The 45,124-nt window shown below is 62.1% G+C and carries 40 protein-coding genes, 2 tRNA genes and 2 pseudogenes; 25 read left to right on the top strand and 19 right to left on the bottom strand.

All coding sequences use genetic code 11. The features are described from left to right. A partial coding sequence (locus PLN84_RS06260) for a PLDc N-terminal domain-containing protein (RefSeq protein WP_348531972.1) occupies positions 1-253 on the bottom strand: 253 nt, incomplete at its 3' end. An 18-nt stretch (positions 254-271) separates the two neighbouring features. Beyond that, positions 272-811 carry a small multi-drug export protein gene (locus PLN84_RS06255; protein WP_292382703.1) on the bottom strand — a complete coding sequence of 180 codons (540 nt, stop codon included), beginning with the start codon at positions 809-811 and terminating at the stop codon, positions 272-274. A 222-nt stretch (positions 812-1,033) separates the two neighbouring features. Here PLN84_RS06255 and PLN84_RS06250 point away from each other — a divergent pair, with 222 nt between their 5' ends. The 5 genes and pseudogenes from PLN84_RS06250 to PLN84_RS06230 all read left to right on the top strand — a co-directional run bounded on the left by PLN84_RS06250 (position 1,034) and on the right by PLN84_RS06230 (position 4,652). Next, positions 1,034-1,315 (top strand): phosphate-starvation-inducible PsiE family protein, encoded by a 282-nt coding sequence (locus tag PLN84_RS06250; protein WP_292382705.1) that lies wholly within the window; start codon positions 1,034-1,036, stop codon positions 1,313-1,315. 129 nt (positions 1,316-1,444) lie between these two features. Then, a pseudogene (locus PLN84_RS06245) lies at positions 1,445-1,960 on the top strand (MFS transporter); the annotation flags it as partial. Continuing rightward, a complete protein-coding gene (locus PLN84_RS06240) occupies positions 1,855-2,796 on the top strand; it encodes an MFS transporter (RefSeq protein WP_348531973.1) in 942 nt (313 codons plus the stop codon). The pseudogene PLN84_RS06245 and the gene PLN84_RS06240, both read left to right, overlap by 106 nt. 106 nt (positions 2,797-2,902) lie before the next feature. Then, entirely contained in the window at positions 2,903-3,952 is a 1,050-nt protein-coding gene (locus PLN84_RS06235; RefSeq protein ID WP_292382706.1) for a glucose 1-dehydrogenase, read from the top strand. Positions 3,953-3,989: 37 nt separating this feature from the next. After that, on the top strand, positions 3,990-4,652 hold the full coding sequence (locus PLN84_RS06230) for a cyclase family protein (RefSeq protein ID WP_299953219.1): 663 nt from the start codon (positions 3,990-3,992) through the stop codon (positions 4,650-4,652). A gap of 54 nt (positions 4,653-4,706) precedes the next feature. Here PLN84_RS06230 and PLN84_RS06225 read toward each other — a convergent pair whose 3' ends face one another. Next, positions 4,707-6,194 (bottom strand): MFS transporter, encoded by a 1,488-nt coding sequence (locus PLN84_RS06225; RefSeq protein ID WP_292382709.1) that lies wholly within the window; start codon positions 6,192-6,194, stop codon positions 4,707-4,709. Positions 6,195-6,513: 319 nt separating this feature from the next. On the opposite strand from PLN84_RS06225, the gene PLN84_RS06220 reads away from it, so the two are divergent. The 7 genes from PLN84_RS06220 to PLN84_RS06190 all read left to right on the top strand — a co-directional run bounded on the left by PLN84_RS06220 (position 6,514) and on the right by PLN84_RS06190 (position 15,518). Continuing rightward, on the top strand, positions 6,514-9,261 hold the full coding sequence (locus tag PLN84_RS06220; RefSeq protein ID WP_292382710.1) for a glucosidase: 2,748 nt from the start codon (positions 6,514-6,516) through the stop codon (positions 9,259-9,261). Between the two features lie 103 nt (positions 9,262-9,364). Next, positions 9,365-9,916, top strand: coding sequence for a DUF308 domain-containing protein (locus tag PLN84_RS06215; RefSeq protein WP_292382712.1), 552 nt, complete (start codon positions 9,365-9,367; stop codon positions 9,914-9,916). Positions 9,917-10,130: 214 nt separating this feature from the next. Then, positions 10,131-10,547: a hypothetical protein gene (locus tag PLN84_RS06210; RefSeq protein ID WP_292382714.1), complete on the top strand. Its 417-nt coding sequence runs from the start codon at positions 10,131-10,133 to the stop codon at positions 10,545-10,547. A 136-nt stretch (positions 10,548-10,683) separates the two neighbouring features. Next, positions 10,684-11,364 (top strand): TMEM175 family protein, encoded by a 681-nt coding sequence (locus PLN84_RS06205; protein WP_292558699.1) that lies wholly within the window; start codon positions 10,684-10,686, stop codon positions 11,362-11,364. Between the two features lie 127 nt (positions 11,365-11,491). Then, the gene (locus PLN84_RS06200) at positions 11,492-12,772 is read left to right on the top strand and encodes an anaerobic sulfatase maturase (RefSeq protein ID WP_348531971.1); all 1,281 of its coding nucleotides are present in this window, start codon (positions 11,492-11,494) and stop codon (positions 12,770-12,772) included. A gap of 99 nt (positions 12,773-12,871) precedes the next feature. After that, a complete protein-coding gene (locus tag PLN84_RS06195; RefSeq protein WP_292382717.1) occupies positions 12,872-15,220 on the top strand; it encodes an arylsulfatase in 2,349 nt (782 codons plus the stop codon). 115 nt (positions 15,221-15,335) lie between these two features. Next, positions 15,336-15,518, top strand: a complete 183-nt coding sequence (locus tag PLN84_RS06190; protein WP_292382720.1) for a hypothetical protein — start codon at positions 15,336-15,338, stop codon at positions 15,516-15,518. A gap of 72 nt (positions 15,519-15,590) precedes the next feature. Here PLN84_RS06190 and PLN84_RS06185 read toward each other — a convergent pair whose 3' ends face one another. The 6 genes from PLN84_RS06185 to PLN84_RS06160 form a co-directional block, all read right to left on the bottom strand. Continuing rightward, the gene (locus PLN84_RS06185; RefSeq protein WP_292382721.1) at positions 15,591-16,070 is read right to left on the bottom strand and encodes a hypothetical protein; all 480 of its coding nucleotides are present in this window, start codon (positions 16,068-16,070) and stop codon (positions 15,591-15,593) included. Between the two features lie 251 nt (positions 16,071-16,321). Then, on the bottom strand, positions 16,322-17,353 hold the full coding sequence (locus PLN84_RS06180; RefSeq protein WP_292558698.1) for a hypothetical protein: 1,032 nt from the start codon (positions 17,351-17,353) through the stop codon (positions 16,322-16,324). A 906-nt stretch (positions 17,354-18,259) separates the two neighbouring features. Then, positions 18,260-20,590, bottom strand: coding sequence for a tetratricopeptide repeat protein (locus tag PLN84_RS06175; RefSeq protein ID WP_292382725.1), 2,331 nt, complete (start codon positions 20,588-20,590; stop codon positions 18,260-18,262). 749 nt (positions 20,591-21,339) lie between these two features. Beyond that, positions 21,340-21,480 carry a hypothetical protein gene (locus PLN84_RS06170; protein WP_292382726.1) on the bottom strand — a complete coding sequence of 47 codons (141 nt, stop codon included), beginning with the start codon at positions 21,478-21,480 and terminating at the stop codon, positions 21,340-21,342. A 292-nt stretch (positions 21,481-21,772) separates the two neighbouring features. Next, positions 21,773-21,844, bottom strand: a tRNA-Thr gene (locus PLN84_RS06165). 73 nt (positions 21,845-21,917) lie between these two features. Beyond that, positions 21,918-22,214 (bottom strand): DUF3467 domain-containing protein, encoded by a 297-nt coding sequence (locus PLN84_RS06160; protein ID WP_292382728.1) that lies wholly within the window; start codon positions 22,212-22,214, stop codon positions 21,918-21,920. Positions 22,215-22,336: 122 nt separating this feature from the next. On the opposite strand from PLN84_RS06160, the gene PLN84_RS06155 reads away from it, so the two are divergent. After that, positions 22,337-22,999 carry a Dna2/Cas4 domain-containing protein gene (locus tag PLN84_RS06155; RefSeq protein WP_292382730.1) on the top strand — a complete coding sequence of 221 codons (663 nt, stop codon included), beginning with the start codon at positions 22,337-22,339 and terminating at the stop codon, positions 22,997-22,999. Here the strand turns inward: PLN84_RS06155 and PLN84_RS06150 are convergent. The 5 genes from PLN84_RS06150 to PLN84_RS06130 all read right to left on the bottom strand — a co-directional run bounded on the left by PLN84_RS06150 (position 22,996) and on the right by PLN84_RS06130 (position 27,838). Continuing rightward, positions 22,996-23,922: a DNA polymerase subunit beta gene (locus PLN84_RS06150; protein ID WP_292382731.1), complete on the bottom strand. Its 927-nt coding sequence runs from the start codon at positions 23,920-23,922 to the stop codon at positions 22,996-22,998. The genes PLN84_RS06155 and PLN84_RS06150 overlap by 4 nt on opposite strands. Continuing rightward, positions 23,919-24,497 (bottom strand): L-threonylcarbamoyladenylate synthase, encoded by a 579-nt coding sequence (locus PLN84_RS06145; protein ID WP_292382733.1) that lies wholly within the window; start codon positions 24,495-24,497, stop codon positions 23,919-23,921. The genes PLN84_RS06150 and PLN84_RS06145 overlap by 4 nt, the downstream gene beginning before the upstream one ends. After that, positions 24,497-25,174, bottom strand: a complete 678-nt coding sequence (locus tag PLN84_RS06140) for a DUF5612 domain-containing protein (RefSeq protein ID WP_292382734.1) — start codon at positions 25,172-25,174, stop codon at positions 24,497-24,499. The genes PLN84_RS06145 and PLN84_RS06140 overlap by 1 nt, the downstream gene beginning before the upstream one ends. Positions 25,175-25,274: 100 nt before the next feature. Beyond that, positions 25,275-26,348, bottom strand: a complete 1,074-nt coding sequence (locus PLN84_RS06135) for a flippase-like domain-containing protein (RefSeq protein WP_292382736.1) — start codon at positions 26,346-26,348, stop codon at positions 25,275-25,277. A 275-nt stretch (positions 26,349-26,623) separates the two neighbouring features. Then, a complete protein-coding gene (locus tag PLN84_RS06130) occupies positions 26,624-27,838 on the bottom strand; it encodes an FprA family A-type flavoprotein (protein WP_292382738.1) in 1,215 nt (404 codons plus the stop codon). Positions 27,839-27,921: 83 nt separating this feature from the next. Here PLN84_RS06130 and PLN84_RS06125 point away from each other — a divergent pair, with 83 nt between their 5' ends. Further along, entirely contained in the window at positions 27,922-28,728 is an 807-nt protein-coding gene (locus tag PLN84_RS06125; RefSeq protein WP_299953181.1) for a V4R domain-containing protein, read from the top strand. Between the two features lie 299 nt (positions 28,729-29,027). Here PLN84_RS06125 and PLN84_RS06120 read toward each other — a convergent pair. Next, positions 29,028-29,098, bottom strand: a tRNA-Gly gene (locus PLN84_RS06120). Between the two features lie 681 nt (positions 29,099-29,779). On the opposite strand from PLN84_RS06120, the gene PLN84_RS06115 reads away from it, so the two are divergent. The 10 genes from PLN84_RS06115 (at position 29,780) to PLN84_RS06070 (ending at position 38,529) form a co-directional block, all read left to right on the top strand. Continuing rightward, entirely contained in the window at positions 29,780-30,238 is a 459-nt protein-coding gene (locus PLN84_RS06115; RefSeq protein ID WP_292382741.1) for a 30S ribosomal protein S15, read from the top strand. Positions 30,239-30,245: 7 nt separating this feature from the next. Then, complete coding sequence (locus PLN84_RS06110; RefSeq protein ID WP_292382743.1) at positions 30,246-31,463, top strand: DHHA1 domain-containing protein; 1,218 nt, start codon at positions 30,246-30,248, stop codon at positions 31,461-31,463. Further along, positions 31,460-31,705 (top strand): KEOPS complex subunit Pcc1, encoded by a 246-nt coding sequence (locus PLN84_RS06105; RefSeq protein ID WP_292382744.1) that lies wholly within the window; start codon positions 31,460-31,462, stop codon positions 31,703-31,705. The genes PLN84_RS06110 and PLN84_RS06105 overlap by 4 nt, the downstream gene beginning before the upstream one ends. A 36-nt stretch (positions 31,706-31,741) precedes the next feature. After that, positions 31,742-32,335 carry a 30S ribosomal protein S3ae gene (locus tag PLN84_RS06100; protein WP_292382745.1) on the top strand — a complete coding sequence of 198 codons (594 nt, stop codon included), beginning with the start codon at positions 31,742-31,744 and terminating at the stop codon, positions 32,333-32,335. Between the two features lie 164 nt (positions 32,336-32,499). Further along, positions 32,500-32,904 (top strand): hypothetical protein, encoded by a 405-nt coding sequence (locus tag PLN84_RS06095; protein ID WP_292382746.1) that lies wholly within the window; start codon positions 32,500-32,502, stop codon positions 32,902-32,904. 52 nt (positions 32,905-32,956) lie between these two features. Further along, entirely contained in the window at positions 32,957-34,192 is a 1,236-nt protein-coding gene (locus PLN84_RS06090) for a 2,3-bisphosphoglycerate-independent phosphoglycerate mutase (protein ID WP_292382747.1), read from the top strand. A 14-nt stretch (positions 34,193-34,206) separates the two neighbouring features. Continuing rightward, complete coding sequence (locus PLN84_RS06085; protein ID WP_292382748.1) at positions 34,207-35,055, top strand: polymer-forming cytoskeletal protein; 849 nt, start codon at positions 34,207-34,209, stop codon at positions 35,053-35,055. Continuing rightward, positions 35,052-35,891: a hypothetical protein gene (locus PLN84_RS06080; protein WP_292382750.1), complete on the top strand. Its 840-nt coding sequence runs from the start codon at positions 35,052-35,054 to the stop codon at positions 35,889-35,891. The genes PLN84_RS06085 and PLN84_RS06080 overlap by 4 nt, the downstream gene beginning before the upstream one ends. Positions 35,892-35,997: 106 nt before the next feature. Beyond that, on the top strand, positions 35,998-37,191 hold the full coding sequence (locus PLN84_RS06075; protein WP_292558696.1) for an MFS transporter: 1,194 nt from the start codon (positions 35,998-36,000) through the stop codon (positions 37,189-37,191). 261 nt (positions 37,192-37,452) lie between these two features. After that, positions 37,453-38,529, top strand: a complete 1,077-nt coding sequence (locus tag PLN84_RS06070; protein WP_292558695.1) for a PAS domain S-box protein — start codon at positions 37,453-37,455, stop codon at positions 38,527-38,529. Positions 38,530-38,549: 20 nt separating this feature from the next. Here PLN84_RS06070 and PLN84_RS06065 read toward each other — a convergent pair whose 3' ends face one another. From PLN84_RS06065 to PLN84_RS06055, 3 genes are read right to left on the bottom strand one after another with little or no spacing between them, the layout of a single operon-like run. Further along, positions 38,550-40,559: a DEAD/DEAH box helicase gene (locus PLN84_RS06065; protein WP_292382926.1), complete on the bottom strand. Its 2,010-nt coding sequence runs from the start codon at positions 40,557-40,559 to the stop codon at positions 38,550-38,552. After that, positions 40,556-41,365 carry a winged helix-turn-helix transcriptional regulator gene (locus PLN84_RS06060; protein WP_292382928.1) on the bottom strand — a complete coding sequence of 270 codons (810 nt, stop codon included), beginning with the start codon at positions 41,363-41,365 and terminating at the stop codon, positions 40,556-40,558. Before PLN84_RS06060 ends, PLN84_RS06065 begins: the two co-directional genes overlap by 4 nt. Beyond that, on the bottom strand, positions 41,349-41,861 hold the full coding sequence (locus tag PLN84_RS06055) for an ArsR family transcriptional regulator (protein WP_292382930.1): 513 nt from the start codon (positions 41,859-41,861) through the stop codon (positions 41,349-41,351). The genes PLN84_RS06060 and PLN84_RS06055 overlap by 17 nt, the downstream gene beginning before the upstream one ends. Before the next feature lie 57 nt (positions 41,862-41,918). Between PLN84_RS06055 and hypF the strand changes: the two genes are divergently transcribed. Continuing rightward, a complete protein-coding gene (gene hypF, locus PLN84_RS06050) occupies positions 41,919-44,129 on the top strand; it encodes a carbamoyltransferase HypF (RefSeq protein ID WP_292558694.1) in 2,211 nt (736 codons plus the stop codon). A 537-nt stretch (positions 44,130-44,666) separates the two neighbouring features. Here hypF and PLN84_RS06045 read toward each other — a convergent pair. Continuing rightward, positions 44,667-45,124: pseudogene (locus PLN84_RS06045) on the bottom strand (transcriptional regulator); the annotation flags it as partial.

Raw genomic sequence — 45,124 nt, 5'->3', positions numbered from 1 at the left:
CCTCGAAGATCGCCCTGAGGGCGGCGTCGTCTTTTGCCTTGAGGGTGAACAGCCGCTGCCTGGTGTAGTTCTGGCCGAGGAAGAGGTACAGCACGAACCCGATCAGCGGCAGGAAGAAGAGCACCATCAGCCAGGCCAGGGTTGCCGTAGGGTTTCTCCGTTCAAAGAAGATGACGACGATCGCAAAGAGGGTGTTGAGGAGGTAGATGACGCCCGCGACAAACGACCAGTCCATACCGATGAGTCCGGGCATGCTATCCCGCCGCCTGCATCAGAAGACCACCCGGACGAACCCGAGCGCCACGAGCAGGAGGAAGCCGGTGACGAGGATCCATCCCAGCGTGACGAAGAAGATCGACTGGAGTTTGTTCCAGCGTAAAAGCCACCCGATGACGACGCTCGAGTAGAGCCCGATCACCGGGAGCATGGGGAGGATAATGAGCGTGACGGCGCCGTACCTGTGCAGGACCGGATACCTCGCCATCTTCTCCTCCGTGCTCTTCGTGAAACTCCGGACCCTCTCCGAAGTTTCGGCAAACACGTCCAGGATCTCGTAGATGGCAAGGACGATCCCGACCTCCACGAACGTCATGACCACGAGGATGAAGAGGGGATTTAAGCCGAGCGAGAGACCGATGAAGGCGGCGTTTGCCTGGAGAATGAGGGTGGAGACGATCAGGGAAAAGACCCTCCCGACCGGGACCGAGAGGAGAAGGGCGAGGACAACGGGTATCAGGGTGGCGAGAACGAAGGCGATGGCGATTGCCCGAAATCCCTTCCGGACCCCGTCAATCACCCTGGAGCTCTCCATCGTTCCACCCGGACGCCGGTATGAACCCCGGAGGCCTTACCATTCCGGCGTGCCATAGGATGCCCACATCGGTATATGAACCTTGCCCGGAAGCATCTCCCGCGCCCCGTGCACCTGCAGGGCAGCATGCTCCATGGTGCCGTGCAGACCCGGGGAATCCCGCAGGCGCAAAACAGCGACGTTTCCGGCACTTATTTGTGCGGACCTGCACGATGATTATGCATGCGCCGTCTCGTGGAGCGGTTTGAGCATTTTGTCTATGTTGCGCTGATTGCATTCCTGGTAGTGCTGCTCTTCTTCACGCTCCTCGAACTGGGGTGGATGGTGGCCGTGGGGGTGTTTGAGATCTCCATCTACCGGTTCGACAGTGAGGAACTCTTCGGCCTCCTCGGCTACTTCCTGCTGGTCCTCATCGGCCTCGAACTCCTGGAGACAGTGAACTACCCCGCCTCTCGGGCGGGGATGCCGCATTCGCTCATGCCGGAGCGGCGCGAAGAACCGTGATAGCCGTCTTTGGCCTACAGGTTTAAGTGCCTGAGTTGCAACTGGACGCGATGAGATCTCCGGCAGTCTCCGGTGACAGAGTATTCCTGTTATTCTGCGAGATCCCCCCTCCCCCTACGGCGGGGTTCCATGACCCGCCCGGCCGCGTTCGGCAGAGGCCCCATAGCGGGGAGGAGGGCCCCTATGGCATCTGAACCCGGCCGTGTCACGGGGTTCGTCCTCGTCGTCGCCGCCGTTGCCGCCGTTGCCGGGATCCTCTTCGGGTTCGATACCGGCGTCATCTCCGGGGCGATCCTCTTCATCAGCGAGGAGTTCAGCCTGACAGGTATCATAACCGAGGTGGCGGTGAGCGCCGTGCTGATGGGCGCGATCATCGGGGCGCTCTTCGGGGGGCCTCTCTCCGACCGGGTGGGGCGCCGCAGCTCTATCCTGGCCGCATCGCTGATCTTCCTCGCGGGCACGGTCGTGGTCGTTCTCTCCCCCATCTTCTCCATCTTCCTCGTCGGCAGGATCCTGATCGGGATCGCGATCGGCGTCGCATCGTTCGTCGCGCCCCTCTATATCTCGGAGATTGCGCCGGAACACATCCGGGGCGCCCTCGTCTCGCTCAACCAGCTCCTGATAACGGTCGGCATCCTGATCGCCTACGGCGTGAACTACTACTTTGCGGCGGCCGGCGACTGGCGGGCGATGTTCCTCGCGGGCGTGATGCAACCGTCCTCAGAAAGATCCGCGGCACCGCGGATGTCTCGGACGAGCTCGGGGAGATCGAGAGGAGCGTGCTCACTGAAGGGGCGGGGACGTTGTCGGACCTGGTCGCGCCCGCTGTCCGGCTCCCGCTGCTTCTGGGTGTGGGCCTCGCGATCCTCCAGCAGGCGACCGGGATCAACACCGTCATCTACTACGCTCCGACCATCTTCCAGTTTGCCGGCCTTACGGAGGCGACCGCCTCGATCGCCGCGACGGTCGGGATCGGCGTCGTGAACGTCCTGGTGACTTTCATCGCCATCCGGCTCGTCGACCGGGCGGGGCGCCGGCCGCTGCTCCTCTGGAGCCTTGCCGGGATGGGCATCGCCATGCTGCTCCTCGGGGTCGGGTTCGCCCTCGAGAACAGCGGCGCCGGAGGGGCAGCCGTCTCGCTCGGGCAGGTCACCGCGGCAAGCCTCATCATCTATGTCGCCGCCTTTGCGCTGGGCCTCGGCCCGATCTTCTGGCTGCTCATCGCTGAGATCTACCCGCTCAGCGTGCGGGGACTGGCCATGAGCCTCGCGACGGTCACGAACTGGGCCGCAAACTTCATCATCGCAGCGACGTTCCTCTCGCTGGTGGACCTCATCGGGGAGTCGGGGGTCTTCCTCCTCTACGCCCTGGTTGCCCTGCTCGCGTGGCTCTTCGTCTTCAAACTCGTGCCGGAGACGAAAGGGCTGTCTCTGGAGCAGATCGAGGCCTACTTCCGGTCCCGTGGGCGCCCGGGCGGGTGATGGGACAGGCCGGGTAGCCGGGAGGAAGCACGGCAGTATCAGGAGAGGCTTCGATTCCGGGGGCCTTCCCCTCCTGGACGCGGGATAGAGGCCCTGAGGTGAAAAGATGAAAGCGATTACTGTTGAACCGAAAAAACCAGGGACCGCACGGCTGGAGGACGTCCCCGAACCGGATATGCGGGACGGCTCGGTGCTCGTGGAAGCGATCGCCGTCGGCGTCTGCGGGACCGATGCCGAGATCGTAGCGGGAAAATACGGTTGGGCGCCTCCGGGCAAATCGCGGCTCGTTCTGGGGCACGAGTCGCTCGGCCGCGTCATCGATCCCGGACCGAGGTCGGGGCTGAAAGCCGGGGATCTGGTGGTGGGAATCGTCCGGCGCCCCGACCCGGTCCCCTGCCCGAACTGTGCGGTCGGGGAGTGGGATATGTGCGCCAACGGCCTCTACACTGAACGCGGCATCAAGGAGATCGACGGGTTCATGTCCGAGCGGTGGAGGATCGAACCCGAGTACGCGATGAAAGTAGACCCCGATCTCGGGATCCTCGGCGTCCTCCTTGAGCCGACGACGGTCGTCGCGAAAGCCTGGGAGATGGTGCGGGAGGTCGGCCAGCGTTCGTTCTGGGAACCGGAGAATGCACTCATAACCGGCGCGGGGCCCGTCGGCCTTCTCGCGGCCCTCATCGGCGTGCTGGCAGGACTGGATGTCCATGTCTATGATCGCAATACGTCGGGTCCCAAGCCCGAGGCCGTCAGGGCTCTCGGAGCGACGTATCACTCGAAATCCGTCGCGGACGTCGGCTTCGAACCGGACATCATCATCGAGTGCACCGGTGTCGGGCAGGTCATCGCCCGGACCATTCACCAGGTGGCACCCGGCGGCGTCATCTGCCTCACGGGTGTCGGCGGGGGTGGCGAGCCACCTACGACGCCCACGGCTGACTCCGCCGCGGCGGCGGTGCTCCGGAACATCGCCATCGTGGGTACTGTGAATGCCAACAAGCGGCACTGGTACAAGGCCGGCAGAGCCCTGGCCCATGCCGACCGGGCGTGGCTGGCACGCCTCATTACACGACGGGAAAGGCCGGAGAATTTTCAGGATGCCCTCGTGCGAAGACCCGGCGACATCAAGGTCATCGTCCAGTTTGCCGCGATCTGACCGGGGAGTCCTGCATCACGCCATGAGAAGGGAGGATATGATGGTTTCAGATTGGATCGACGTTTCGGTCACGCTGAAGACCGGGATGGTCACCTGGCCCGGGGACCCGCCGGTCAGGATCAGTCATGCACTGAGCATGGAGCGGGGCGACCCGAGCACGGTGTCGCTCCTCGAGATGGGTGCCCATACCGGCACCCACATGGATGCCCCCGCACACTTCGTCCGCGGCGGCACCGGGATCGGCGACATCCCGCTGGACGCGAGCATCGGTCCGGCGCGGGTCATCCCCATCCGTGACCGCACGTCCATCGAACCCGGCGAGCTGGAGGGGCATGCCATCCGGCCCGGCGAGCGGGTCCTCTTCAGGACCCACAACTCGGAGCACTGCTGGGATACCGGCGCATTCGTCGAAGACTTCGTGTACGTCTCGGAAGCAGCGGCCGAATACCTCGCCGGGCGGCAGGTGCGGCTGGTCGGCGTGGACTACCTCTCTGTCGGTGGTTTCCATGCGGACGGGGTGAAGATTCACCGGACCCTGCTCAATGCCGGGATCTGGATCATCGAGGGGCTGAACCTGAAGGAGGTGTCGCCGGGCCCGGTAGACCTGGTCTGCCTGCCGCTGAAGATCCTCGGCGGCGACGGTGCCCCGGCACGGGCACTCGTTCGCCCTCATAATCCGTCGGCCGGAAAGGGACGGTGAAGAGAGCCGCTGTATACCAGGACGGGCAGGAGTACCGGGCGCAGTACCTGCCGGTCAGGCCGGGCCGGGCCCGGGCTCCGGGGCCGGGGGCACCGGCGTCGCGGGCAGCAGGAACGCGGCTGCAAGACCTCCAACCGCAAACACCACCAGAACTACCAGCGCGAGGGCATAGCCCAGGTTCCCCTCAACAAGGCTGGAGACGATGACGGTTCCCGCAATGGCCACGCCGAGCGAGGAGCCCAGGTTCGAGACGCTGCGCGAGAGGCCCGATATCTCCCCCTGGTCCTCTTCGGGAAAGGCGGACTGGACGACGGTGACCGAGGAGGTCAGCATCACCCCGACGCCGAAACCGACCAGAAAGAGACCCGGCACGAAGGTAAGGACGTTCGAGGTCTCCCGCACCAGCAGCAGCAGGAGGAGGATGCCGGCCACCGTCACGACAAAGCCCCGCCGGATCAGCAGCGCCTGGGGACGCCTCCGTGCCAGCCTCCCTGCGGCCATCGAGGAGAGCAGAACACCGATCGTGGCCGGCGTGAGGATCAGGCCGGTCTCGATCGCGCTGTAGCCCCGCACCGTCTGCAGGTAGACGGAGACCACGAAGGAGAGGCCCACCAGGACCAGCCACTGGATGTTCTGCGTGATGAGGCCGAGGTTTGACGTGCGGTTCTTAAACAGCCTGGTGGAGAGCAGAGGCTCCTTGCCCGCCCGTTCCCTGGCCCGGATATGCCGGAAGAAGAGGGCGAGTAAGACCACACCGATGAGCACGAAGATCCATACCGGGGAGATGCCGCCCTCGCGGATCACGACCGTATTGCCGATGACGAAATCCTGGCCGGCCCTGACCCAGCCGTAGGTCGAGGCCTGCAGGATGCCGACCACGATGAAGAAGAGTCCCGCCGCCGAGAGGATGGTTCCGACGATGTCAAAGGCGGTTTTCTCGCCCTGCACGCCCGGGTCGACGATCTTCCTGCTCTGGATGATGACTATCCCGACGACGAGGGCCTGCACGACAAAGGCGGCGCGCCAGCTGATCGTGGTGGTGATGATCCCGCCGATCAGCGGGCCTGCCGCCGCCCCGATGCCGCCCGCCGCGCTGATCGCGCCGAAGGCCCGGGCGCGTGAGGTGAGGTCGGGATAAAAGATCGTTGCGAGGATGTATACCGGCGGGATCAGCAGCGCGGTCCCGATGCCTTCGAGGAGCGAGTAGCCGAGGATCAGGACCCCGAGCCCCGGCGCCGCTGCCGCTACCAGTGCTCCCACCCCGTAGACCATGAGGCCCCGCCTGAAGAGGTAGGTGCGGCCCAGGATGTCCGTCAGCTTGCTGCCGGGGATCATCAGGGCCGCCATCGTGAGCGTAAAGACGGCGATGGTCGTCTGGACGCCGCCGACGGTCGTCCCCAGGTCGGTGGCAATGTCGTTTATGGCCACGTTCATGTTCGAGGTGGCGTAGCTGCAGATGAACTGGGCGAGCGCAAGCGGCAGGAGCACCCCCTGCGGGGTTGCTGCCGGCGTCCGGAGAGCCGGATCTGCGGAAGTATTCATGATCTCAGCCCTTGAATCGATTCCGTCAGGTGACGGTGGCATATATTAACCTAACTGCCCGGCGCCGGTACGGGCAGCGTGGCCTCCGTACGGGAAAACAGGAGGGTCGGGATGGCGCCAGCGGCAAGGGCCTCTTGTGGTCCGCCTGCCGTAGCGGTCAGGGTGCATTCCCGCCGCTGCATCGGCAGGCCACGCCCCGTGAGCCGGGACCGCCGGTTCTCCCGGATACACGGGACGAGGCGCTGCAAGGTGCCATTGGGGCAACCCGGATTTTGATTCCTCGAAAAATATATTATCTGACGGATAGTCTGACTCGCGCATGACACCTGTGACGTTTGTGCCCGGCACGGCCGAGGGGCAACGGCTGCTCGAGATCCGCAGCAGCCGTATCCCCTGGCGGCGGTGGGGGCCCTACCTGAGCGAACGGCAGTGGGGAACGGTGAGGGAGGACTACGGGTGGGATGGCAATTCCTGGGCCTACTTCACGCACGACCAGGCCCGGTCCCGCGCCTACCGGTGGGGGGAGGACGGGATTGCGGGCATCTCCGACGACTCCCAGCTCCTCTGTTTTGCGCTCGCCCTCTGGAACGGTGCCGACCCCATCCTCAAAGAACGGCTCTTCGGCCTTACGAACGCCGAGGGAAACCACGGCGAGGACGTGAAGGAGTACTACTACTACCTCGACAACACCCCGTCGCACGCCTACATGAAGTACCTCTACCGGTACCCGCAGGCCGCGTTCCCATACAACGACCTCGTCGAGACCAACCGCCAGCGCAACCGGTATGACCTGGAGTACGAGCTCATCGATACCGGGATATTCGACGGCGACCGCTACTTCGACGTCTTTGTGGAGTACGCGAAGGCGTCCCCGGAGGATATCCTGGTGCAGATCACCGTCCATAACCGCGGCCCGGAGGAGGCGTCCCTCCACGTGCTCCCTACCCTCTGGTTCCGCAACACCTGGGAGCAGGGCGGCAAGAGGCCGTCCCTCCGGAGGGCGGAGGGTCCACCGGGGACCGGCGTGATCGCGGCCGATCACCCCGCTCTCGGACAGCGGTATCTCTCCTGCGAGGGCGCCCCCGAACTTCTCTTCACCGAGAACGAGACCAACACGGAGCGTCTCTTCGGCACCCCGAACGCCTCGCCGTTCGCCAAAGACGGCATCAACGACTGCATCGTTTCGGGGCGGGCCGATGCCGTGAACCCGGAGGGGTCCGGGACCAAAGCTTCCGCACACTACCGGTTGACCCTCGCTCCGGGGGAGGCGCAGACGATACGGCTGCGGCTGAACCAGGCCCCGCCCTCGGAGGAGAGCCCTCTCTTCGGGAGCGCCTTTGAGAGCGTGTTCGCAGAGCGAATGCAGGAGGCGGACGCATTCTACGAGAACATCACCCCGCCGTCGGTCGGCCCCGATGCGGCGAACGTGATGCGGCAGGCGCTTGCCGGCATGCTCTGGACGAAGCAGTACTACCTCTACGAGGTCGACCGCTGGCTGAATGGGCACGATCCCGGCCAGCGGTCCTCGCTCAGGAACAACTCCTGGTTCCACATGGTGAACGCCGACATCATATCCATGCCCGACAAGTGGGAGTACCCCTGGTATGCGGCATGGGACCTGGCGTTCCATACCCTCGCCCTTGCCATGGTGGACCCGGACTTTGCCAAGAACCAGCTCGACCTGATGCTGCGCGAGCGGTACCTGCACCCGAACGGCCAGATTCCGGCCTATGAATGGAATTTTTCCGACGTCAACCCCCCCGTGCACGCCTGGGCCGCCCTCTTCATCTACCGCACGGAGAAAGAGATCCTGGGCGCCGGGGACGTGCAGTTCCTGGGGAGGATGTTTCAGAAACTGCTGATGAACTTCACCTGGTGGGTGAACCGCAAGGACCGCACCGGCCAGAACGTCTTTGAGGGTGGGTTCCTCGGCCTCGACAACATCGGGGTCTTTGACCGGAGCGCACCCCTGCCCACGGGGGGTTACCTGGAGCAGGCCGACGGGACGGCGTGGATGGCCCTCTTTGCCCAGACGATGCTGGAGATCGCCTCCGAACTCGCCGTCCACGATCCGGTCTACCAGGAGATGGCGACCAAGTTCTTCGAGCACTTCGTCTGGATCGCCTCGGCGATGAACAGCATGGGCGAGGGCCTCGATGGGATGTGGGACGAAGAGGACGGCTTCTATTATGATCTCCTCCGCCTGCCCGACGGCAGCGCGACACGTCTCAAGGTGCGGTCCCTGGTGGGGCTGCTGCCGCTTGCTGCAAGCACGGTCTTTACCCGGGAGATGATCGAGCAGATGCCGGAGTTCATAGAGCGGGCCAGGTGGTTCAGGCAGTATCATGAGCGCATGACGTCCACGATCGCGAACGCCGGCCGGCCCGGCGTCGGAGGACGGCTCCTCCTCTCGCTCCTCACCGAGGAGAAGCTGCGAAGGGTCCTCGCAAGGATGCTGGACGAGAACGAGTTCCTGAGCGATTACGGGATCCGGTCCCTTTCGTGGGCACACCTGAACAATCCCTATATCTTTTACCAGGACGGGCAGGAATACAGGGTTGATTACCTGCCGGCCGACTCCAACTCGGCCATGTTCGGCGGGAACTCCAACTGGCGGGGGCCGATCTGGTTCCCGATGAACGTCATGCTGATCCGGGCGCTGTTAAACCTCTACGCCTACTACGGGGACGACTTTACTGTGGAATGCCCGACCGGGTCGGGGAACCGGATGAACCTCTTTGAGGTGAGCAAGGAGATAGGACGGCGCCTGACCCGGATCTTCCTCCGCGATGAGAGCGATCGGCGCCCGGTCTTCGGCTACACTAAAAAGTTCCAGGACGACCCCAACTGGCGCGACTACCTCCTCTTCTACGAGTACTTCCACGGCGACAACGGTGCCGGCGTGGGCGCCAGCCACCAGACCGGGTGGACGGGGCTCGTCGCCCGGATCATCCAGATCTCCGGGTATATGACCCCCGAACAGGTGCTGGGGGAGGGAGCGCGGAGGCTCGTCTACAGGAAGAAGGGCTCTTCTCCCCGGCCGGTAGAAGGGCCTGCTGCCCGATAACGGATGCACCGGCCCGGTGGAGTACCGCTCACTCCGCCGGGCCGGGTGGCCGGGGGGCAGATACCTCTATATGGTGGTAGCGTGCTCTCCGCACGGTGTTGTTATGGTTAACACGCAGTTCGGTGCCGGCACCTATGAGTCCGGCGCTGCTCTGGCCCCGTCACGCTGGCTCGTGCTGCTGCTCGGCGTTATCGCGGTCATCTTTGGCGTTCTCTTCTTCATCTACCCCATCCAGACGCTGACGCTCCTCGTCACGTTCCTCGGCTTCTACTGGCTCTTCAACGGTATCGTCGCGCTCATCGGCCTGTTTACGGATAGAACGGGCCGGGGCTGGAAGTTGCTGGTCGGTATCCTCGGTATCCTTGCAGGAATCCTCGTCCTCACCTATCCCCTCTATAGCGCCATCCTCGTCCCGACCGTCTTTGCCCTCATCATCGGCGTGGAGGGGCTGATCATCGGGGCGGTCTACATGGCGCAGGGGTTCTCCGGTCCCGGGTGGGGAACGGGGATCCTCGGCATCCTGAGCATCATCTTCGGCCTGGTCCTGATCGCAAACCCGCTCGTCGCGGCTGTCGGCCTGGTGCTGCTCCTTGCGGGGCTCGCCATCGTCGGGGGCATCACGGCGATCGTCGTTTCGTTCCGGTTGCCGGGGTGACCGGAGGGAGGGGCAGGATAGCATCCCGGGCGTGGAGGTACGACCTCCCCCCTCTTTGCTCGTAACGATGGGTATCTGCCGCTGTTTTCCCCGGTATGGGGGAATACGGGAGAACCGTTGCGTAACACCCGGTTCGCCGCAATGCATTGGGATAATTTTATATAACTGCTATTATCATTCGGCTCCGGGCAGTCATCCTGCCCGGGAGATAGGCATGAAGAAAACGGGAGTACTCTCGATCTTGCTGATCCTCATCCTGGCCTGTGCCGGTGCCGGATGTGTCCAGCCGTCTGAGGAGGAGGCGGAGGCGCAGCTCTGCCAGGACCTCGAAGAACTCAGAGTGGCGCTTGAGAGCATGGAGAACACGAGCCTGAGGACTTCAGTGGGAGATATTCGGGAGGGACGGGACCAGGTCCGGTCCGCCATGGAGAGTGTCAGGGAATCCGCAGGAGAGCTCGCCAACATCCGGGTCGACGATCTCAACGCGGCCTATGATAACCTCAATCAGGCCGTAGAGGACCTTCCCGACGATGTGACCGTCATCGAAGCCATCCAGGCCATCCGCCCGCAGGTACAGGCCGTCCGGGAGGAACAGCAGAGCCTTTATGATGACCTGAACTGCACGGCGTAGTGAGCGCTTCGGGAATTGAGGTGAGATCCGGTGGGTATCGAAAGGGGTGGTCGATTCCCATACCCGCCGGGCACACATCCCGGGTCGTATCGTTCTCATGCGAACGCTCACGTTCCTGCCGGCGCGGAGGTGAGGAATGATGGCCGCCCGCGATGAGAGTCCGAAGACGTCCGATCGAGATCGCCTGACCGACATGCTTCCTGCCGACCGGCTGAGTGCGTTTGCCGATGGAGTCTTTGCCATCGTCATCACCCTGCTCGTCCTCGAAATTCCCGTGCCGGAAGCCACCGATGACCTGCTGCGGGCGCTTCTTGAGACGTGGCCCGACTTCCTCGCCTACATCATCAGTTTCGCATTTATCGGCGGGTTCTGGATCACGCATATGTCCATTACCCGGATGACAGCACACGAAAACGGCGTTACAGTCCGCATGACGCTCGTGATGCTCTTCTTCGTCTCTCTGCTCCCGTTCTCCACGAGCCTGATGGCCACGCACCTCATCGGGCCGGGCTCGCGGCTGGCGGTGTTCATCTACGGGCTGGACCTGTTCCTCGCGTCGCTCATGCTGAACAGGATCATGAATTACCTTGTCCGGCGTCCGGAACTCCTCATCGACAGTTTTGGAGACACGGATCTCCGGGGTCTGGAGCACCGGCGGCGATACGGCATCGTGCTCGATGGAATCGGGGTGCTGCTCGCACTGTTCCTGCCCCGGGTGGCAATCGCAATATACATCTCCGTGGCGATCTACTTCGTTCTCCAGCCTCTGTTCTTCGGGAGAACCCTCACGCAGTCTTTGAAAAAGGAGGGAGCATGAGAGCACTGCCCGCAGAGGAAACACTGCTTTGTCGGGAGGCGTTCGTACGCAATTCGCACCTGTATCGGAAGGGATGGTCGACTACGCCGGAACCAGGCCTATCTCCGGTCTTCAACGCCTCCGGCCGGTGCAGCGGGAACGGGGCCGGCCGATGAGCGGGTCCGGCGAGGGGGCGCCCCCCGCCTTCCACGTCATGGCAAAACCGACCGGCGCACGGTGCAATCTCGACTGTGCCTACTGTTTCTACAGAAAGAAAGAGCACCTGTACCCGGATAGCAGTTTTCGGATGAGCGATGAGGTGATGGAGGAGTTCGTCCGCCAGACCATCGCAGGGCACGCGGTGCCCCTCGTGACGATCGCCTGGCAGGGGGGAGAACCGACCCTGATAGGGCTCGAGTTCTTCCGGCGGGCGGTGGCGGTCCAGAAGAGGTATGCAAGACCTGGAACTCGCATCGAGAACACCTTCCAGACGAACGGCATCCTCCTCGACGGCGAATGGTGCCGGTTCTTCCACGACAACAACTTCCTGGTCGGCCTCTCGATGGACGGCCCCGGGGAGCTCCACGACGTCTACCGGAGGGACCGGCAGGGACGGGGCACGTTTGACCGGGTGTTCAACGCCGCCCGCCTGCTCCGGAAGCATCATGTCGAGTTCAACATCCTCTGTGCGGTGAACAGGACGAACGCCGACCACCCCCTCGAGGTCTACCGGTTCTTCCGCGACGAACTCTCTGCACCGTATATCCAGTTCATCCCCATCGTCGAGCGGGAGGAAGAAGGGAACGCGGTCACCGGCCGGTCCGTCCGGCCGGATCAATGGGGTCGGTTCCTGGTCGCGATCTTCGATGAGTGGGTCGGGCGCGACGTCGGCCGGATGTTTGTCCTGAACTTCGACTGGGCGCTCGCGGGCTGGCTCGGCATGGCCGGGACGGTCTGCGTCTTCGCCCCGACCTGCGGCCTTGGCGTGGCGCTCGAGCACAACGGCGACCTCTACTCCTGCGACCACTTCGTCGAGCCGGGCCACCTCCTCGGCAACATCATCACGACACCGCTCGCTGAGCTCGTCGCCTCGAAGGCGCAACGGCGGTTCGGGACGGCCAAGCGCGACACGCTCCCCCGGTACTGCCGGGAATGTAACTTCCTCGCCGTCTGCAACGGCGAATGCCCGAAGAACCGGTTCATCGAGGCGCCGGACGGCGAGGGGGGCTTGAACTACCTCTGCGATGGTTACCGGACCTTCTTCTCCCACGCCGACCGCCCGATGCGGATGATGGCCGACCTGCTCCGGCGGGGGCGGCCCGCGGGCGAGGTGATGCCGATGCTCGCGGCAAAGGTGGGCCGGAACGAGCCCTGCCCCTGCGGGAGCGGTTTGAAGTATAAGAGATGCTGCGGGCGCACGAGCCGTTAACGTAGCGGCAGGTCGTCACCAGGATATTCGATGACAACTATATAAACGACAAGATATCTTGCGGAACCCTGTTCACCAATTTCGATGGGGGGAGAAGGTATGCCTGAAGAGTGGAAGGGTGTCGTCAATGTCGATGTCCGGGACTCCGTTGCCGACTGGACACCGTATGAAGAACCAAAGGCGCCTGAGGGTGCCCCGAACGTCCTGATGATCGTCCTCGACGACGTCGGGTTCTCGGCCATCTCCTGTTACGGCGGGCTGATAGATACACCGAACATCGATCGCCTGGCGGCAAACGGCTTATTATACACGCAGTGGCACACGACAGCGCTCTGCTCCCCGACCCGCGCCTGCCTGCTGACCGGCAGGAATCATACCACCGTCGGGATGGCCTGCGTCGCAGAAGCGACCACCGGGTTTCCGAACTCAAACGGCCACATCCCGTTCGAGTGCGCCACCCTCGCAGAGGTGCTGGTCGAGCGGGGCTACAACACCTATATGCTCGGCAAATGGCACCTCTGCCCGCAGGACGAGATGCACCTGGCCGCGACCAGGCGAAACTGGCCCATCGGCCGGGGATTCGAACGGTATTACGGATTCCTGGGCGGCGAGACGAACCAGTATTACCCCGCCCTGGTCCACGACAACCACCCGGTCGGACAGCCGGCGATGCCCGAAGATGGCTACCACCTCACCGAAGACCTGACCGATACGGCGATCGCGTTCGTCCGGGACGCGAGGCAGATCGACCCGGCAAAGCCCTTCTTCATGTACTACTGCCCCGGCGCCGCCCACGCCCCGCATCATGTCCCGAAGGCGTGGGCTGATCGCTACAAGGGCAGGTTCGATATGGGCTACGAGCGCTGCCGCGAGAGGGTGCTTGCACGGCAGAAGCAGATGGGGATCGTCCCGGAGAATACGGAACTGCCGCCGATCAACCCCATCGGCACGCCGGAGGCAAGGACGGGTCCCGACGGACAGCCATACCCGGAACTGGACGCCGTCAAACCATGGGACTCGCTCTCAGGTGCGGAGAAGAGCCTTTTTGCCCGGATGGCCGAGGTCTACGCCGGGTTCCTCTCCCACACCGACGCCCAGATCGGCCGGCTCATCGGCTTCCTCGAAGAGAGCGGCGAACTTGAGAACACCCTGATCGTGCTCGTCTCCGACAACGGTGCCAGCGCCGAGGGCGGGCCGAACGGCTCGGTCAACGAGAACAGGTTTTTTAACGGCATTCCGGACTCTCTCGAAGAGAACCTGCAGTTTATCGACGACCTCGGGAGCGAGAAGACATACAACCATTACTGCTCGGGCTGGGCGATGGCGTTCAACACCCCGTTCAAGATGTGGAAGCGCTACTGTTACGCCGGCGGCATCGCCGACCCCTGCATCATCCACTGGCCGCGGGGCATTCGGACAACGGGGGAGATGCGCCACCAGTACCACCATGCCGTCGACATCGCGCCCACCATCCTGGAATGTATCGGTATCCCGATGCCCGATACCGTGAAGGGCTACGCCCAGTGGCCTGTTGAGGGCGTCAGCATGCGCTATACCTTCGAGAAGGGCGATGCGTCCACAGAGCGGCATACCCAGTTCTACTCCATGCTCGGTTCCCGCGGGATCTGGCACGATGGCTGGAAGGCGGTCACCACGCACCCGGCGATGGCCGGATGGGGCCACTTCGCCGAAGATACCTGGGAGCTCTACCATACCGGGGACGATCGCTCGGAGACACATAATCTGGCCGACGAGCACCCGCGTAAACTCTTTGAGATGATCGCCCTCTGGTGGCACGAGGCCGGGAAGTACCGGGGGCTGCCGCTCGAAGATCGCACCGCTCCGGAAGTCCTGACCAGCCCCCGGCCCCGGCCCGCGCCGCAACGCAACCTCTTCGTCTACTATCCGAAGACCGCGCCGGTCCCCGAAGGCGTGGCGGCGAACATCCGCAACCGGTCCTACACCATCACCGCCGACGTCGAGATCCCGGATGGCGGTGCAGAAGGAGTCCTCTTCGCCCTCGGGGGCCGATTCGGGGGCCACGCCCTCTACGTCAGGGATAACCGGCCCCGATACGTCTACAACTTCGTCGGTACCGAGCAGGTGGTCGCGTCGGACGCCGGACTCCCTGCCGGCAGGGTCACGCTCTCCGTTGCGTTCACGAAGGAGAGCGAGGAGCCGGAGGGCACCGCACACGGGACGCTCGCGATCTCCGTCAACGGCCGGAAAGTGGGTGAGGGACGGATCAGGACCCAGCCCGCGTACTTTGGTATCGCCGGCGGCGGGCTTTCCGTCGGACTGGACCCGGGCGATCCCGTGACCGGCGACTATCCCGGCGAGCGGCCGTGGGCGTTCACCGGGACGGTCCGCAGGATCGTGGTGGACGTCGCCGGAGAACCGTATACCGACCTCGAAAGAGAAGCGGCCGCGATGATGGCGCGGGAGTAGCGGGCCATTCAGTGAGGGGAAGAAAACGATGGCGGCACCGGAATACCTCACCAGTTATCGTTCCGCTCTCCCAGGATACCCGTGCAGGCGAGAGAACGACAGGAGGTGGTGAGCGGTGATCAATATCAAGCGGCAGTACATCGTAACCGACAACGACAGAAAGATCGGGGTCGTTCTTGACATTGAGACCTTCGAGAAGATCGAGGAACTTCTCGAAGACTGCGGACTCGCGCTCTTGATGGAAGAGGTCGAGGAGGAAGAATCCCTCTCGCTCAATGAGGCGCTCTCCGCGAGGTGAGGATAAAATACCCTCCCCAAATGGTTCTCATAGCTTTTCGAGGAATGACTCCACCTCATTGAGCCTGTCTCTTCACAGCACCGACATGAAATCCTCGCAGACCTGCCGAATGGTTTTCTCATCCATCCGTTCGTATTTTTCCCGGGCATCGTCCAACCCCGGCAATCTCTCGATGCATTCCTTCAGGAAGCGATGACAGTTCAGCATCTCGCCGAGGTGTTCAAGATCGAGATCATGCCCACCGTGCTCAGGATCCAGTAGAGCCAGAACGTCTGCATTGTCTTTGACGAGTTTCGAGTATTCCCACTCGGGATCGGGCGATCTCCCCTGTTCGTAGCGGAACGAGCGGTCCCATACGGCTTTCAGCTTCATAATCAGGAGCGCCCCGCGTGTCGGGATGGCCATCCGGATGTTGCCCCTGATAGACGTGATGACAGTGTGATCATCAAGGAAGTCAAGCGCAAGTTCTCCCCGGCCACCCTCGAACGGATCACGGCGTTCTCTTGAATAGAAGTCAAGGATAACGGTTTCTGCTCCCGATCCTTTCTCCACAGTCGTATGGTGAGTATATCGCCTGTAATGAAATCCCCCGCGATGAACCAGATGATGCATCAGGCTTCGGCGGGTTGCTGTTGGTGACAGAGTCGATGTCGACGGAACCGACATACGGGTTGTATGCATCGACAGCCCACCCCCCGATAAGGCTCGTCATCGGAGTGGGCTAATCTTCTTCGCGTTCGTTGACCCAGGCGACGATCTCCCGGAGCTCGGCGAGAGAGCGCTCAATGACTTCCGGACCCCGGTCATAGAGCGTCATACATCTCCACCATCGCTTTCGTGAGATCCATCGCGCTGTACCCGAATCCTGCAAGGTCGAGCAGGCTCTGTGCAGGAGATACGACGGTGATGCCCTCCTTCTGCCGCGTGTCGGTATAGACATCCCTGTCCGGCGCGTAGATCCATGCCCGAATGCTGCTCCGGTCGGGCTCGTAGGAGGATGTTTTGAAGAACTCAGTGAAGAGGTCGAGGTTTTTCTTGTCGAGGTAGAGGTAGACCGCGTCCTGGCGGACTGCGTATCCCGTATAGAGCCCGCCGGCAGTGTAGCCGGTGAAGGCGAACGGCACGTTCTGTTCGGAGAGCATTGAGGAGATGTCCTTCGCTGCCGGAATCGAATCGCCGAAAGAGACCGGGATCTCGGCGAGGCTCAGGTTTTTCATCGGCCGCTCCCAGGCGATGCCGTTCAGAAGTTTTTTCACATCGCCGATCTGGACGTAACTGTTGTTCTTCTTCGCGATGCCCTGGCTCATGAGCATCTCAATGGTTTTATGTGCCCAGCCGTAGGAGACATTCTCCTGCAGTGCCAGCTGCCGGATGGATGTGCTCTTCTCTTTGAGCAGGCGGGAGACGATCTTCCAGGATTTTTCGGAGGTGATTCTGCTCTTCGACGGTTTGAACTCGGGTTGGAGGGGTGGACCGAGTGTCCAGGGGAGTTTGACTATCTGGATGCTGAGCTCCCGTGCGAGCTGCTCTTCCCGTGAGCGAATGGTTTTGGCGGCGATGACCAGTTCGACCGGGTGCCAATTGGATCTCCGGCGATACCAGAGTTCCCGTAAGAGCTGCATTCGGCCAATCGTGTCGATCGACGTAACGTTCGATTTTACCTCGACGAAGTAGAGCCGATCGCCGTCTTTGAAGACGATATCCGGCTGCAACGGCAACTCAATCTCCATTGCTTGATATAGAACTGCAACATCGTCGGCTCTTGCGTCGGGCGAGAGACCGAGCGCCTCCCGGATGAACGCGACGACTTCCGGGGACTGATCAATCGAGGTCACAATTATCACTGTATCATGATACCCATTTTATATATCAGTGATATGTATCGGTAAACTATGATATATCTATAAAGGTATCAGTGATATGTATCGGCGGCCAGAGATCGTGAATACCGGTTTACCCCTTCTTCGCGGCTGCAAAGCCGGCGAGAAGCACTCCGAGGACGCAGGGAGCCCGAGGACCGGTGCTGAGCCCCGTCGGCGGGGAGTCAATGGGGTAGTAACCGGCTGCGGGGAAGTGCGGCATGAACGCGATACCGGGGAGGGACAGCATGCCGGTGTCGTTGGCCGTGGGCTTTCGGAAGAGGGATGGGGGGTCATCCGTTTTTTGGATTGTTTGTTGGTCATGGTGAACCTGGATTCACTCCAAAACCAGAAAACTCAGAGAGATTCAAATTGCCATTCCTGACGCCCTCACTCGCTCGCTGCACTCGCTTCGTGGCGCTGTTCCCGCTCGCCGCTCGCATCTCCGGCTGCGCCGGGCAGGCGCATATGATTCAGCAATGTCTAGATACTCCCATTTTCGGCCGAATTTGCAGAAAAAACCCTCCTCACAGAAGCCCTCAGACAGCCGATATCGAGCAGACCCGTAGTTAAATCCCGCAAGAATTACTCTCGCTCATATGACCGATATGGTCCTCCGACCCCGCTGTCTCCGGCAATCAGGGTGCTATGTGCCAGTTATCCCCGGGCTAAAATCTGGCCTCAAAGGCCGACGCAAAGTCAGACAAGACCACAAATTCGTCCTCATTTAGATGGGTTTGAGGGTGACCCCTGCCTGGATGAGGGCGACGGCAGGGCTGGAGAGTCAGGGCTTCGGGGTGGGAGGATCTGCTGGTCTATCACGATGGAGGATTGCGGCGGGGAGAAGGTTTTGGAACAGAGGGAACCGCTTGAAAACAACCATCAAGTTTGATTTTTATTTGCCTCTAATGCTTCAATACGTTGGAATGTTGAGGGCTCGCCATCTCGATCTACGAGTACCTGCTCGATTGCCAGACTCTGGTTGTAATGGTCCAGCGCCTCATCATGATGATGCGTTTCTTGATACACTGTCCCTATCTGGTAAAGTGCTTTTGCCTCACATTTACGGAATCCAATTTCCTGTGAGATCTCCTGGCACCGGTTGTAGCAGTCCAGCGCCTCGTCATACCGATGCATCCTTTGGAAAACCATTCCTATCTGGCAGAGGGTTAAGGCCTCGCCGTCCCGATATCCAATTTCTCGCTCGATCGCCAGGCATTGATTATAACAGTCAAGTGCCTCATCATATCGTTGCGTTTCCAAATACACCGTCCCTGCTTCAAAGAGAGTTCTAACCACGGTATCAAGGTACCCGATTTTCCTTGCGGCCACTTGGCTCTGCTTGCAACATTCCAGTGCTAGGTCGTATCTGTGCATCGCCCTGTACGCATTTCCCATGCTAAGGAGGCTTAATGCCTCGCCATCAAGATCTCCAATTTCCCGCAAGACCGTCAAACTCTGGTTGAAATAGTCCAGTGCGGTATCGTATTGATGTTCTTCTGCATGCACCGCCCCTATCAGGCGGAGAACTCCCGCCTCGCCTTCTCGGTCACCACATTTCCGCATGATCGCCATGCTTCGGTTGCACTGGTTCAATGCTTCGTCATACTCGCACATCGCATAGTATAGCATCCCCGCCGCATGGAGAGCTCTTGCCTCGCCTACCTGATTCTCAATTTCCTGCCAGACCGCCAAGCTTTGGCTGTAACATTCCAGCGCCTCTGGAAAATGAAATGACATTTGATGAACCATGCCCAAATAATGATGTACTGTTGCCAGTTTTCCCCGCTCATCTAACTGTTCTGCTGAGATCTTTGCCCTGTCCAGCAGCTCGAGAGCGGTTGAGTAATCGTAATGTTCATATAAGTCACTGCCAAGTTTGAAATTGAGATCGAGGGCCTTTTGATAATCTTCTCCTCGGAAAGCATGCTCGGCAAGAGATTGATATGCATGTTGTTTATCAGGTAATCTATCCAGATGTTCCTCAAAACATTTCGCCGCTCTCTTGTGTAATTCAAGTTCCTGAATTTCAGGGAGTTCATATTTGCAGTATTCTCGGAGCGAAGGGTGAGCAAAATCATACTGGCCTCGTTCAACTCGTCTGAACACTATGTCGTTATCCAGATCGGATTGCAGTCGCGCTGCTTCTGTAGGCTGCGTTTCTGTCATACAGACAATAATTCGGAGTGGAATGGGCTGTTTCAAAATACAAATCAAATTCACGCGGTCTCGTGATGATTGATCAAGCCCTGCCAAAAATGATCTTGCAGGGTTTTGGAGTGCTTCCGGCAGAACAGTTCTCAAATTACCAATATCGGGGCTCAAGCCCTTCTTTTGTAACAAATTGAAGCAGGCTATCAGGCTGAACGGGTCGCCGGCATGCTCCTCTAAGCAGCGAGCTGATGAATCAGCAAGAGATATACCGTACCTCCGGGCAGCGAGATCTTTTATTTCTGCAGACTTCAAGCAATAGAGAGAAAGAGTTGTTTGATTCCACCGGTTTAGTTCTCCCACAAGTTCTTCGTACATTTGTTGCGTCCTGTCCTCCCGGCGATACGTCACCAAAAAAGCGATATTGGGGGGTACATTCCGAACCAGATCTTTGAGCAGCCGGAAGTCCAGATCGGAAGACCACTGGACATCATCGAGAAGGATTGCAATGAACCGGTCATATTTCTGCAACTCGGCACTGATATTCCGAAATATCGTGAGATACGAGGTGAGAATCTGGTCATATTCAACCTTTTGAGGTTGGGCGAATGCCCCTGTGAAAGCCCTCACAACTCGAATACCTATCCCGACCGGCTCGGTAATCGACGTGAACGTCTCTAAAAGGTCTAGTGTGGTATTCAGAGACTTAATGACTCCAGTGTTCTCTATAATGTTTTTGAACCAGCCGAATTTTGTATGACCTTTCAGGTCTTTGAGCAAGTCTAAATATACTTTTAGGCCCATTCCGGCCGTTTCGTAAAATTCCTTTATTATTGCGGGGCTTTCCAGCCCATCAGGTTTCTGGATCTCATCGGCGGCCCATCTCAGGAGTGAACTTTTCCCCGAGCCAGAGGCGCCCGATATCAGTATCACCTGTCCGCGATCTTTTACCTGAGAGAGGGTTTTCAGTATCGTCCTCCGCTCTATGAACCTGCCAGAAAACTCCTCCGGTGGGCACGGACTCGGCGGGACTTCAAACCTCCGGACTGCCATTGCCTCCATAATCTTTCACCAATCTGATGCGCGTTAGCGTGGACGAGATCAAAGTCCACGTCAGATCTCGGCCCCCTTCAATTATGCACAGTAGGATAAAGTTTGCCCTACATCCGATGCAGCATCAGGCCATCACATCTCGACTTGATGTCCCGCGATACTGCTTCTCAATCTTCCGCTTCAGCCAGATCCCGTAGAACGGCAGACCCACGGCCGACACTCCGCCGGTCGCTGTCTTCCTCATCGGGGGCCGTGGGGGAACCTCTTCTTTTTCGGGACAGCGTGGGCGGGCGAGTTTCTTTGCTGCCGATGATCGCTGCAGAGTGTCACCCTGCTTGTTCCCGGTTTCCGTCACCGCTGACGCCCTCACTCGCTATCGCTCACATCGTGACGGTACTCTCCGCCCGCTGCTCGCATCTCCAGCTGCGCCGGGCATGCTCGCGGCTGTCAGCCGGGCAGGTGCATATGGTTCAGCAACACTTAAATACCCAAATTTTCGGCCGAATTCACAAAAAAAAGTCTTTTTCACAGAAACCCTCAGATGACAGATCTCTGCGACGGTCAGGGATTCATCCTCCCATAATCAAGTCTTCTTATTCGGCCAATATAAAGGAGGATTGCTCTTATTTCATCAATAAAATGGCATATTATGGCGACTTTCCGAGTCGCTGAAAACAGATGATTTCGACCCGAAATATCGGCAAATCTGGCGTATTTCTGCAACAGAAGAGGTTATTCCCTTCCCCCAGCGCAGGTCCTCACGCCTGCTTCTTCCCCGACCCGGTCCGGCCCATATGGTCCAGAACCTGGTCCCACATGATCAGAAGGCCTAGAATAACCACATATCCGAGCAGCCCGGCGCTGACGAAAATCGCGACGAACAGCACCTCATTCTCCATGGATGCCCACATTCGGAAAAAAAGGAAATCTCTCTAAACTCCCTTCAGGCCAGCGCCGGCACGGTGTCCACCAAGGCCTCAACCGCGGTGCGGATGGCATCCACCCAGTATCTCGAGATCCGGACTGCATTGCAGCTGAAGGTCACGCAGTAGATCTCGCCGCTCGTATCGTGGCACTTCAGCTAGCAGCTGAAGACGGTGTCGATTGTTGGTGCGGCTAAGTTCAGCATGCATTGTGGTCGGAAAAACACCTTACTAGGATTGCCTGAAAGAATTAAACGTGAATAATAGAAGCCGCTGGGGGGACTTGAACCCCCGACCTGCTGATTACGAATCAGCCGCTATACCGCTAAGCCACAGCGGCGACTGCCCTAGAATATTGTACGTCCGGAATTAAAAAGGTATCACCTGCCGGGGGTTCGCCGACCCGGCCCCGTTCAGGAGTACCCCCGGATGGTAACGTTGCCCTCCTGGTGCGGGGCGTTCTCCTGGCCGGCGATCGCCCCGAACTTCTGCTCGTAGTCCGCGACGCTCTTCGCGAGGACCGCGACCAGGTTCTTCGCGTGCCGGGGGCTGATCGAGACGATTGCCTTCCCCCGCGCCTGGTTCATGCCGGGGATCTCGTGCAGGAAGAGGAACGTGAACTCGTCCTCCTTGTAGGCGATCTGGATCCGGTTGGAGTAGACCGGGTCGAGGTCGCTGGGGATGTTGACCGATATCTCGCGGTTTGCCATACCCTTCTTCTGTGATCCACTCCGGGATAAGCGTTCGTCCCGGACGTCCGGAACTCCGCGCCGAGCGTATCCCGATAAATAGAGAGAACGCATACGTCTTCTCAAACGGGACCACGCTATCCATGACTGACTACATCCCGGTCTCCGGCGTCGTCGCCTGCCACATCTGCCCCCGGCGCTACTACTTCGAGCGCTCGGAGGAGCACCCGGAGTCGGCCCGCTACACCGTTTGCAAACAGGTTTCTACCCACCTCGGGGAACTCCTCGAGTCGGAAGAGATCTGGCAGGAGATCCTCTGCGTTCTCCCCGACGCCCCGCCGGAGTCCCGGGACCTCCTCGACGAGTGTGTCGCCGCCTGCCGGGAGACCGCCTGGCAGACGCCGGTCCAGACCGACCTTGCCGTCGAGTCCGACACCCTCGGCATCCGGGGAAGGGTAGACAAGGTGTTCGAAGACGGCACGTTCGCCATCGCCCGATCGAGCACCGCGCCGAAAGCCGGGGCCTACGGCACCGACCGTCTCCGGGTCGCCTGCTACGTTGCCTGCCTCAAAGAGACCCTCGGGCGCGCCGTCGCCGGCGGCTACGTCGAGTATGTCGCAAGCGGCGTCTGCCGGTTCGTCGAGCCCCAGCCCCGCGACCGGCGGGAGATGGTCCGGGCGGTCCGGGCCGCAAAACGGGTCGTCGCAGGCGATATCCCGCCGCGGCCCCTCCGGGCCCCATGCGACGGCTGCCCTCACTTCGAGCGATGCATGGCCGGCCCGCGGCGACTCTCGGATCTCTTCTAAACGCTCTCAAGCAGCGTCTTCGAAACGATATACTCGCCCTTCGCCTCGCGGGTCGTCCCCACGATCAGCCACCGTTCGTCGCCGTGCTCCTCGACGACGCCCTTTGCCTCGATGACCTCGCCCGCGAGCGCCTGGCCTGAGTAGGTGTGGGTGAAGGAGAGCACACGGGATACATCGTCGTGGTCCACGGCGTAGACCGCCGGGCTGTCGAAGGAGAGAGAGGCGTCCGTGACCGTCGCCTCGATCGTCGCCCGGCCAAGCACTGTCCCCTTCCCGGCCGGGACCGCGTCCAGGTTCCCGTAGGCCCGGGTGTAGAGGAGGTCGAAGTAGGTCCCCTCGAACTCGCCCCGGTTCCACTTCCGCTGCTCGTGCAGGACAAAGGCCTCAAACGATATCTCCGGCACCCTCTTGTCGTAGACCTTCCGCCACATCGCAGTGCTCATCCCCGGGATCACCCCCGCGCCCACCAGGTGCCGGAGCTGGCGCTGGGCGGCAAACCAGGCGTCGCCGTAGACCACCAGGTCGATATCGGAGGCGGCGTTCTCCAGGCCGCAGAGGAGCGAGCCCGTGCACCCGAACGAGCCTGTCGGGAGGTCGAAGCGGGAGAGGAGCCTCCGCACCCGGGCGTTCCGGGCCGCCACCTTCCCGATCTCCTCCTCCGGCTTGTAGACCCGGACCACATCGCAGCAGGGCACCCGGTGGACCGCGTCGAGATACTCCGGCTTATGCTCCCGGATCCAGGCGAAAGACTCGGCAAAGTCGTACTTCCGGTACCGCCGGCCGGTGATGCCCGTCCGCTCCCCGTCCGCATCGGGGACGTAACGGAGGATGCACCCTACCCGATCGGTGTTGTCGTAGTTCGAGACCGCATAGATGCAGCCCTCACGGTCCTCGATGAAGTCACGGAGCCGTATGGAGGTCATGGTTGCAGGGTCTCCAGGAACGCTTCCACTGCTTCCCATTCCGCCCCCTTCCGCAGGATGCGCCGGGTGGTCAGGTCCACCACCGTGCTCGGCGTCCCGGGAAGTTCCCCGCCGTCAACCAGGTAGTCGTAGGGGACGGAGACCTCCTCGGGCCGGACCGGCGGGATATCATCAGACATATTCGCGCTCGTGGCCGTGATCGGCGTGTCGAACCGCGCGATGATAGCGATGGCTATCTCGTTCTCGGGCCACCGGATCCCGATGAGACCGGTGCCGCCGGTGAGGACCTCCGGCAGGCAGGACTTCGCCGGGAGGACCACCGTCACCGGGCCGGGCAGGAACCGGTCGATGAAGGCCCGTGCAGCCTCGTCCACCACGGCGACGGCACAGAGCATCTCCATATCCGAGACCGCAACGGAGACCGGTTTACCCAGCGGCCGGTTCTTGGCCTCATAGACCCGCATCACCGCATCCTCGGAGAGAGCGTCCGCCCCGAGGCCGTAGACCGTCTCGGTGGGATAGACGATAAGCCCGTCCCGCGAGAGCACCTTGACAGCCATATCGATCGAATTCATCAGAACTCACGTCCACGCACGCGGTTGATGTCGAAGACCCCCTTGCCGCTGACGTGCATCACGGCGAAGACGCCGGCCTGGATGGGGTCGGTCACGACCAGATCGGCGTGCTGCGGGACGCTCCCCGCCATCTTGAGGGCTATCACCGGGATGCCGGCCTGCCGGACCCGGTCGACGGCCCGCGAGACTTCCCCCCCCATCAGCGACCCGGCAAGCACCAGAATGCACGCCCGGGGGAGCCGGGCCACCGCGTCCACGGCGAGGGCCAGGGTCTGCTCCCCGACAAGGGGGATCGTGTCGACCGATATCCGCTCGCCGCGGATGTTGTGGCGGTCCGCCTCGTTCACGGCGCCGAGCGCCACCTGCGCCACCTGCGCACCACCGCCGATGATGATCACCCGGGACCCGAATATCCGGGAGAACGGCGGGTAGATCGTGACCTCGACAACCGACGGCACCCTTGATAAGTCGGCGATCAGTTCGCCGTGGTTCCCGCACTCCTCGAACTCGAAGTAGAGGTACGCCTTCCCGGTGTTCGGGCCGGAGGTGATGATCGACTGCTGGATCATCTGGATATTGGCCTGGTAATCCGCCATCACCGTGGCCACATCGCGCAGCACGCCGGCCCTGTTCTCGGTGATGATCGAGAGGGCATACATATCGGTATCGGTGATCATGATCCTCCCCCGCCGGAGATCCGAATACTCATCGATTGTCTGGTGAACAGGAAAAATTCGGTCATATCGCGTTAATTGATAGATTTGGGTCTCATAAGGGTTATAGGTTTTCAGTGGGATAGGGATCGGCCTCGCCCTCACCGATCCCCTCCTTCGCGGCAAGAACACCCGCAAGGAGACCGAGAGGGATGTTGAGGTAGTAGAGGGTCAGCCGCCAGAGGACGACGAAGATACCGAGGAGGTAAGCGGGCACGAGCTGGCGATACAGCGTGACGGCGCCGATCTCGGCGATCCCGGACGAGCCGGGAATGAGCGGGATGGTCGCGACCATCTGGAGAACCCCCTGGAAGAGGAGCGACTCCGGGAGGGAAGGCGGTAGACCAAGAGCAACGAGCAGGGCCGAGGATACCGAGAAATAAAGGGTCCATTCAAGGACGGTGAGGGTGAGCGCACCACCGATAGCCCGCCGGCCGGCCCGCGCAAACCGGGATGGCCCTGCGGCAAACGTCTCGGCCTCACGGCTGATCCGCTCCGCAAGGGAGCTCGCAGTCCCGGCACCCGGACAGAACCGGAGCCAACGCCGGCTCCGGCTGCACCGGTCGATCACCCGGGCGGCAACACCGTCCACCGCCCTCCTCCGAAACGACGGGCGGTGGATCAGGAGGATGAGCGCGAGCAGGAGACCGAGGGCGAGGAGCAGGAAGGCGGCCACCGGGTAGAGGACGGTAGCGGCGAGGTAGCCCCAGAGGTGCCGGACGGCGAGCAGGGCCGCGAGGGTGAGAGCGACAACTACGGCAAGGTCAAGCACCCGCTCCGCGACGACGACGGCAACGGCATCCCCGATGGCAAGCCCGGAACGCGAGAGCCGGTGGATTCGGACAGGTTCGCCGCCGACCTGACCGGGCGTGATCGAGCCGGCGAGAAGTGAGAGGAACTGGAGCTCCGCGAGGCCCCGGAACGGCATGGTGTAGCCGAGACCGCCGCAGAGGACCCGGATCCGCGCGATCCTGCAGACGATCGCCGCGGCACGGAGCCCGAGGGCGAGGAAGAGGGCGGCGACGCTGACCTCACCGAGGTAGGCCCGGGTCTCGGGGGTGAAGGTCACCGCGAGGAGAACTGTGAGTGTTGCGCCGCTGAGGAGAAGGGAGAGCAGGATCCAGCCCCGGCTTCTCATGCCCGCCCGTCTCCCCGCAGAACGCTCGTCTTGTCCGGCATCACGGGAGGTAGATGCCGCTCATCACGATTACATCTTCCCCCGCGATATTCCCCCGCACGACAACGAGGCCCGTCTCTGCTGCACCGGCGTGAAGGAGAGCGAACGAGAGTATGGACCCCGGGTATCGCCCGGGGGTGTGGTTGGGCCGATCAGTCCGGCAGATAGGGACATCCGGCGGGCGTGAAACACCGGGTGCATATCGGGATTCGGAGAACGTGTATGGGAAGACGAGATCACCGGGCGCGGATCTCCTGCACCACCCTCCGCCCGAGTTCGTAGGCCCGGCCGAGTTCGTCGCCGTCCGGGCGGTAGTTCACCTGGAACCCGCCGTCGATCACCTCGATCCCGGCCGCCTTCAGGGCAGCTTCTGCCTGAGCGACCGCACCGCCCATGCCGCCATGCGACCCGAACGCGCACCCGATCTTCTTTGCGGTAAGCCGGCCGGGCGCGAGCCCCCGGAGGTAACTGAGGAACCCGGCCACCGTGGGGAGGACCTCGTCCTGGAGCGTTGGCGACCCGATGATGACCGCCTTTGAGTCGAGGATATCCGTAACGATATCGCTCCGGTGCGTCCCCTCATAGCGGCCGTCGCGGAGGAGGCAGACCCGGACGTCGGCGCCCTCGGCCATGATCCCTTCAGCGATCGCGCGGGCCATCATCGTGGTCGAGCCGTGCATGGTGTCGTAGACGATCGTGACCTTCTCCTTCGCGACACCCCGGCTCCAGTCGGTGTAGGCCTTGAGGATATCTCCGGCGTAGGACCGCCAGACGATGCCGTGGCTCGGCGCAATCATCCTGATATCGATCCCGAGCCCGCCGACCTCGTCGAGTTTCTTCAGGACCTTCGGCGCGAGCGGTATGATCAGGTTTGCAAAGAATTTCTGCGCGTGGGCCATCGCTGCATCCTTCCCGAGCTCGTCGTCGAACCGGGCGGCGCTTGCCACATGCTGCCCGAACGCGTCGTTCGGGAAGAGGATGGCGTCCTCCACGAGGTAGGTGAACATCGAATCGGGCCAGTGGAGCATCGGGGCCTCAAGGAAGGTGAGCGTCTTTCCGCCGAGGTCGAGGGTGTCGCCGGATTTCACGACATGGATCTTCCAGCCGCTGATATCGTAGTGGCGCGCAAGGCCGGCCGCGGCCCGCCCCGTGCAGTAGATCGGGACATCGGGCATCCGCCGCACGAACGCCGGCAGGGTGCCGGAGTGGTCCATCTCGATATGGTTCACGACGATGTAATCGATCGCGCCGGGGTTGCAGACAGACTCGATACGACCAAGGACCTCCCCCTCGAACCCGTGGTAGGCGCCGTCGATCAGCGCCGTCTTCTCACCCCGGACAAGGTAAGCATTGTAGGTCGTTCCGGGGAGGGTGTAGCCGTGGTACTCCCTCAGGTTCCAGTCGATTGCCCCGACCCAGTAGACGCCGGGGGCGAGTTTCGTAGCCATCATATGTATCCCTCATGTTGTTCGTAATTAAACGAACGTTCTATTATATCCGAACATTTGATATATCATCCTTTCGATCTTAGTCTATGGAGCAGGAGATGACCGGCAGAGAGAGAACCAGCCGGCCGAAACCGAACCTGGAGATAGACCTGTATTCGACACGGGACGGGATGCGGACGGTCGAGAACCCGGTGCGGCGCGCGATCCTTACAGCGCTCCGGGAACGCGAGTACACGTTCGATGAGATCGTCGCCCTTGCCGGGCGGGCAAAGTCAACGGTCTCGGTACACCTCCAGGACCTCACGGCAGCGGGGGTGATCGGGTCCCGGGCCGACCCGGAGGACGCGAGACGCAAGATCTTCTTTCTCACCGGCGAGCTCGTCGCAAGCGTCACGCCCGACGACCGGGTGGCCGATGCGCTCGCCGCCTACACGGGGGCGTACCGGGCGGGATCGAGCGACCCCTTTGCGTTCTATAAACTGATCTTCCGGACGGTCCGGGTCTCGCTGATGCAGGAGGGGATCCTGCTCGACCCGCTCCTCACCCGGGCCGGCGAGCGGGTCGGGGAGGAACTCTATCCGGCGGTGACCGAGACAGATACGGGGGCCTTCTGCGCAAAGATCGCCCGGTTCTGGGAGGAGCACAACCTCGGTCGGATCGAGATCGCAGGGACGGAGCCGCTCACCCTCCTCGTCTACGACTGCTTCGAATGCGCCGACCTGCCCGTAACGGGGAAGCCCGCGTGCGCGTTCGACTCCGGCATCCTCCGGGCACTCTTCTCCCGCCACTATGGGCGGCCGATGGAGGTGATCGAGGCCCGGTGCTACTCGATGGGGTTTGATCACTGCCGGTTCGAGATTATTGCGGATGGCGACAGTAACGGCGTCGGGTGATCCACGCTACGGGAAACCGGGGCCGGCAGAACCCCCTCTTCCCTCCCCGGTTACGCGACCCTCCTCTTCATGATATTCTCAAACCGGGTATTGCTGATCGGGTGATGGCTGATAACCTCGCCGTCATGCACGATACAGAAGGTTCCAAACGCGCAAGGGGCATTTTGAACGGCATCCGAATCCTGGAGGTCAATCAGCGTGGCCTTGAGATTGAACCTGGTCCTCGCGGACTCAAGGATTGCAATCGTGTTCTTCTGGAATCGAGAACGGTACCGAAAAACAGAACCAGAAGATACCCATGCGATAGCCGGGAATCGAACCCGGGCTAGAGGCTTGGGAAGCCCCTGTCCTACCGCTAGACTACTATCGCTCCGGTACCAATACATGTTGACCGGGGAGGAGATAAACATTCGGCTCACTCCCTCCCGGCTTATAACGCCGCAGGGTGAACGTGATGGCGGCCCCTTCCCCCGGCCGGCCCGGGACGTGGTCACCCGCCCGGACGCTGCCCCTATAGCGCCCCAGAAGCATCCGGACGATGTAGAGGCCGGGCCCCTTCCCGCGCCGGCTGTGGTTGAAGATACGCGGCTCGCAGTCGTCGGGGATCCCGGAGCCGGAGATGCCCCTCCTTGAGTGGCGAGAGTGTCATAATGAGATCGTACCCGGACAGGCTCACACCATCCTCCCGATAGGCACGGCCCTTGAGGTTCAACGCCCGGTTGTAGACTGACCGGCGGCGATCCGGCCCTCCTGATCCGCCTGACGAAGGGACGCAGCTTTCACCCCCGCACCTGTTGCCCGGGCCTTCCGGCTCTGCCCCTTCACCTCATGAGGGAACCCTCACGAAGAAGATCGCTCCCGGCTCCTTGTGCATCCGCCCGATACCCTTAAGACGCCTCCCGGAGAATATGATGCAGCACCACATGTGCTGGCTATGGTAAGTCCGACGTGCTCCCGGAAGCACTGCCCGCAAGGGCTCGGGATTACAGAGATTAGTCAGGTAACGGACTCTTTTCTGGACTTACATAGTGTATCTAACGGAGGTGTATGAATGGCAAGAATGTACGCTCGGCGCCGAGGAACCAGCAGTTCCATCCGGCCCTACCGGAAGGAAGCACCCGAGTGGTCCAATACGGACGCTACGGAGATCGAGAAGATCGTCGTCGATCTGCGCAAAGACGGCATGTCGACCAGCCAGATCGGCCTTGCACTGCGGGACAGGTACGCTGTCCCTGACGTCAAGCTCGCCACCGGCAAGCGTGTAAACGAGATCCTTCGCGAAAAGGGGCTTGAGTCCGAGATCCCCGAAGATCTCCGGAACCTGATGCAGAAAGCGCTCGGGTTAAGGAAACACCTTGAGGAGAACAAGAAGGACGTGCACAACGCCCGGCAGCTCCAGATCGTTGAGTCCAAGGTGCGCAGACTGGTCAAGTACTACGTCGGATCCGGACGGATGCCGAAAGGCTGGACATATAAACCGGAGACTGCGGAGATCCTGCTTTCCCGCTGATGACCCCATGTCGCTAAACGCCGCTGCTGCAAACCTCGCCGATCACCTGCTCGAACAGGAGTTTGTGGAGGTGCTCGCGCACCATGACGCGGACGGCATAGCCGCCGCATCCATCCTCTGCCATGCCATGTTCCGTGAGGGCGGGCAGTTCCGGCTGAGGATCCGCGCAGGCATCACCGCGGCCGAGGTCCCTCACGACAGCAGCGTGCTCCTCTGCGACTTCGGGTCAGCACTCACGGACCTCTCCGGCGACGTGATGGTGGTGGACCACCATCTGCCCCACTTCGAAGGCGACTACCACGTCAACCCGCGCCTCGCGGGAATCGACGGCGATCGAAACCTCTCGGCGGCCGGTGCGGCCTACCTCGTCGCCCAGCGCATGGGAGACAACCGCGACCTGACGGGCCTCGCACTCCTCGGGATCATCGGCGACGGCCAGGAGATAGAGGGGCCGAACCGGGAAATTTCCAGCGAAGGCATCGGGAACGGGTTTATCGCACCCCGCCGCGGTCTCCGCCTCCCGGGAAGGGGGCTCGTCGAGCAGTTCGCACTCTCCGTCAACCCGTATCTTGTGGGATTCTCGGGCGAGCCCGACGCGGCGAGGGCGCTCGTCGCAGAGGTCACTGATGAGGATGACGTGGACGTCGAGTCCCTCCTCTCCCGGGTCGTGCTCACGGCCGCCCCGAAAGCCTCGCTCTCCGCGCTCTGCGGGATCTGGGGCACTACCTACAGCCTCGGACGGGAGGTGATCGACGAGGCCACGAACCTCGCCGCCGTCGTCGACGCCTGCGGCAAGGCCGGGCGCGGGGACATCGGCGCATCGCTCTGCCTCCGCTCGACCCATGCACTCCAGGAAGCCTGGGAGATCACCGCCCGCTATCGGCAGGCGGTCATCGCCGGCATCCGGGGGGCGCGCCGTCTCGACGAGCGTCTCGCTCTCTTTGCGGTAGACGATGGAGCGGTAGCAAGCGACGTCGCCGACGCGCTCGCAAACGATCTCGTCCAGAGCGGGCCTGTCTTCGTCATCGGAGAGAGGGGGGACCGGTACTCCGTATCGGCACGCTGCCCGCCGGGCATCGACCTCGACCTCGAGCCGCTGATGCGGAGGGTCGCGGAGGCATGCGGCGGCCAGGGCGGCGGGCATCAGCGGAGGGCCGGAGCCCTGATCGGCGCCGACCAGATTGACCGGTTCAGGCAGGAACTCTTAAATGAGGTGCATGCATGACCCGGATCGAGGGCGTCATCGAGACCCCGCACAGCCGTCCGGAATGCGTGGCGGCCGCGCTCGAGCCCGACAATCTCACCCTGATCCGGACCTACCCGATCGAGGGAGGAGTGCGGGCCGAGATAGAGGGGACCAGGCTTCGGTCGATCACCGCCTCGGTGGACGACTACCTCATGAACCTGGCGATAGCGGAGGATGTGTGCACATCGGCATCAGGCAGACAACCGGGAGCTCCGGAGTGAATCTGGGATACAAACAATCAGGAGAGAAGTGATACCATGGCAAAGAAGAAACAGGTTGGAAGAAGGCTGGAAGGCTGGAAGGCCAAGAAGTGGTACCGTGTCTACGTACCCGACGCCTTCGGCAAAGTTGAGATTGGCGACGCAATCTCGGCCGACCCCGCGAACATGGTCGGCCGGGTCATGACCGCGACGCTCGGCGAAGTTGTGCAGGACTACTCCAAGTCCCACATCAAGATGAGGTTCAAGATCAACGACGTGGCCGGCGACGCCGCGTACACCGAGTTCATCGGGCACGAAGTGACCCGGGACTACCTCCGGTCGATGGTCAAGCGGCGGGCATCCCGCATCGACACCATCCACCCGGTCGTCAGCAAGGACGGCAAACTCCTGCGGGTGACGGTCGTCTGTCTCACCCTCTCGAGGGCCGATCAGAGCCAGGTCCACGCCGTGCGGCAGGCGATCTCGCAGGCCCTCGCCGCCCGTGCGGCGGAGAGCGACTTTGAGACCCTGGTCAAGGATATCGTCTCCGGCGACATGGCCCGGGACGTCTTCAAAGTCGTAAAGACGATCTACCCGATCCGCCGGGTCGAGATCACCAAGTCCAAACTTGAGCAGGTCGCGACCGTATAAGGCCGGCTACTCACTCTTTTTCTTACGGCTCCCGCACCTTTTCGTAGTTGTCCCTCCGATGATCAGAGACGGCACGAAGATATATGCCCTATGACCGGGCATATCTTCGCAGAAGTGCGGCGACGGGGTGAAGAAACGTGACGACACAAGAGCACCCTGGGGGTGTGCAACGGGTAAAACTGTCCCGGATCGATCAGGAGTACCTGGAAGACCGGGAGACGGTGGCCCGGGGGATCATCAGGAGGATGCTTGTCCAGTTCCACCGGGAATGGACCGACCTTGCGGAGCAGGAGAGAGACGGCGCCTGGGTTCTCGCCGCAAACACGCTGCTCGACCGGTACTCGCACCAGCTCTACGACATCATACGCGACCTGGAGGCGATCGTCGACGATGACCTTGCCGCGGAGATCCGGGGACTCTCGGCCGAGATGATCAAGACGACCAACATCCTCATCATGATCGACTGCAGGGAGGAATGCCGCAGACAGGGCGACGCCCTCGCAAAGGAGGCGCTCCGCCACACGGAGCGATGCCTCGCACTCCGGAGAGCAGCGGCGAGGGGCCGGTGATCCGGACCGGCACCGGCAAGAGTAATCAGGTTCGGGATCTCACCTGTTCTCGATGATTGCTCACAAGGTGTTATTCCTGGTGCTGGACGGGATCTCCGACCGTCCTTGCGAAGCGCTGAACGGACTGACCCCTCTCGCCGCCGCACGGACCCCGGTCCTCGACCGGATCGCTGCGGAAGGCGTATGCGGGATCATGGACTCCATCGGACCCGGCATACGTCCCGGGTCCGACACCTCCCACCTTTCCCTGCTCGGCTACCCGCCGCAGGAATACTACACCGGCCGGGGCCCGCTCGAGGCCGAGGGGACCGGGATCCACATGACCGCCGGGATGATCGGCTTTCGGTGCAACTTCGCGACGGTCGACGCGAACGGCCTCATCACCGACCGCCGGGCAGGGAGGATCTCCGGGACAGAACCCCTCGCGGAGGCGATCCGGGAGGGCGTCGACCTCTCGGCCCTCGGTCTCGCGTTCAGGTTCGAGTCGGGCGCCGGCCACCGTGCGGCCCTCGCCCTCGTAGGAGAAGGGCTTGGGGATAAGGTCTCCTCGAACGACCCGAAGAACGAGGGAGTGCGCCCGCCGGCCGTCCAACCCTGTACCGACGATCCGGCGGACAAAAAGACGGCAGATGCCTGCAACGAGTTCATCCGCCAGTCCGCGGAGATTCTCTTCGATCACCCGGCGAACGTCCGGCGGGTGGAGGAAGGCCTCCCGCCGGGAAATCTCCTCCTGATCCGGGGTGCCGGGAAGATGGGCGCGTTCCCACAGTTCCCCGAGCGCTACGGCCTCTCCGGGAGTGTCATCTCCGCGGCCACCCTCATCTCCGGGATAGGGAAGGTCGTGGGGCTCGAGCATATCCCGGTGCCGGGGACCACCGGGTCGACCAACTCCGACCTGGACGCCAAGGTGAGGGCGGCGATCGCGGAACTCGGCCGCAAAGACTTCGTCCTGATGAACATCAAGGGCGCGGACGAGGCCGGCCACGACGGGAAAGGGATCCAGAAGCGGGACTTCATCGAGGTGATCGATAAGGCGCTCGAGCCGCTGCTCGATCTTGAGGACACCCTGCTCGTCGTCTGTGCCGATCACAGCACCCCCTGTGCCATAAAAGATCACAGCGCCGACCCGGTGCCGATCGTCATCAGGGGTCCCGGGGTCCGGGTGGACCGGACAGTCCGATTCGACGAGGTCTCGTGTGCGGAGGGCGGCCTCCATCGTATCCGCGGCTGCGATCTCATGCCGATCGCCCTGGATCTAATCAATAAGAGTCATAAGTATGGCGCATGAAGATTATACCATAGATGGAACCGACAGGAGACCACGACTGGATCAGGGCCTGTAACCTCCCGGACCGGACCGAACTCCAGGAGAGGACGCTCAAGACGGGGCTCGATGTCGTCATCGGTGAGAGGTGCCGGATCGATTACGGCCTCACGGGCAACGACGTCGTGGTCTGCGAATTCAGCAAAATCAACGGCGATATCGTTGCGGCCGGCGACGTCCGGATAGACAACTGGTGCGAGGTCGCCGGCGACGTTCTCGTGGAGGAGGACGCCTACCTCGGCGAGGGAGTGAAGATCCAGGGGAAGTTGATCGTCAAAGGCGACCTTGATATCGGGGATAACGTCAAGATCGAGCGCGGATTCGAGGCAAAAGGCTGGATCTCCATCCGCAACCCGATGCCGGTCATCATCTACATCATGATGTACCTCGTTGCCGTCCTCGGGATCGAGAAGCAGGAGGAACTGGACGCCGTCCTTCAGAAACTTTTCGGCGAAGACGAAGCCCCCGCCTCCACGCCGCTGATGATCCCGGCCGGCGCCGTCCTCAACATGCAGACCTTCTCGGTCCCGGAGAGGATGGCTATCGGGGCAGGGTGCCGGCTGCACGGGAACATCCGTGCCGGCTCGATCGCGGTCCGGGAAGGGACGACGATCTTCGGGAGCCTCCACGTGAAGGAAGATGCGAACATCGCACGGGGATCAATCATCCACGGCGACGTCCAGAGCGACGGCGACGTAGTGATCGAGCAGGAGGTGCATATCCTCGGGAACATCTCCTGCCGGGGCCTCACCCTGCACGAGGACGCCCGCGTGGACGGGGTCATCCGGGCGCCGGGTGGCTTAACGATCGAGAGGCGAACGATATGAAGGTTGCAGATATCCTTGAGGTCGACGGGTGCCGGTTGGTTGAACCGTCGTTTGCGGAACTGACGATAGACGCCTGTACAGCCCTGCTGTTCCAGGGAAGCCCGGACGAAGCCCGACTCCTGGTCGACGAGGAGGAGGAGCCGCTCGCGTTCGCGCTCCACGACGGTTCGAACGGCTGGCACGCCGCTTCGTTCCTCTTCAGGGACCCGACGATCGAGGTCATCGAGTGCTTCGAGGCCGTCGGCGGTGATATCTACCAGGAGAGCCGGGAGGCATGGCTCTCGGCAGTCCGCGAGTATTACAGTCTCGATATCCGCGCAAACGTTGTTCCCGCTCTCGAAGACCTGCGTCCCGACCGGGAGGGGAATATCCGCGACCTCGTAACCGTGGTCTGGGGCGACCGTGCGGGAACCCCCTGCCTCGACTGCTGCTGCGGCTCGGGCGTCGGGACCGCGGCCCTCCGGGCTGGTGGGGTGCGGGCGCTCGCCTATGACAACGACCCCGCGCTCCTCGCACTCGGGCTTACCCGGGGCCGCCTCGCGCCTGCCGATACCATCTGTATCGACGCGCAGGAGGCTTCCCGCTACATCGCGCCGGTGCCCCTCGGCGTTGCGTTCATGGCCGGGGAGATCTACTCGTACAACGCGAACCTCTGGGAATCGATCGTCACCGAACTCCTCATCCTCACCGATGAAACGCTGATCACCGTCGGCACAGAGGCCGAGGCGGCCCGGGTGGAAGAGTGGTGTGCCGAAGAGGACCGGGAGACCGAGGTCTTCGAGAACCGGCGCGACCCCATCTACGACCGGTGGTGCTGTGTCGCGCGGCGGGTATGATTTCGACCGAATGTATAAGGTAGAGTGCCCCCAACTTTTTTCTCGCAACCGTACACGTACCGCAAACCGGTCTGCCGATCGGAAGACCAGCTCAGGTTAACTTCGCATGAATACCGCCAAACGAATCTATAACGTCTTATTCATCTCCGTCTTTGCCACCATGCTCGGGCTCGGGGTCGTCAGCCCGCTCCTCCCCATCTACGCGGAGAACCTCGGAGCAACCGGCATCTGGCTCGGGATCATCTTCTCTGCCTTCGCGCTCTCCCGGTCGGTCTTCATGCCCGTCATCGGACGGATATCGGACAGGCGGGGGAGGAAGTGGATCATCCTCATCGGCATGTTCGCCTACGCGGTCCTCTCGCTCACCTACATCATCGCCGACAGTGTCTTCTCCCTCACGGCAGTCCGTTTCGCCCACGGGATCGCTTCAGCAATGGTCGTCCCGATAGCCATGGCCTACATAGCGGACCTCTCGGAGAAGGGCAAGGAAGGGAGTCAGATGGGAAACTTCTCCATCTCGATGTTTCTCGGGATGGGGGTCGGACCGCTCCTCGGGGGATTCTTAAACGACGCGTTCGGCATGGATTCGGTCTTCTATGTCATGGCCGGCCTCTCGGCGTTCGCCACACTTCTCGTCGCCGCCTCTCTTCCGGAGGCGAGACCGGGCTCGTTGACAATCCCGGCCAGGGAACCCGCTCCGATGCGGGAGATCTTCACGCTGCCGATCATGCGGGGGATCCTGGTCTTCACCCTCATCAGCGCCCTCGGCCGCGGGGGTATGATGGTTTTTATCCCGGTCTTCGGGCCGCTGATCGCGATCAGCCCGTTCGAGGTGGGCGTCGTCCTCTCCGTGAACACCTTCCTGATGGCGCTCCTCCAGATGCCGATCGGGAGGCTCACCGACACCGGGAACAAAGTTACCCTGATCGTCGCGGGATCGACCGTAGCCGCGGTGGCGCTCGCCGTCATCCCCCTCTCGGGGTCGTTCTGGCCTCTGCTCGTGATCACCTCCGCCGTGGGCGTCGGGGGCGCCATCCAGCAACCGGCCATCATGGCTCTGACGGTCGATGCAGGCCGGACCATCGGGATGGGAACCTCGATGGGCGCCTACAACACGGTCTTTGGTATCGGCATGATCATCGCACCGCTGATCGGGGGGGTCTTCATGGACTATATCGGGATCGGCGCCGTTTTCTACGTGGGCGGAGCGGTATGCCTCATCGGAACGGGAGTCTTTGCAGTGATGATGCAACGGAACGCTCGTGAATGCGCTGCCGGAGAGGTGCCGGGGCACGGATAGACCCTCTTCCAGGGGAGCGGCGGCCGTTCGTCGTTCGGATTCCCCGAAACATTAACTCTACCGGCCCAAAAGAGCCATTCTGACCGCATGTCATTCTCTCACATGAGATAAATTAATATACCTTTTTTACTATCATGGGATACAAAGGCGTGCAGGTGGGATAGCGCGCCGGAACCGTCGTGTCAAACATCTGCAGCGCGGCCGGGTGACCCCTGCAGGCTTACGGGCATCTCTCTGCCCGGCGCAAGAGTACAACATCTCATGGACCACTGCAAGCATACACTCCTGCTTCCGGCCGCCCCCCCTGCGGACTTCTGTACGCTTCGTGCCCGCTTTCCGGCCTCGTTCCTTCTTGTCGCCCTGCCGTCCGGGATTCCGGGAGAGATAGGGGACGCCGTGGGCATCCTGCTCCTCGAACTCCTCATCGCCGGGATTGCCTTTGGGCTCCTCGGGATCTGGCTCAAGGAGCGGGCTGTGGTTGCCCGCATCGCCGGGATGGGGGCGAGCATCGAGGCCATCCGGGCAGGCAGTGACGCCCGCACCCGTCTCCCCGCAGGCGAGGGCGACCCGGTCTCACGCTTTGCCGGCGACGTCAACCGGATGCTCGACGATCTGGAGCGTTCCCGGCAGGAGCTCCTGGAGAGCAGGGACCGCTACCGTCTCCTCTTCGACAGCGGGAACGACTTCCTGCTCGTCTGCGCAGTGGGGAGGGAGGGCACGCCCTACCGGATACTGGACGCAAACGCGCTCGCCTGCCGGACTCTCGGGTATGCCCGGGAGAATCTCCTCGCCCTCGCTCCCCGTTCGGTCATCCTCATCAGGAGCGATTTCGAGCGAGACGACCACCACCTCTACAGCGCCGACCTGATCCCCCGGCAGGGCGAACGGATCCCCGCCGAGGCGACCATTCACCGCATCAGCCTCGAGGGCACCCCGGCGATCCTCATCATCGCGCGGGACGTAACGGAGCGGAGAAGGGCCGAGAAGGAGTTGATGGACTACCGCTACCGCCTGGAGGAACTGGTGACGCAGCGGACCAACGAACTCCAGGCGGCAAACGAGAGTCTCAGGCGCGAAATGAGAGAGCGGGCGCGGATGGAGCGGGAGAGGCTGGAGGCATACCGGCAGATCGAGAGGAACATCGAGCAGTTCGCGGTCCTGACCGACCACATCCGAAACCCTCTTCAGGTCGTCCAGGGGATGGCCGACCTCATCGAGGACGAGCGGGCGGAGAAGATCCGGGAGCAGGTCCGGCAGATTAAGAAGATTCTCATGCAGCTCGACGAAGGGTGGGTTGAGTCGGAGAAGGTCCGGGAGTACCTTGAGCGGTACCGGTGAGGGAGGCCGGGTGCCGTCCCCTACGGCTCCTTCTCCTCGGCGCACTCGAGTTCCGCGACGACATCGGCCGCATCGTCCATCCGCCGGACCAGGTCCTTGATCTCGACCAGGCGTTCGACGCCGATGAAGTGCTCGGCCATCACCCGGGCCATATCCGTGAGTTCGATGCGGCCGGCCCTCCGCCGGACCAGCCCGTAGTCAAGGAGTGTCGGGAGGGCCGGCTCCAGCGCCCCGACCATCGTGTGGGTCATGCGGATCACCTCCTGCTCGTCGCCGCTAGAGACCACGACGTTCGCCACGAACTCTTCCGTGCTCTGCTCCATGTCGTACTCGGGAGCGACCTCCTCCATCTCGCCACTGAGAAGGCCGACGGCGACCTCCTCCTCGGTCTTCCCGGACGATCTGGAGTACGAACCCCCGGGCTCCGCCAGGATGACCACCCGGCCGAGGTCGTGGAAATCGGGCCGACCGGCGCGGCCCATCATCTGGTGGAACTCCTGGACGGTGAGCCACTGGATGCCCATCGCAAGGGCGTCAAAGATCACCTGAGATGCCGGAAAGTCGACGCCGGCGGCAAGCGCGGCCGTGGTCACGACGGCGCCGACCTCCCCGTTCGCGAACCGCCGCTCTACGTCCCGGCGCTCCTGCGCGGTCAGCCCCGCATGGTAGGGGGCGGCAATCTTTCCGAGAGCGTCGGCGATGACGTGGCAGCGGGCCCGGGAGTTCGTGAAGACGATCGACTGGCCCCGGTAGCCCTTCGACGACCGTATCTTGTACTCCTCGGCGACCATCTGCTTGATGAACCCGATCTTCTTAGACCGTTCCACGAAGATGAGGTGCCGCTCGAGCGGAACCGGCCGGTCGGCGTAGCGGACCAGGTTTGCCCGGAGTTTCTCCGCGAGCAGCCCGGGAGCCCCGATCGTCGCCGAGAGGTAGAGGAACTGGGCTTCCGGGGCGATATGCTTGAGCCGGGCGATCAGCCCGTCGAGACGGTGGCCCCGATCGGGGTCCTCGAGCATCTGGACCTCATCGATGACGACGGTCCCGATGTCCTTTAAGGATCTCCCGGTCCGGAGAGCGTGATCGATCCCCTCGTAGGTCCCTACCACGACGGGAGCATGGACGTCCCGGTCTCCCGCGGGCCGGGTCTCGGGGAGGTTGAGACGGCTCATCCCGGTCTGGAGGGTGACCCTCACCAGGTGGCCGTAACGGTCGCGGAACCGCTGGTATTTCTGGTTCGCGAGCGCGACCAGCGGGACCAGGAAGAGCATTCTCCCCCGCCCTTCAAGGAAGTTCTTCATTCCGGCCATCTCACCGATGAAGGTCTTGCCGCTCGCGGTGGCGGAGACGACGAGGAGGTGCTGCCCCTCGAGGAGCCCGTTCTGGACGGCGAGCTGCTGGACAGGCATCAAGTACTCGACCCCGGCGGCCTTCGCAAACGCCGCGGGCAGCGGGAGTTCGGTGATATGAGCCGTCTTCTGGACCTCGTGCGCCTCGAGCCGGTCAAAGAGGGTCCGCTTCCGGTCAGGATGGTCGGGACCCACCGATCCCAGCACCCGGTCGAGGTCCCGGACCTGGGCGAGGAGTTTCTCGAGGTGGACGAGGACGGAGCCGCCGAATTTGCCCATGTAGCCGAGCTCCCGGCGCATCTCGCGCTTCGCGCACTCAAGGCAGATCCACTCCCCGCCGTAGCGGACGCCGGTCGTCTTATCGATGGGAACAAACCGGTCCTCGAGCTGGCAGAACCGACAGATGTTGATCCTTGACACCGGGATCTGGAGGTCGGCAAGAAACGACTCGAACTCCGGGCTCTTCCCCGCAAGGTGGACCGAAGACCGGCGCAAGAGCGTGATCAGGTCCCGGGTCGGGGTGGGCTTGAGCTGTTTACCCCGCCGGCGCATCTTGAAGTTCTTTGGCCGCTGGCCCTTCGGGGTTGCGGTCAGGTCGACGAACCCGGAACCCTCGACACGGCCGCCCTCGACAAACAGCAGTTTATACGTGCCTTTCTGGGGCTGGACGATAACCTTCATGGTGCGATCAGGTCGTGGATCGTATAGGTGAGCCCCACCGTCTCCAGTCGCTTGAGGAAGTCGGTAAACTCCTCATCAACGATAAGTATTGCGCACTCCCGCCCGTGGAATGCCGCCTCGATAACCCCTTCACGGGATCCGAAGAACATATCCGGCTCGATATCAGCCTTCCTGAGGGCTACGTAGGACTCGAGGCCCACTGCGGCCACCATCTCCGCGTCCCGGACCGCGTCCCGGAGAAGGTCTGTCCTGACGTGCCTTGAGCCGCCCCGCTCGACCCGCGGCACCTTGCAGACATGAATGAGTCCTTCCTCGTGCTCGATGATGCCGTTCAACTGGGCGACACCGAGATCCTCTCCCGGCTCCGCGTCCATGGTCGCGAGGCCGGTTGCGCTCTGCTCTTCTTTCGTCGCGTAGAGCCAGCCGTCCCGCATGAAGACGCCGACCGTATCGCCCTTCCGGATCTCATCCCGGGCGATAGCCGTCCAGACCGCCACCTGCTGAATGATGTCCCGGTTGATGTGACGGGCATAGGCCTCGAGCGCCTCGGCGTGCCGCAGGACCCACTCGATCCCGTTCTTCGTCACCTCATACCGGCCCCGGCCGTGAGCGGTGACCAGCCCCTCATCCACCAGTTCCCGGATGTACTCGGAGACGGCCTGGGGTGTCACGCCGAGTTTTCCGGCGATCTCCTGCTGGCGGACGGCCGGCTGGTGCTCGGCGATCTCCACCAGGATCTGGAATCGCGTGGCCTCCCGTTTGCTACGTAAGATCACATAGAGGGGATCGTCAGTGAAGTCGGTCAAGCAACACCATTCCCTGCCCTTTCAGATCAAGGCCGGGAATCCTCTTCGCCAGCCCCTTGATGAAGGTTGGACTCACGCCGTACTTCCTGGAGATGTCGCTGATCGAGGTGGTTCCGCCCAGGATCTCCTGTTCAACCGAATCCACAATTGTGCGAAGACTCTCGTCGTTTGAGATGGCGATGTGCAGCAGGTCTCCGATATCGCCCATGGAACACTGGAAGCTGGCCCGGAATTTGCTGTATGTAGCCCGGTACTCCTTCGTCGGCTTCTCTCCGGGCTTCGGCATCCGCCACTGTTCTTCGATCAAGTTTCCCTTCTTGAGGATGGAGAGGCACTCGGTCACCATCGAGGTCCCGGCGTAGGTCCCGAGCTCCTCCTCGGTCAGCCAGGCTTTGTTTAAGAGCTCGTAGATCTTTTTATAATCAGCATTATTGAACGTTATAAGAAGAGGAACCAGTTCAACCGGATCATTAAGAATTTTAATATGTCCCGTCAATGCGATACCCTATTGTTATATCGTTGTATAACTCCATAAATTTTTGCTGAATATTCAATGCGTATACGTGGCACGATCATCATCCGGGGCGTCGTTCAGGGGGTCGGATTTCGTCCCTTTGTCTATGCAAAGGCCCGGGAATTTGGGATCACCGGGACCGTCAAAAATCTCGGGAGCGAGGTGGAGATCCATGCGTTCGGTGACCGCTTCGAGGAGTTCCTCGAGGCCGTTTCCCGGGGAACGCTGTTATCTCACATAGATTCCGTGGACGTCCAGGATCTGCGCGACAACCCGCCCGATACGTTTACTATCCTTGAGAGCGGCTCCGGGAGCCTCTCCGGATTCATCCCTGCCGATATCGGCACCTGCGACGACTGCGTCGCCGATATGTTCACGCCGGGGGGACGGTACGAGGGCTACTGGGCCACATCCTGCGTCAACTGCGGTCCGCGGTACAGCATCATCACTGCCATCCCCTACGACCGGGAGCGGACGTCGATGGCGGAGTTTCCCATGTGCGGCGCCTGCGAGAGCGAGTACACCGACCCGTCCTGCCGGCGGCACCACGCCCAGACGATCGCCTGTGCCGCCTGCGGGCCGCAACTCGCTCTCTTGAAGGCCGACGGGACGCTGGTTGCGGCCGCAGATCCCATCCGGGAGGCGGCAGCCCTCATTGACGGGGGCTCGATCGTCGCCATCCGGGGGGTAGGGGGGTTTCATATCGCCTGCACCGAGGAGGCGGCCCCCGAACTGAAACGCCGGCTGGGCCGGACAGAGCAGCCGCTCGCGGTGATGGGAACCCCGGAGGAGGTGGAGCGGATCGCGGTCGTCTCGGAAGAAGAGCGGCGGATCCTGCAGTCCCGGGAACGGCCGATCGTGGTGCTCGAGAAGAAGGACCATACGTCGCACCCGGGGATCTCGGGGCTCCATACCATCGGGTGCATGCTCCCCTACACCGGGCTGCACCACCTCCTCTTTGCGAACCTCGCCCACCCGCTCCTGGTGATGACGAGCGCGAACCTGCCTGGCTACCCGATGATCACCGATCTTGAGATCGCTCTCGGCCGGCTCTCGGGGCAGGTGGACTACATCCTCACCCACAACCGCCGGATCGTCAACCGCTGCGACGACTCCGTCGTCAGAGACGGCTACATCATCCGTCTCTCACGGGGCCTCGCCCCGAAACGGACGGCGATCGACCTCGGAGATGCGTGTATCCTCGGCGTCGGGCCGGAGCTGAACGCGAACGTCTCCGTCTACAAAGCGGGCTTCTGCATCACCTCGCCCCATGTGGGAAACGTCAGAAACCCCCAGACCCTCGCCTACCTGCAGGAGACGGCGGAGAAGATCGGGGGACTTGTCGGGGCGCGATATGACCTGATCGTCCACGACCTCCACCCGCAGTTCCTCTCGACCCGCTACGCGAGGGAGGTTGCCGAGGCGGTCGGGGCAGAGGTCATGGCTGTCCAGCACCACCGGGCGCACATCGCTGCGACGACCCGGGAGGAGTGTGTCGGGATCGCGATCGACGGCGTGGGCTACGGGGACGACGCCACGATCTGGGGTGGCGAGGTCTTTGCCGGGCAGGTTCCCCACCTCGACCGGGTCGCCCACCTCGAGGTCGTCCCGATGCCGGGCGGCGACCTTGCCACCCGGTTCCCGGAGCGGATGCTGTATGGGATCCTGCCGACGCCGGGGGTCCGGGACCTCCTTTCGTCACGGGGGTGGAGCGATATCGAGCTCGCGGTCCTCTCCCGGCAGGTGGAGCGGGGGTTGAACGTCGCCGCGACCTCGAGCACCGGGAGGGTGCTCGACGCCGCCGCAGCCCTCCTCGGTATCTGCCGGGAACGGACCTACGACGGCGAGCCGGCGATGAAACTCGAGTCGGCGGCGTGTGCCGGGCGGGCGTCGGCCTGGGATCTTGAGTTCCTGCGCGACGGGGGCTGCGAGGTCCTCTCGACCCGGTCGCTCATCGCCGAGGCATACCGGCGGGCCGCGGCCGGGGAACGGGTGAACGACATCGCCGCGTCGGTCCAGTACAACCTGGCGAGAGGCGTCGCCGCGATGGCTGTCCGGGCGGCGGAGGAGCGGGGGATCCCGCGGGTGGCGCTCTCGGGCGGGGTGGCCTATAACCGGGCGATCCGGGAGGCGATCGTCGGGGAGGTCCGGGCTGCGGGGCTTGAGGTGGTTATGAACCGGGAGTATCCGCTCGGGGATGGGTGCATCAGCTTCGGACAGGTGGTCTACGGGGGGAGCGGGGAGGAGTAGAGCGACAACCGGGTCGATCAGGTTTGTCTGGAGGTTCTACCGGCGATCCTCTCAGGCAGCACCTTCGGCGGGTCATGTGACAACTGCGAGAACCGATCCTGCAGGCCGGGTCCCGGTTGTCCGGCGCTCCGGGAGCGCGGTATCCTTCTGCAATCTTTCGCCAATGCCGGACTTGCAGTATCAACGTAAAACCGTTTATTCTCGATCCGGGTCCAAATATTTGGCGTCGATCCGACAATTTTCGTCCAGTCTTCGTCCAATCCCGGATTTACAGTATCAACGCAGAACCGCTTATTTCAGGATTCAAGCCCAAGCATTTGGCGTCGTTTCGACAATCTTCGACAATCTTTTCCCAACCTAAGGTTTGCAATAACCCCGCAGAACCGCTGATTTCGCGATTCGAGTTCAAAAGTTTGTCGTTGGTTCGACAATCTTCGACAGTCCGGGCAGCATGATATCGATGGGTGATGTCTGTTTTGAAACATGTTATGTAATACCTGAGATCATGCCGCCGATCTTCGGCAATGCTTTCGTCTATCATGCATCATGCAGGGTGCCCGGGGCGAGCACCCATTTCGCGCCCCTCGTCCTCCCGACAGCCGTGATCGTCCCCTCTATCCGCATCTCCTGAAGTAAATCCCTGACAAAAGTGCGTTTCTGCTCTTCATTCAGAGCCTCGGAAACCTTGTCCAGCAGCAGAGCTTCAATATCCGCTCTCTCCGCCTTGTGGTAGGTCCGGAGATACGCCACTACCATATCCTTGAAATATGCCTTGTCAAACGACCGCTTCCTGATATAATCGGCCCGCGTATCGATCTCGGCCGCAACACTCTCCGAAACGTAGAGATTCGGATGCCGCCCCTCAACGAGTTTCTTCTTCCGGAGAACGGTCCGCTCCTCCGGTGTGATAGGATTACCCTTCTGTACCTTATCGAGAGCGATCACATCCATCAGGGTCAGATCCTTCCGCTCGATCAGCATCCGGGTATACCTCT

The organism is Methanoculleus sp. (assembly GCF_035363275.1).
GTDB lineage: Archaea > Halobacteriota > Methanomicrobia > Methanomicrobiales > Methanoculleaceae > Methanoculleus.
The sequence above is the reverse complement of the archived record's forward strand: the minus strand, read 5'-3'. Positions and strand labels throughout refer to the sequence as shown.

Excerpts from the sequence above, each read along its gene's own strand:
- PLN84_RS06255 (WP_292382703.1), bottom strand. The coding sequence starts at position 811 with ATGGAGAGCTCCAGGGTGATTGACGGGGTCCGGAAGGGATTTCGGGCA.
- PLN84_RS06250 (WP_292382705.1), top strand. The coding sequence starts at position 1,034 with ATGCGCCGTCTCGTGGAGCGGTTTGAGCATTTTGTCTATGTTGCGCTG.
- PLN84_RS06235 (WP_292382706.1), top strand. The coding sequence starts at position 2,903 with ATGAAAGCGATTACTGTTGAACCGAAAAAACCAGGGACCGCACGGCTG.
- PLN84_RS06230 (WP_299953219.1), top strand. The coding sequence starts at position 3,990 with ATGATGGTTTCAGATTGGATCGACGTTTCGGTCACGCTGAAGACCGGG.
- PLN84_RS06225 (WP_292382709.1), bottom strand. The coding sequence starts at position 6,194 with ATGAATACTTCCGCAGATCCGGCTCTCCGGACGCCGGCAGCAACCCCG.
- PLN84_RS06220 (WP_292382710.1), top strand. The coding sequence starts at position 6,514 with ATGACACCTGTGACGTTTGTGCCCGGCACGGCCGAGGGGCAACGGCTG.
- PLN84_RS06215 (WP_292382712.1), top strand. The coding sequence starts at position 9,365 with ATGGTTAACACGCAGTTCGGTGCCGGCACCTATGAGTCCGGCGCTGCT.
- PLN84_RS06210 (WP_292382714.1), top strand. The coding sequence starts at position 10,131 with ATGAAGAAAACGGGAGTACTCTCGATCTTGCTGATCCTCATCCTGGCC.
- PLN84_RS06205 (WP_292558699.1), top strand. The coding sequence starts at position 10,684 with ATGATGGCCGCCCGCGATGAGAGTCCGAAGACGTCCGATCGAGATCGC.
- PLN84_RS06195 (WP_292382717.1), top strand. The coding sequence starts at position 12,872 with ATGCCTGAAGAGTGGAAGGGTGTCGTCAATGTCGATGTCCGGGACTCC.
- PLN84_RS06175 (WP_292382725.1), bottom strand. The coding sequence starts at position 20,590 with ATGGAGGCAATGGCAGTCCGGAGGTTTGAAGTCCCGCCGAGTCCGTGC.
- PLN84_RS06170 (WP_292382726.1), bottom strand. The coding sequence starts at position 21,480 with ATGGAGAATGAGGTGCTGTTCGTCGCGATTTTCGTCAGCGCCGGGCTG.
- PLN84_RS06160 (WP_292382728.1), bottom strand. The coding sequence starts at position 22,214 with ATGGCAAACCGCGAGATATCGGTCAACATCCCCAGCGACCTCGACCCG.
- PLN84_RS06155 (WP_292382730.1), top strand. The coding sequence starts at position 22,337 with ATGACTGACTACATCCCGGTCTCCGGCGTCGTCGCCTGCCACATCTGC.
- PLN84_RS06150 (WP_292382731.1), bottom strand. The coding sequence starts at position 23,922 with ATGACCTCCATACGGCTCCGTGACTTCATCGAGGACCGTGAGGGCTGC.
- PLN84_RS06145 (WP_292382733.1), bottom strand. The coding sequence starts at position 24,497 with ATGAATTCGATCGATATGGCTGTCAAGGTGCTCTCGCGGGACGGGCTT.
- PLN84_RS06140 (WP_292382734.1), bottom strand. The coding sequence starts at position 25,174 with ATGATCACCGATACCGATATGTATGCCCTCTCGATCATCACCGAGAAC.
- PLN84_RS06135 (WP_292382736.1), bottom strand. The coding sequence starts at position 26,348 with ATGAGAAGCCGGGGCTGGATCCTGCTCTCCCTTCTCCTCAGCGGCGCA.
- PLN84_RS06130 (WP_292382738.1), bottom strand. The coding sequence starts at position 27,838 with ATGATGGCTACGAAACTCGCCCCCGGCGTCTACTGGGTCGGGGCAATC.
- PLN84_RS06125 (WP_299953181.1), top strand. The coding sequence starts at position 27,922 with ATGGAGCAGGAGATGACCGGCAGAGAGAGAACCAGCCGGCCGAAACCG.
- PLN84_RS06115 (WP_292382741.1), top strand. The coding sequence starts at position 29,780 with ATGGCAAGAATGTACGCTCGGCGCCGAGGAACCAGCAGTTCCATCCGG.
- PLN84_RS06110 (WP_292382743.1), top strand. The coding sequence starts at position 30,246 with ATGTCGCTAAACGCCGCTGCTGCAAACCTCGCCGATCACCTGCTCGAA.
- PLN84_RS06105 (WP_292382744.1), top strand. The coding sequence starts at position 31,460 with ATGACCCGGATCGAGGGCGTCATCGAGACCCCGCACAGCCGTCCGGAA.
- PLN84_RS06100 (WP_292382745.1), top strand. The coding sequence starts at position 31,742 with ATGGCAAAGAAGAAACAGGTTGGAAGAAGGCTGGAAGGCTGGAAGGCC.
- PLN84_RS06090 (WP_292382747.1), top strand. The coding sequence starts at position 32,957 with ATGATTGCTCACAAGGTGTTATTCCTGGTGCTGGACGGGATCTCCGAC.
- PLN84_RS06085 (WP_292382748.1), top strand. The coding sequence starts at position 34,207 with ATGGAACCGACAGGAGACCACGACTGGATCAGGGCCTGTAACCTCCCG.
- PLN84_RS06080 (WP_292382750.1), top strand. The coding sequence starts at position 35,052 with ATGAAGGTTGCAGATATCCTTGAGGTCGACGGGTGCCGGTTGGTTGAA.
- PLN84_RS06075 (WP_292558696.1), top strand. The coding sequence starts at position 35,998 with ATGAATACCGCCAAACGAATCTATAACGTCTTATTCATCTCCGTCTTT.
- PLN84_RS06070 (WP_292558695.1), top strand. The coding sequence starts at position 37,453 with ATGGACCACTGCAAGCATACACTCCTGCTTCCGGCCGCCCCCCCTGCG.
- PLN84_RS06065 (WP_292382926.1), bottom strand. The coding sequence starts at position 40,559 with ATGAAGGTTATCGTCCAGCCCCAGAAAGGCACGTATAAACTGCTGTTT.
- hypF (WP_292558694.1), top strand. The coding sequence starts at position 41,919 with ATGCGTATACGTGGCACGATCATCATCCGGGGCGTCGTTCAGGGGGTC.